The sequence below is a fragment of the Pseudoalteromonas sp. NZS37 genome (genome assembly GCF_015864265.1).
GTDB classification, from domain to species: Bacteria; Pseudomonadota; Gammaproteobacteria; order Enterobacterales; family Alteromonadaceae; genus Pseudoalteromonas; species Pseudoalteromonas arctica.
In genome coordinates, this window is sequence record NZ_JADYXL010000009.1 from 57,672 (window position 1) to 115,342 (window position 57,671).

The 57,671-nt window shown below is 38.6% G+C and carries 46 protein-coding genes and 8 tRNA genes (2 of these 54 cut by a window edge); 30 read left to right on the forward strand and 24 right to left on the reverse strand.

Features of this window, described 5'->3' with window-relative positions:
• Window positions 1-1,413, forward strand: partial view of a TonB-dependent siderophore receptor gene (locus I6F47_RS16030; protein ID WP_197184180.1) — the 3' portion only. 723 nt of this gene lie to the left of the window's left edge; only the last 1,413 of its 2,136 coding nucleotides appear in the window; its start codon lies beyond the left edge, outside the window; it ends in the stop codon at window positions 1,411-1,413.
• Window positions 1,414-1,447: 34 nt separating this feature from the next.
• On the opposite strand, the gene I6F47_RS16035 is transcribed toward I6F47_RS16030, so the two are convergent.
• The 5 genes from I6F47_RS16035 to I6F47_RS16055 form a co-directional block, all read right to left on the reverse strand.
• The gene (locus tag I6F47_RS16035; protein ID WP_197184181.1) at window positions 1,448-2,542 is read right to left on the reverse strand and encodes a mechanosensitive ion channel family protein; all 1,095 of its coding nucleotides are present in this window, start codon (window positions 2,540-2,542) and stop codon (window positions 1,448-1,450) included.
• 96 nt (window positions 2,543-2,638) lie between these two features.
• Entirely contained in the window at window positions 2,639-3,040 is a 402-nt protein-coding gene (locus I6F47_RS16040) for a DUF6691 family protein (RefSeq protein ID WP_165721623.1), read from the reverse strand.
• 3 nt (window positions 3,041-3,043) lie between these two features.
• Window positions 3,044-3,457, reverse strand: a complete 414-nt coding sequence (locus tag I6F47_RS16045) for a YeeE/YedE family protein (RefSeq protein WP_182194073.1) — start codon at window positions 3,455-3,457, stop codon at window positions 3,044-3,046.
• 2 nt (window positions 3,458-3,459) lie between these two features.
• The gene (locus I6F47_RS16050) at window positions 3,460-4,719 is read right to left on the reverse strand and encodes an OmpP1/FadL family transporter (RefSeq protein WP_197184182.1); all 1,260 of its coding nucleotides are present in this window, start codon (window positions 4,717-4,719) and stop codon (window positions 3,460-3,462) included.
• 379 nt (window positions 4,720-5,098) lie between these two features.
• A complete protein-coding gene (locus tag I6F47_RS16055; RefSeq protein ID WP_197184183.1) occupies window positions 5,099-6,523 on the reverse strand; it encodes a sugar porter family MFS transporter in 1,425 nt (474 codons plus the stop codon).
• A gap of 330 nt (window positions 6,524-6,853) precedes the next feature.
• On the opposite strand from I6F47_RS16055, the gene I6F47_RS16060 reads away from it, so the two are divergent.
• Window positions 6,854-7,720 (forward strand): hypothetical protein, encoded by an 867-nt coding sequence (locus I6F47_RS16060; protein ID WP_197184184.1) that lies wholly within the window; start codon window positions 6,854-6,856, stop codon window positions 7,718-7,720.
• A 111-nt stretch (window positions 7,721-7,831) separates the two neighbouring features.
• Here I6F47_RS16060 and I6F47_RS16065 read toward each other — a convergent pair whose 3' ends face one another.
• The gene (locus I6F47_RS16065) at window positions 7,832-8,371 is read right to left on the reverse strand and encodes a phosphatase domain-containing protein (RefSeq protein WP_197184185.1); all 540 of its coding nucleotides are present in this window, start codon (window positions 8,369-8,371) and stop codon (window positions 7,832-7,834) included.
• A gap of 128 nt (window positions 8,372-8,499) precedes the next feature.
• Here I6F47_RS16065 and I6F47_RS16070 point away from each other — a divergent pair, with 128 nt between their 5' ends.
• Entirely contained in the window at window positions 8,500-10,659 is a 2,160-nt protein-coding gene (locus I6F47_RS16070) for an exonuclease domain-containing protein (RefSeq protein WP_231609243.1), read from the forward strand.
• Between the two features lie 43 nt (window positions 10,660-10,702).
• Here the strand turns inward: I6F47_RS16070 and I6F47_RS16075 are convergent, their stop codons facing one another.
• Complete coding sequence (locus tag I6F47_RS16075) at window positions 10,703-11,587, reverse strand: DMT family transporter (protein ID WP_197184186.1); 885 nt, start codon at window positions 11,585-11,587, stop codon at window positions 10,703-10,705.
• Between the two features lie 105 nt (window positions 11,588-11,692).
• Between I6F47_RS16075 and I6F47_RS16080 the strand changes: the two genes are divergently transcribed.
• Entirely contained in the window at window positions 11,693-12,214 is a 522-nt protein-coding gene (locus I6F47_RS16080) for a sel1 repeat family protein (RefSeq protein WP_197184187.1), read from the forward strand.
• A 2-nt stretch (window positions 12,215-12,216) separates the two neighbouring features.
• Here the strand turns inward: I6F47_RS16080 and I6F47_RS16085 are convergent, their stop codons facing one another.
• The 6 genes from I6F47_RS16085 to dinG are packed head-to-tail and all read right to left on the reverse strand — an operon-like array spanning window position 12,217 to window position 17,054.
• The gene (locus I6F47_RS16085; RefSeq protein ID WP_007584045.1) at window positions 12,217-12,369 is read right to left on the reverse strand and encodes a DUF2496 domain-containing protein; all 153 of its coding nucleotides are present in this window, start codon (window positions 12,367-12,369) and stop codon (window positions 12,217-12,219) included.
• Window positions 12,353-12,634 carry a late competence development ComFB family protein gene (locus I6F47_RS16090; protein ID WP_024590772.1) on the reverse strand — a complete coding sequence of 94 codons (282 nt, stop codon included), beginning with the start codon at window positions 12,632-12,634 and terminating at the stop codon, window positions 12,353-12,355. Before I6F47_RS16090 ends, I6F47_RS16085 begins: the two co-directional genes overlap by 17 nt.
• A gap of 51 nt (window positions 12,635-12,685) precedes the next feature.
• Window positions 12,686-13,579 carry a histone deacetylase family protein gene (locus tag I6F47_RS16095; RefSeq protein WP_197184188.1) on the reverse strand — a complete coding sequence of 298 codons (894 nt, stop codon included), beginning with the start codon at window positions 13,577-13,579 and terminating at the stop codon, window positions 12,686-12,688.
• 13 nt (window positions 13,580-13,592) lie between these two features.
• Window positions 13,593-14,201, reverse strand: coding sequence for a primosomal replication protein (locus I6F47_RS16100; RefSeq protein ID WP_007584039.1), 609 nt, complete (start codon window positions 14,199-14,201; stop codon window positions 13,593-13,595).
• A 1-nt stretch (window position 14,202) separates the two neighbouring features.
• The gene (locus tag I6F47_RS16105) at window positions 14,203-14,979 is read right to left on the reverse strand and encodes a sulfite exporter TauE/SafE family protein (protein WP_024593658.1); all 777 of its coding nucleotides are present in this window, start codon (window positions 14,977-14,979) and stop codon (window positions 14,203-14,205) included.
• A complete protein-coding gene (dinG, locus tag I6F47_RS16110; RefSeq protein WP_007584036.1) occupies window positions 14,979-17,054 on the reverse strand; it encodes an ATP-dependent DNA helicase DinG in 2,076 nt (691 codons plus the stop codon). The genes I6F47_RS16105 and dinG overlap by 1 nt, the downstream gene beginning before the upstream one ends.
• Before the next feature lie 193 nt (window positions 17,055-17,247).
• Between dinG and I6F47_RS16115 the strand changes: the two genes are divergently transcribed.
• The 7 genes from I6F47_RS16115 to I6F47_RS16145 all read left to right on the forward strand — a co-directional run bounded on the left by I6F47_RS16115 (window position 17,248) and on the right by I6F47_RS16145 (window position 34,123).
• A complete protein-coding gene (locus I6F47_RS16115) occupies window positions 17,248-19,590 on the forward strand; it encodes a DNA polymerase II (RefSeq protein ID WP_197184189.1) in 2,343 nt (780 codons plus the stop codon).
• A gap of 241 nt (window positions 19,591-19,831) precedes the next feature.
• Entirely contained in the window at window positions 19,832-22,720 is a 2,889-nt protein-coding gene (locus I6F47_RS16120; RefSeq protein ID WP_007584034.1) for a TonB-dependent receptor plug domain-containing protein, read from the forward strand.
• 67 nt (window positions 22,721-22,787) lie between these two features.
• A complete protein-coding gene (locus I6F47_RS16125) occupies window positions 22,788-23,030 on the forward strand; it encodes a hypothetical protein (RefSeq protein ID WP_165721642.1) in 243 nt (80 codons plus the stop codon).
• A gap of 1,683 nt (window positions 23,031-24,713) precedes the next feature.
• Window positions 24,714-27,599, forward strand: coding sequence for a TonB-dependent receptor plug domain-containing protein (locus I6F47_RS16130; protein ID WP_197184190.1), 2,886 nt, complete (start codon window positions 24,714-24,716; stop codon window positions 27,597-27,599).
• 1,183 nt (window positions 27,600-28,782) lie between these two features.
• Window positions 28,783-31,410 (forward strand): TonB-dependent receptor, encoded by a 2,628-nt coding sequence (locus I6F47_RS16135; protein ID WP_076924415.1) that lies wholly within the window; start codon window positions 28,783-28,785, stop codon window positions 31,408-31,410.
• Window positions 31,411-31,944: 534 nt separating this feature from the next.
• Complete coding sequence (locus I6F47_RS16140; RefSeq protein WP_007586043.1) at window positions 31,945-32,247, forward strand: H-NS histone family protein; 303 nt, start codon at window positions 31,945-31,947, stop codon at window positions 32,245-32,247.
• Between the two features lie 124 nt (window positions 32,248-32,371).
• Window positions 32,372-34,123 carry a DEAD/DEAH box helicase gene (locus I6F47_RS16145; protein ID WP_024593665.1) on the forward strand — a complete coding sequence of 584 codons (1,752 nt, stop codon included), beginning with the start codon at window positions 32,372-32,374 and terminating at the stop codon, window positions 34,121-34,123.
• A gap of 44 nt (window positions 34,124-34,167) precedes the next feature.
• Here the strand turns inward: I6F47_RS16145 and I6F47_RS16150 are convergent, their stop codons facing one another.
• Window positions 34,168-34,503, reverse strand: a complete 336-nt coding sequence (locus tag I6F47_RS16150; protein ID WP_007378192.1) for a ribonuclease E inhibitor RraB — start codon at window positions 34,501-34,503, stop codon at window positions 34,168-34,170.
• A gap of 214 nt (window positions 34,504-34,717) precedes the next feature.
• Between I6F47_RS16150 and I6F47_RS16155 the strand changes: the two genes are divergently transcribed.
• Genes I6F47_RS16155 through I6F47_RS16165 form a run of 3 tightly spaced genes read left to right on the forward strand, consistent with a single transcriptional unit; the run spans window position 34,718 to window position 41,054 of the window.
• Window positions 34,718-36,445, forward strand: a complete 1,728-nt coding sequence (locus I6F47_RS16155) for an autotransporter assembly complex protein TamA (RefSeq protein WP_024593667.1) — start codon at window positions 34,718-34,720, stop codon at window positions 36,443-36,445.
• On the forward strand, window positions 36,445-40,134 hold the full coding sequence (gene tamB, locus I6F47_RS16160) for an autotransporter assembly complex protein TamB (protein ID WP_197184191.1): 3,690 nt from the start codon (window positions 36,445-36,447) through the stop codon (window positions 40,132-40,134). Before I6F47_RS16155 ends, tamB begins: the two co-directional genes overlap by 1 nt.
• Before the next feature lie 32 nt (window positions 40,135-40,166).
• Window positions 40,167-41,054, forward strand: a complete 888-nt coding sequence (locus tag I6F47_RS16165; protein WP_197184192.1) for a peptidylprolyl isomerase — start codon at window positions 40,167-40,169, stop codon at window positions 41,052-41,054.
• Window positions 41,055-41,112: 58 nt separating this feature from the next.
• Here the strand turns inward: I6F47_RS16165 and queF are convergent, their stop codons facing one another.
• The gene (gene queF, locus I6F47_RS16170) at window positions 41,113-41,958 is read right to left on the reverse strand and encodes an NADPH-dependent 7-cyano-7-deazaguanine reductase QueF (protein ID WP_197184193.1); all 846 of its coding nucleotides are present in this window, start codon (window positions 41,956-41,958) and stop codon (window positions 41,113-41,115) included.
• 58 nt (window positions 41,959-42,016) lie between these two features.
• Here queF and syd point away from each other — a divergent pair, with 58 nt between their 5' ends.
• Window positions 42,017-42,556, forward strand: coding sequence for a SecY-interacting protein (gene syd, locus I6F47_RS16175; RefSeq protein ID WP_197184194.1), 540 nt, complete (start codon window positions 42,017-42,019; stop codon window positions 42,554-42,556).
• Window positions 42,557-42,885: 329 nt separating this feature from the next.
• On the opposite strand, the gene I6F47_RS16180 is transcribed toward syd, so the two are convergent.
• From I6F47_RS16180 to I6F47_RS16190, 3 genes are all read right to left on the reverse strand, one after another.
• A complete protein-coding gene (locus I6F47_RS16180; RefSeq protein ID WP_002958242.1) occupies window positions 42,886-43,659 on the reverse strand; it encodes a Zn-ribbon-containing protein in 774 nt (257 codons plus the stop codon).
• Between the two features lie 13 nt (window positions 43,660-43,672).
• Window positions 43,673-43,939, reverse strand: coding sequence for a hypothetical protein (locus tag I6F47_RS16185; RefSeq protein ID WP_007378199.1), 267 nt, complete (start codon window positions 43,937-43,939; stop codon window positions 43,673-43,675).
• A gap of 96 nt (window positions 43,940-44,035) precedes the next feature.
• Window positions 44,036-44,272, reverse strand: coding sequence for a DUF2789 domain-containing protein (locus I6F47_RS16190; RefSeq protein ID WP_002958240.1), 237 nt, complete (start codon window positions 44,270-44,272; stop codon window positions 44,036-44,038).
• Window positions 44,273-44,425: 153 nt separating this feature from the next.
• Between I6F47_RS16190 and I6F47_RS16195 the strand changes: the two genes are divergently transcribed.
• Window positions 44,426-45,079: a GNAT family N-acetyltransferase gene (locus I6F47_RS16195; RefSeq protein ID WP_008169301.1), complete on the forward strand. Its 654-nt coding sequence runs from the start codon at window positions 44,426-44,428 to the stop codon at window positions 45,077-45,079.
• 851 nt (window positions 45,080-45,930) lie between these two features.
• Here I6F47_RS16195 and I6F47_RS16200 read toward each other — a convergent pair.
• Complete coding sequence (locus I6F47_RS16200) at window positions 45,931-46,230, reverse strand: DUF3301 domain-containing protein (protein ID WP_002963032.1); 300 nt, start codon at window positions 46,228-46,230, stop codon at window positions 45,931-45,933.
• Complete coding sequence (locus I6F47_RS16205; protein WP_197184195.1) at window positions 46,231-47,259, reverse strand: DUF3549 family protein; 1,029 nt, start codon at window positions 47,257-47,259, stop codon at window positions 46,231-46,233. It lies immediately after the preceding gene.
• A gap of 104 nt (window positions 47,260-47,363) precedes the next feature.
• On the opposite strand from I6F47_RS16205, the gene I6F47_RS16210 reads away from it, so the two are divergent.
• From I6F47_RS16210 to I6F47_RS16220, 3 genes are read left to right on the forward strand one after another with little or no spacing between them, the layout of a single operon-like run.
• Window positions 47,364-47,684, forward strand: a complete 321-nt coding sequence (locus tag I6F47_RS16210; RefSeq protein ID WP_010553682.1) for a YqcC family protein — start codon at window positions 47,364-47,366, stop codon at window positions 47,682-47,684.
• Window positions 47,677-48,441 (forward strand): tRNA pseudouridine(65) synthase TruC, encoded by a 765-nt coding sequence (gene truC / locus I6F47_RS16215; RefSeq protein WP_121954065.1) that lies wholly within the window; start codon window positions 47,677-47,679, stop codon window positions 48,439-48,441. The genes I6F47_RS16210 and truC overlap by 8 nt, the downstream gene beginning before the upstream one ends.
• Window positions 48,441-48,890 carry a flavodoxin gene (locus I6F47_RS16220; RefSeq protein WP_121954066.1) on the forward strand — a complete coding sequence of 150 codons (450 nt, stop codon included), beginning with the start codon at window positions 48,441-48,443 and terminating at the stop codon, window positions 48,888-48,890. Before truC ends, I6F47_RS16220 begins: the two co-directional genes overlap by 1 nt.
• Before the next feature lie 76 nt (window positions 48,891-48,966).
• On the opposite strand, the gene I6F47_RS16225 is transcribed toward I6F47_RS16220, so the two are convergent.
• Together I6F47_RS16225 and gloB are read right to left on the reverse strand one after the other, a co-directional pair.
• The gene (locus I6F47_RS16225) at window positions 48,967-50,547 is read right to left on the reverse strand and encodes a LysM peptidoglycan-binding domain-containing protein (protein ID WP_007586008.1); all 1,581 of its coding nucleotides are present in this window, start codon (window positions 50,545-50,547) and stop codon (window positions 48,967-48,969) included.
• A 155-nt stretch (window positions 50,548-50,702) separates the two neighbouring features.
• Window positions 50,703-51,476 (reverse strand): hydroxyacylglutathione hydrolase, encoded by a 774-nt coding sequence (gene gloB, locus I6F47_RS16230; RefSeq protein ID WP_101217181.1) that lies wholly within the window; start codon window positions 51,474-51,476, stop codon window positions 50,703-50,705.
• 53 nt (window positions 51,477-51,529) lie between these two features.
• Between gloB and I6F47_RS16235 the strand changes: the two genes are divergently transcribed.
• On the forward strand, window positions 51,530-52,315 hold the full coding sequence (locus I6F47_RS16235; protein WP_024590790.1) for a class I SAM-dependent methyltransferase: 786 nt from the start codon (window positions 51,530-51,532) through the stop codon (window positions 52,313-52,315).
• Between the two features lie 154 nt (window positions 52,316-52,469).
• Here I6F47_RS16235 and rnhA read toward each other — a convergent pair whose 3' ends face one another.
• On the reverse strand, window positions 52,470-52,934 hold the full coding sequence (gene rnhA, locus I6F47_RS16240; protein ID WP_007378210.1) for a ribonuclease HI: 465 nt from the start codon (window positions 52,932-52,934) through the stop codon (window positions 52,470-52,472).
• A 68-nt stretch (window positions 52,935-53,002) separates the two neighbouring features.
• Between rnhA and dnaQ the strand changes: the two genes are divergently transcribed.
• The 10 genes from dnaQ (at window position 53,003) to I6F47_RS16290 (ending at window position 56,075) form a co-directional block, all read left to right on the forward strand.
• Complete coding sequence (dnaQ, locus tag I6F47_RS16245; RefSeq protein WP_007586004.1) at window positions 53,003-53,716, forward strand: DNA polymerase III subunit epsilon; 714 nt, start codon at window positions 53,003-53,005, stop codon at window positions 53,714-53,716.
• Between the two features lie 9 nt (window positions 53,717-53,725).
• Window positions 53,726-55,096 (forward strand): TIGR03503 family protein, encoded by a 1,371-nt coding sequence (locus tag I6F47_RS16250; protein WP_197184196.1) that lies wholly within the window; start codon window positions 53,726-53,728, stop codon window positions 55,094-55,096.
• A 97-nt stretch (window positions 55,097-55,193) separates the two neighbouring features.
• Window positions 55,194-55,270: transfer RNA gene (locus I6F47_RS16255), tRNA-Asp, on the forward strand.
• 27 nt (window positions 55,271-55,297) lie between these two features.
• Window positions 55,298-55,374, forward strand: a tRNA-Asp gene (locus I6F47_RS16260).
• Window positions 55,375-55,415: 41 nt separating this feature from the next.
• Window positions 55,416-55,492 (forward strand) — tRNA-Asp (locus I6F47_RS16265).
• 31 nt (window positions 55,493-55,523) lie between these two features.
• Window positions 55,524-55,600: transfer RNA gene (locus I6F47_RS16270), tRNA-Asp, on the forward strand.
• A gap of 38 nt (window positions 55,601-55,638) precedes the next feature.
• Window positions 55,639-55,715, forward strand: a tRNA-Asp gene (locus tag I6F47_RS16275).
• A gap of 38 nt (window positions 55,716-55,753) precedes the next feature.
• Window positions 55,754-55,830: transfer RNA gene (locus tag I6F47_RS16280), tRNA-Asp, on the forward strand.
• Window positions 55,831-55,867: 37 nt separating this feature from the next.
• Window positions 55,868-55,944, forward strand: a tRNA-Asp gene (locus I6F47_RS16285).
• Window positions 55,945-55,998: 54 nt separating this feature from the next.
• Window positions 55,999-56,075, forward strand: a tRNA-Asp gene (locus I6F47_RS16290).
• Between the two features lie 699 nt (window positions 56,076-56,774).
• On the opposite strand, the gene fadE is transcribed toward I6F47_RS16290, so the two are convergent.
• Window positions 56,775-57,671: the 3' end of an acyl-CoA dehydrogenase FadE gene (gene fadE, locus I6F47_RS16295; protein WP_197184197.1), read on the reverse strand. It continues 1,560 nt past the right edge of the window; the window shows 897 of its 2,457 coding nt (coding positions 1,561-2,457); its start codon lies off the right edge, out of view — the gene reads right to left on this strand; its stop codon occupies window positions 56,775-56,777.

Here is a 57,671-nt window from a genome sequence, read left to right on the forward strand (position 1 = left end):
GACTTAGGTGGCAATCGCTTACGTGGAGTACCGGTAGATGATAACGGCAACTTTCTGGTAGATCCTTCGTATAACGCGAACGAATCATTTGACTATCAAGATATGGAAGCTTTGGTGCTTCAAGCTGAGTTAAATCATAGTTTTTCTGATGATTTCTCTGTTAGCACTACTGTGCGATACCTTGATAATGAGCGCGACCAAGCGTATCACGAGTCGCAAAATTGGGTTGACGTAAATGGTGATGGCGTTGCTAATATAGATGATGAAACCATAAGACGAGAATACCGCAAACAGTTTCGAGCAAACGAAGAAATAAGCTTAACAACTGATTTTGTATATAACGTTGAGCAAGGTAATTTAGAGCATCAATTTTTATTTGGTGGCGATTACCATGTGGTAGAAACGCAGTACGATTACTTGCGTGCCCGATATGAGGCTGATGGTGTAGCAAACTTAAATATTTATACACTTAATTACGGTGAAACAGACCCTAGCACCTATAACTTAACCGATTTAGATCGTGATGGTGTAGATACCGATCGCTTTGGTGTATACGCTCAAGATGCTATAAGTATTGGCGAACAATGGACCGTAATTGCAGGCTTACGCTACGATTATTTTAAAGAATTAAATAAGGAAACAGGCTTTAGCTATTCTGACAACGGTGTAACGCCTCGCGTTGCAGTAACGTACCAGCCAATAGAAAACACCTCTGTTTACATAAACTACTCTGAAAGCTTTAACCCAACCTCGTCGGGCGATCAGGAAGATGTGGTAGGCGAGGGCAACTTAGACCCGGAAACAGGTAAGCAAACCGAGTTGGGCATGAAAAACAGATGGTTTGATGGCAAAATAATGAGTACATTTGCTGTTTATCAAATTAATAAAGAAAACGTGGTAATGAGCAACCCAGACGATACTGGCGCGGGAGATGGCATTGCTGCACTTTTAAATATAGGTGAAGTAGAAAGCCGTGGATTTGAAACAACCTTAGTAGGCGATTTATCCGAGCACTGGACAATAACGGCTAACTACGCATACAACGATACGCAAGTAGTGGACGGCGTAACGGGTGATACGCTTTCAGATACATTTGGTGATGGCTCGCGCTTTGCTAATGCGCCGCGCCATCAGGCGGGTTTATGGTCACGCTTTGGGCTCGATTCGATTAATTCCTCTATTGCGTTTGGCGCTAATTATGTGAGTGAGCAAGTAAGCTCCGATGGTCAAAAAGTAAAACCGTTTACCGTATTTGATATGAGCTGGACGAGTCGCTTTGATGACGTATTACTAAGTGTAAATATTAACAACCTGTTCGATAAGGAATATGCTGTAAGCGGATTTAGCCAGCGTAACGGTCACTTTCCGGGTAGCCCGCGTGAAATTGTTGGGCAAATAACCTACAAGTTTTAATACTTATTAGCGCGAGAGTCTCTCGCGCTTTGTTTTAAGTATCGCCTTGCACCTTTTTATCACTATTAAATTTAGCGGATTCTTGAGTAGTGTTAATAGCCGTAATAGGGAAGGGGATTACAATACCTTCTTTTTTATAGCGTTTATGCAGGGCTTTTATAAAAGCAGATTTTACCCAAAAGCGATTAAAGTATTCTTTAGCTCTAAGCATTACCGTAAAGTTAATACTTGATCTGTCAAAGGTATGAAAAACCACAAAGGTATTGTAATCATCAACGCCCCATTCGTGTGAAATAAGTATTTCGCGAGCCACTTCAAGTGTTACTTGCTCAACAAACTCTAAATCTGAATCGTAATGCACGCTTATATCAACAGGCACGCTTAACTCTTTTTCAGGGTAAAAGTAATTAATAATACGCGATTTAGATAATTGGCTATTAGGTATAATAATCATATTGTTAGGTAGCATTTTAACCCATGTAGATCGCCAGCCTATGTGATCTACAAAGCCTTGTTCTTTTGATTCAAGCTCAATAAAATCGCCCACTCTTATGGGTTTATCTATCACTAGCTGCACGCCAGAAAAAAAGTTTTCGAGGGTAGGTTGTAAAGCAAGGGCAACAGCCAGTGATGTAATGCCTAACGAGGCAATAATGGGTGTAATAGAAATACCTAACGTGCCCATTAATACTAGTATTCCTACGGATGATAATGTAACGCGTATCACGCCTTTAATTATGCTTTTTGAATTAAAAACAACGGCAGATTGTTTGCCATAGTAATTAATAGTGCCAATAATAAAGCGGTCTAAAAACATAATAAGTGCAAGCAGAGCTAATACAATATTAATGCTATTAAAAGGAATTTGTTGAGAAATAGAAGTACTAATAATGAAGGTGTCGTGCTCTAAAATGGTGAGTAGCACAATAATTGTGCACAGTGTTAGCGGTTTAGATATTGACTCTATTAGTAAAGTATCGAATATAAACTTGGTTTTTGAAGTCCATTTTTTTAGCCAGTACATTACAAAAAAGCGAATTAAAAACAGTAGTATAGCTATAAGTAAGAGAGATGAAATCGCGCTTAACCAGGGGGTGCTGTTGGAAAATTCCAGCGCTTTATTTAGCATAACTTAAACCTGTTCAATATAGTTTTATATATATTGCAGCAAGTTATGTACCTTTGTTTGGAAAAGTAGCTGCCGAGTTTTGGTCGGCAGCAAATATTATACTTTTTTGGCTAACCACATACCGCCTAAGACGGCTGCAAAAAATAACAAAAATTCCATTTTAAGAGATACCAATTGAACCAAGCCAGGGCCTGGGCAAATGCCACTTAAACCCCAGCCTAAACCAAAAAATACTGAGCCGATAATTAAGCGCGCATCAATATTTTTTAAATTACTTAAATTAAATGTTCCTGAAATAAGTGGTTTCTCTTTTTTTGCAACCCATAACCATGTAAGCATCATTATTAGCATGGCAACAGCCATCACTATAATTAAGCTTCCATCCCATTGGTTTCCATAGGTAAGAAAGTTAATCACTTTAGCAGGGTTTGTCATCCCGCTAATAATAAGCCCTAAGCCAAATATAAAGCCTATAACAACCATCATAATTGCTTTCATTATTTATCCTACAAGGTTTGCTGTAATGAAGGCAACAAGCATAAATGTACATGTTGCAACCCAAGAGCGAGCAGAAAAGCGCGACATGCCGCACACGCCATGGCCACTTGTGCACCCGTTAGCTAAAGTTGTACCCGCGCCAACTAAAAGCCCTGCAACAACAATAAGCCAAGGCGGTAATTGCAATTCGCCTTCTAATAAAGAAGGGGCAAATACTCTTACCGCTATACCTGCCAACAACAACCCTAAAATAAAGTATAATTGCCAACGAGAGTCTGAATTTGCTTTAGCAAATACAGACTTAACAATGCCTGATATGCCCGCAATTTTTCCGTATAAAACCAGTAATAACGTACACGCTATACCTATTAATGCACCGCCTATTGCAGCCGATACTGGGGTGAATTCTGTTATCATTTTTAAATTTCCCAAACAATAGAAACGCCTAAACCGGTTTGTTTCATTTCGATTGATAATTGTTGATTAGGCGCTAAGTAGTTAGCACCCGTTACTTTTTTTGCTGGCGAATAAAAAGCCATAGCGTTTAATTGTACCTTGTTGGTAAAAGAATGGCTAAGGCCAGTTGTAAAATGCCACTCTTGAACACCCGGCGCCAAAATATTTAATATAACTTGAGAAGAAGGAATCGGTTGCTCGGTGTAAGACACCCCAAAACGAATTTTTTGTTGCGATGTACGCTGCCATTGATAGCCAAGCTTATAAATAGTCATATCGTTCCAGCCAAACCCAGCTCCTGCATCAGCCCCTAAAGGCGCTGACATCAAGTTATTAACTGGATTTGCAATACTTTTTACTTCGCTGTAATTTATTTTTTGCCAATCAAATACAACCTGATTACTTGGGGTAAGCTTATAGGCAGCACCAATTTGAAACGAACTTGGGAGATCAAATCCGCCTTGCTCTGCAAACAAACCTTTATAGCTATCAAACTCTTGCATAGACACTGAAGAGCGGTAACTTGCACCCCAGCTTAATGACGAATTTATATCTTGGCTAATACCCAGTTGAATACCTAGGCCTGTACTTGTATCGGTGCCATTATTTGTAAGCGCTTCTGGCGATTGCGAAAAAGGAGCAAAGCTTCCAAGCCCTTGTGCTTCAAACTGTTGCACCACGTAAATAGGGGATACACCAAGGCGTGTTTGTTCATTCAACTTATAGCTTACTGTTGGGCTAATAAAGAGTTGTTTTAAATCAACGCCCGTCGTACCAGCGTAAAAAGTCCCCTCAGGAGAGGATTCTGCGCCGTACTCGGTATTCATACCGCCGTTGCCATACACTAATAAACCAATATTTACTTTTTCATTTAATTGATGGCCAATAGCAAACTCTGGAATTGCAAATACGGTGTTGTCGCTTTTTTGTGTTTTTGCTTCAAGATAAAATGCGCCAGGGTAAAAAGTATCTACTTTTGATGCAGTATATTTTCGTTCAGGTGAAAAAAGCTCTAAGCCCAGAGATAGCTCTGTTCCATTAGGTAAAAAGGTTGCTGGATTATTAGCGCCAGACATTAACTCTTCTGACAGCGCTACACCTGCGCCAGCCATGCCTTTGTGGGTCATGCCATAGCCGTGAGTAAAATAACCATTAGTAGCAAATGCACTGAACGAACCTAACGCGCACGTTAAAGCTAAGCCTGAAATTAACTGTTTTTTCATTTTAGTAAATACATAAAGTTGGAATGGGCGGACAATAGCTAATTTTTGATATTCTAAAAAGGAATTTAAATAGATTAGTTATAATAAAAGGTAATACGGCAATGGTTATAAAGTTAAAATAAATGAGCGTAGATTGCTATTCAACCTTAGCTTAAGTTAAAAGGTTCGCTAACGTATTGAGCTGTAGTGATATTTAAGTATGCAATCGGTAGCTATACGCTTTGGTATTAAAAGTGTGCTGGTAAAAGGAGCGTTTACGTATTAACAGCAGTTTAAAATATATTTATTAATTAACGTTTAGCTCATCCAAACAATCACTCTTAAATAACGCCATTGTATGTAAAAGCAAAGCGGCGATTAATATCACCGCTTTTAAAAATCACATAGATTCAAGCGTTTTACCGCGTGTTTCTTTAATATATTTAACAACAAAAAATATGCTTATAAGTGCCGATAACGCATAAAAGCCATAAGCACCGGCAAGGCCAATGTTAGCCAGCATAATAGGGAAGGTCATGGTAATTGCAAAGTTAGCAATCCACTGCGCACTGGCAGCAACGGCAAGGGCAGCACCACGAATACGGTTATTAAACATTTCGCCTAATAATACCCATACAATTGGGCCCCAACTTAAGCCAAAAAATACCACAAATAAGTTAGCCATAATAAGTGCAAACGTACCCATGTTATCGCTAAGTGCAAGTTTGCCTGCGTCATCAAGGCCTGCACTGCCAAATATATAAGTAAGCGCGCTTAAGCTAATAAACATACCAATACTGCCTACTAATAGCAGTGGTTTACGGCCAACTTTGTCAACTAGGGCAATGGCAATAAAGGTCGATACAATATTAGTAGTACCTGCGAGCACATTTATAAATAGCGATTGCGACTCATCAAATCCAGCGGCTTGCCAAAGCTCAGAGCCGTAATAAAACACCACATTAATACCCACAAATTGCTGAAATACACTCAGCGCAACACCCACCCAAACAATTGGGTGTACTTTTTTACTGTTATCAATAAATAAATCACGAATACTTGGCTTTGTATCGCTATGCAATGAGCGTTTAACATCGCTTATTTGCGCATCAACGTTGTCGTTCGATATTTTACTAAATACCGCTTTTGCAGCGCCTACTTTACCTTGCGCCACTAAATAACGAGGCGACTCGGGAATAAACAACACACCGACTAAAAATAGTACAGCAGGCACAAGCTCTGCCCAAAACATCCAGCGCCAAGCGGCTGTATCAAGCATTAAAATATTTTGCGCGCTGCCTGCTGCATCAGCAATTAAATAGTTACTCAAAAAAGCAGCAAATAACCCCAGTACAATAGCGAGTTGTTGTAGTGTAGCTAAACGACCGCGAAGTGCTGGTGGCGCAACTTCAGCAATGTAAGCTGGCGCTAATACTGATGCAGCACCAATACCTAAGCCACCAAATAAGCGATAAAAAATAAACTCCGCAGAGCTTTCGCTAATGCCCGACCCAAAGGCACTAATGGCAAAAATAATCGCGGTGATGATCATAATTGCACGGCGGCCAAACTTATCAGCCAGTGGCCCCGCAGCAAGTGCACCTAGGGCACAGCCAAGTAACACAGACGCTACGTTAAAGCCCGTAGCCACACTGCTAGAATTAAATGCATTACCGAGTGCCGACACCGTGCCGTTAATCACGCCCGAGTCAAAACCAAATAAAAAACCACCAATAGCAGCCACGGCAGAGATAAAAATTACGTAAACAAGAGAGGTGTTTTCAGCTGTGTTGGCTGAGTGGGAAGGCGGTGTGTGCGTTGTCATTATATGCCCTGAAAGTTAATTTAAATATAAAGGAGCATAATATCGTAAAGCGCTATGGTTGAATATGCTTGTGCAGGAACCAATTTAGTGTTTTTTAATCAATTACAATTATTTTATAGGCTCCTTTTCTAGTTGCCTCTGTGCACTGTGATGTTACTGTAATAATGATTAGCAACTTATAAAGTGAGCCATAAAAGCAGAGCAACCGGTGGATTTTTTAGCAGGTATTATCGAAGGTAGTAAGTCTATTATTCATCCGGCACGCGGTGCAACTTAGTTGTTAACTAATTGAGATTAGTGTAAAAAGAACCTTTAATTGAGGGAATGTTTATGGATAAAAATCTTGGTTTTTTATCAATATTAATAGCTGTCATAGGTTGTTCTATTATTACGTTTATATTTTTTAACCGATTCACTTTCTCATTAGAGGCCTCATTAGATAGCTGGGTGAAAACAGCAACTTACTTCAGTAGTGTTTTTTCGCCACTATTATTGTTTGCATCTATATTACTACTTTACCGTACTTGGAAAGACTCTAAAACAGCTCTGGATTATCAGCGAGAAGAGTTGATAGCTCAAAGGCACAACTATGAAAGGCACATCAAAAATCAAGAACTCAAAGATAAGCTGGAGATTTTTGCGCGAAGGGTAAGAGAGTTGTCCGAGAAATTTACAAACCAAAAGATGAGTACGCTTATTAATAATGTAGATCTGGCGAACAGGATCAACCAACTTGAGTATAATTCGCTGAATAACAATATAATAGCAAGTTTCAAATTAAATAAGACCTCAAGTGAAGCATTATTGAAGTCTATTGAGAAGATAGATAAACATACTTTATCCCCATATATAATATTTGATTATTGCTACACATCGTCACTGACCTTAGGGGATGTTTTTGCACAAAGTTTTTATGAAATAGAAAATGATGATGATTTATATGATATCTTGAAGAAGGCCAAGAATTCCCCAGACTATCATGTGAAATATATCATTGCTTATGCTTTGATTAGCAGTAGTGATTTAGTCGTAGAAATTAGGGCTTTTTATTCACTTATATATCAGATAATCAATTTAGATGAAGTTAATAAAAAACTTTTCGTTGATGAGCTTTTATTGAATTTCAATGAACGCATTGCCCAGAATCTTATCTATATAAATAAGAATACACCCAATGACGCGCTCAATATACATTAATTAAAAATCAAAGGCGTCAAATATCAATTTAATAATTACTGAGAGTCCTTTCATTTCTGTGAGTTGAAATAATATTCATAATGCGAAGTCTTCCCTTACTCAGCTAGTATCTTACTTCTCAAACTTCTCAAACTTCTCAAACTTCTCAAACTTCTCAAACTTCTCAAACTTCTCAAAGTACTCTTTTTGCAATTCTATAGTTAGCGCTTTAGGGCGAATGCCCTGTACTAGGCTGTATACCTCTTCTTTTGTGTAACCCGCCGAATTTAAAATAAGTGCAGCGACTAACCCTGTGCGGCCAGTGCCGCCTTTGCAATGTATGGCAATGGTTTGCTTGTTCTGCATGGCTTGTAGTATTTCGGTTTTATGCGTGTTCCAGCTTGATGTAAAAGGCTGTTTTGGTGCTTCGTCATCATTTATAGGTAAATGAAACCACGTTATATCGTGCTTTTTGCACTCACTATTAATTGATTTTACGTTGTTTTTTTCAAGCTCCTTTTGAGGCATAAGTGATAGTAGCATGTTAGTGTCAGCGGCTTTTAATGTGGTGATTGAGTCAGCTAGGTTTTGTGTTTTTGTACCTGGGCAAGGCGTAAAAATAATATTTGCGCCGTTATTGAGTGATAAAACATCGTACGGGTGCGCGCTCATGGTAAGTCCTTTACTTTTAATGAATTTGCTTTAATAAGCTCACTATAGCGTGTTTTAGTTACAAGTTTAAGATTGAATAATAAGCATAAATACTAGATACTGTTTTTATATACAGTTATGGCGATATTATGAAAAAAGAATTACCAGCAAAATACTATTTAGCGCATTTTAGAGAGCTTATTGAGTTTGTAACTAGTAAATGTATGCATTTACTTGAGCCTAAACATAGTGAATTTATTAGTAAAATTAACCAGCTAGATGAACAAAGCCAGTGCATGTTGGCGCGTGTGTACTCGCGAAAGCCTTATTTGGTGCAGGCGCAATCGCTTAATTATGAAGAAATAACATCGCCGCATCAGGCTATTTATACGCTAAAAAAAGTGGGTATTTTATTTGAGCCAAACGAGCAGCATTATTCGCAGCTTTTAGCGCACCTAACTAAGCCTTCTTTGGTTGAGTTGCTAAGTAATTACCCTGAGCAAATAAGCTTTAAAAAGAGCGCCGCTAAAGGCGCGCTGGTGGATATTGCGCGTGAGTTTTTTAAGGCATGCCCACAAGAGCTTGTGCCACTTTATAGCCAGTATGTAATTAATAACCGCAGTGACTACTACGAATATTTTGAGTTTTTATTTGCAGGTAAACTAAGCAGTGGAGATGTGAATCATCAAAACCGTTTTGTAATGCGAGACTTAGGCCTAACCGCTACGCGCGAAGGACACAGCGAGAGCTTGTCGCGCTTTGAAACACTTGACGAAGCGCAATCAAATTATTTATTAAACCGTTACCGGTTAGCATTTAAAAATATTACAGATGAGAGCGATTACGTCGCTTTAGCGTCGCAGGTTTTAGTGCAAGCTGCACATGGTGCAATTGCCATTGTATTAAAAAACAAATTATTAGTTAGGCTTTATAGGCAGCTAAAAACAGTTGATAGCGAACTTGCTTTTAGCTTACTAGAAGGGTGCGCGGATGATAGCGAAGCACAAGAAATTCAAATAAGAGAGCAATACAGGCTTGGCAATAAAGAGTGGGTAAAAGCTCGATTAGAAGCCATTATCGAAAACCCGCTCACTGATGATTTACTGTATTTTGCTGACGATTTTTTAATGCGTAAGTTTAATAAAAAAACACGTTCTCGTTTAAGTGCCATGCTTGCCGACACCCAATGCGTGCTAGAAATAGATGAACTTTACCGAGGTGAAGTAGAGCAGGGCGTAAACGATTATTATACTCGCCAAGGTATGGCTGTATTTAATACCGAAAACACGCTTTGGCAAAGTTTGTTTGGTTTAGTATTTTGGCATGAGTTATTTGTGGAGTCGCCTTATCCGCCATGCAATGAGTTTGATATTTATCCGCAAGTATTAAGGCTTGGTAATTTTTATGAAGCGCAGCAAACACAAATAAATGAGCGCTTAGCACAATGCCAAACGTCGCAAGCATTACTTAATTTGGTATGCAAAAATGCAGCACAATACTTTGACCAACCTAACGGCTTGTTTAGATGGCGTAGCAATTTATTAGAGCCACTAGAAGCGCTTATTTTAAACAGCCCTATTAAGGCGTTAATTGCGCACTTAACAGCCATGAGTAAACATTATTTACAGCTAAAAGACGGCTACCCCGACTTAATGGTCATTAATAATGGCCAAGTACATTTTGAAGAGGTAAAAGCCCCAGGCGATAAGCTTAGGCGCAACCAACTTACCACTATTGATAATTTAAAAAATGTGGGCTTTACAGTACACATTGCTGCGGTTAAATGGTTTGTAGACCCAAACCGTGTTTACAGCGTAGTTGACATAGAAACCACAGGCGGCTTAAAAGGCGGTAACCGTATTACCGAAATTGGCGTAGTTAAAGTACAGCACGGTAAAGTAATTGATACTTGGACAAGCTTAGTTAACCCCGAGCGCCATATACCTGGATTTATTACGTCATTAACCGGTATTAGCGACAGTATGGTTTACAACGCGCCTGTATTTGCTGATATAGCCAAGCCATTGCTAGATAAACTCGCAGGCAGTATTTTTGTAGCCCATAACGTTAACTTTGACTACGGCTTTATTAAAAAAGAATGCGAGATGGCAGGTCACTTTTTTAAAATGCCAAAAATGTGCACCGTGGTTGAATCGCGCAAAGCGTTTAAAGGCTTAAAGTCGTATTCGCTGGGCAATCTCTCATCGCACTTTAATTTAAATTTGACCAGCCATCACCGCGCATTGGCCGATGCAACCGCGACTGCAGAGTTGTTGTTACTTATTCAGCAATCCCAAATTAGTGAATAAGCAGTAAATCTTAACGCAAGAAGTAGTATGCAATTTAAAGCACTTAGCTTGTTTTAGCTAAGTGCTTTTTTCGTGGTAAGAAACCAGTAACCAGCATAGTGCCTACAATTACAAATAGTGCGCCTAGTAATGTATTTGGCCCTATTTGCTCATCTAAAAATAAATGCCCCCAAAATATGCCAAATAATGGAATTAAAAATGTAACCGTGAGTGCTGAGGTTGGGCCAATATCGTCGATTAATTTAAAAAATAAAATATAAGCAAGGGCGGTACATACTACGCCCAGTACTAATACACCTAGCATAATGTTGGTGCTTGGTATTTCTCGAATTGGCATAAATAAGATAAGCGGTAATACCATAAAGCTCGAAGCCCACATTGAGCCATGGGCATTATCGAATGGGGCCAGTTTAGGCGCATTTTTAGTGTAATGCGATGCAATGGCATAGCAAAGTGATGCACTTAATGCTGCTATTATAGCCATTATTGATTGGCTATTTAATACAAAATGATTTTGCCCAACGAGTATTGCAACGCCTATTAAGCCAAGTAGTAAACCAAGCACCATACTTTTATTGGGCTTTGTTTTCGTCCATAAAATTCCAACTACAACACCCCATATTGGTGTTGTAGAATTTAAAATTGAGAGTGTGGATGCGCTAATAGTTTGAGCTGCGTAAGCAAAAAATAAAAACGGAAGAGCAGAATTAAACGCGCCTATAATAAAAAAGTGTTTTTTATGTTGGATAAACGCTAAGCGGCGTTTTAAATACAAAGCAACAATAAATAAAGTAACTGCAGCAAAGCCTACTCTAAGCTCAATTAATACCGCAGGCCCCAAGCTGTTTGCTGCCATTCGCATAAATAAAAAAGAAGCGCCCCAAATAGCGGCCAGAAAAAATAATCGCAGTAAGCTTGCTAAGGTCATGATAGTATTTTAATTATGCAGATTGGTTTTTAGAATAACAGGGTTTATAAAAAGTGTAAGCCATATTCGGAACTGGCATATAAAAATAATAAATTAAGGATAAGAATGAAAACGTTCTCAGTAGTTTCTATGGTATTTATCACTTTTTTGGGGGGATGTAATTCAAGCTCAATCAACCTTTACAGTGATACCACCATGAAAAAGAATGAATACAATGGTATTAAAGCGTATCGAAAAGGACAGTTTGAAGCCGCTTTCAATTATTTAAAAGAGCCTGCTGGGCTAGGCTATAAAAGCGCACAATACACGTTGGCGTTTATGTTTTTGAAAGGCCAATACTTGGAGCAATCTACTAAACTAGGGATGGGCTGGCTAGGTGTTGCAAAAGAAGCGGGGGTTGAAAATTGGTCTGCGCAATACGATGTATTTTACAGTGCAGCGACTACGCAGCAAAAACAACAAATAGACGAAACAGTTGCGTTGTATATAACGCAATTTGGCGTTAAAGCACAAAATATGACCTGTCGTCGTTCAGCTTCGCCTAGGCGTACATTTGGTGAAGTTAAAATTGATTGCACTAAGCACGAAGGTAGCGTTACCGAGCACGACATACAAATAATAGAATAGAGTTATGGCTTTTCTAGCTTTTTTTCAAAGTCGCTTTTTACAATATCGAGTGCTTTTAAGACCTCTTCTGGAGCAACATCGTGTTGCTCTAGTATCATAATTAAATCTACTGCAAGTTTAATATGTGTAGGGGCTTGATCAAGTGGGCTTGTCATTTAATTCTTTCTTTTTTGATATTTGGCTAATTGCAACGTTTATTGCTGTTTGCACACGTTGTTCCATATGTATGCGTTCTGATTGCGGTAAATAAAACGCCATATCTACATCGTAGCGAATATATCGTGGCGGGAGCTGATTTAGTACCGTACAACAAAAGTCAGCCATTACATCTTCATCATATTTTTCATCAAGTTTAAGTTTGATGATTTCTTCAACTACAATCTTTTCGTAATAGTTGTGTATGTCTTCGTGTAATCGCATATTCCCACCGCTTTAAAATAATCCGTTTAACTGAGTCTATACTAAGGCTTACTATAAATCGATAGCGGCTTTAAATAGTTGTTTATGAACATTAATTAGTGAACTCAAATTACGCTGATAACCGCCACCTAAAGCGCACATTAGTGGGGTTTGATGTTGCTTACAGAAGTTGAGAACAAACAAGTCGCGCTCATATACGCCATTGAGCGATATATTAAACAAGCCTAACTCGTCTTTAGTGTAAATATCAGCGCCTGCATTATACAAAATAATATCAGGGTTATGTATGCGCACGCAAAAATCGAGTGCTTGCTTTAATGTAGCAAGGTACTCATCGTCGGCTGTTTTAGCGGGCAATGCAAAATCGTAAGTGGACTCTTGCTTATTACGAGGAAAATTTTGTTCACAATGAATTGAGCAGGTAATAATTTGGTTATGGTTTTGAGTGATTTGTGCTGTGCCATCGCCTTGGTGTACGTCGCAATCAAAAATTAAAACAGTGTCGGCTTGCTCTGTATTTATTAAATGTGCTGCTGCAATAGCTAAATCATTAAAAATACAAAAGCCACTGCCAAAATCACTATGAGAATGATGATAACCACCGCTTAAATTGAAGGTTAGATCGTGACTAAAAGCCGCTTCTGCAGCTTGAATACTCCCGCCAATTGATAAAAGAGTACGCTCTACAAGTTGTTGCGAATAGGGAAATCCCATCTTTTTAATTGCTTTATCGCTTAGTGTTCCATTTAAAAAGTCATCTATATAACGTTGGCTATGACATAGCGCAAGTTGAGATACGGTTACTTTTTTAGGCTCTTGAAAGTGAATAGCCGAAACACCTAGATTTTCTATTTCGGTTGTAAGTAACTTATACTTTTGAATAGGGAATCGATGACGTTCTGCAAGGATAAGGTCTGAATACAATGGATGATAATAAAGCTGCATAGTAAAGTGCGGCTTAACGCAGCTGCTGTTTTTCTACTTGTTGTATTTTATCCTCAGTGGCAGAAATTGCTTTTCTGCAGCGGCCTAATCGAGCGTGTGTGCTTAATATTTCAAGGTTAAGCTTTTGTGCTTTAGCTGGCGAGGCTTTATCCATTTGCATTTTACGCTCTTCAATCATGAGCACTAAACGGCGTTCAAACTCATGGTTTTGTTTTAATTCGTCGTAAAGCTCGTGCGATGATTGCATTATTTTTTGTACCGCTTGCTTATAAACGGTTTGCTTAGGGCGTGGTTTATAATGGCTTTTGTTTTCTTTAACCCAAATAGGCGTTGATTTAATAACGTTGAATACAGCTTGTACCTGAGCTCCTATACGTTCAAGCGCGTAAGTATAAGCATGGCGATGCTCACTTGGCGGTAATCTTGACACTTCATCTTCTATTTCTATTACGTAATCGACGAGGTTCATGCTTTTTGTACTAAAAACTGCGCGGTCAAACAAGCTAGGTTGCGCTTGCATGTAACGATTTTTAGAAAAAAGTTTAGCTTTATCAAATTGCTCAGCTTGTTGTTTTAGCGTTGCAACTTGTTGACGTAGTTTATCTAAAGCCATTGAATGCATATTAAAAGTAAGCCTCGTAAATTAGTTTTAAAGCTAAAAGTATAACCATAGTATTAAATACTGGGCGAATAAATTTGCTACCAAAACGTATTGCCGAATGTGCTCCAAACCATGCGCCTAGCATAATAAAAAAGCCCATTGTTATGCCAAGTAAAAAGTTTACATGGCCGAGTGCTACAAAGGTGATGAGCGATATAAAATTAGAAACAAAGTTCATTGAACGCGCTAAACCACAATTGAGTAGCAAGTTCATTTTATAAAGCATGCCATTAGAAGCGGTCCAAAATGTCCCCGTACCTGGGCCTGCTAAACCATCAAAAAAGCCTAATGCTAAACCCTGTAGCCATTGTTTTATTTTCATCGCTTTGTTTAGTTTAGGGAGCTCATCGCCTTCTGTGGTACTTAAATTACCAAATAAGCTATAAGCGGCAACTAAAATAATAATAATGGGTAGTAGTTTGTTTAAAAAATCGATACTTAAATGATCAACAATAACAGTACCTATCAATGCACCTATTGCGGTAGCAATAATAGAGGCAGCCCAAAACTTTGGACTAAATAAGTTCTTTTTATAATAAGTATAGCTTGCTGTTAAGGAGCCAAAACTTGCTGCTAGTTTATTGGTGCCTAATGTTAAATGTGGAGGTAAGCCTGCAGTTAATAAAGCGGGCACAGTTAACATACCACCGCCACCGGCGATAGCGTCTATAAAACCTGCGGCAAGTGCAACAGCACATAAAACAGCCCAAGTTGTTGGATCGAGTGCGAGTTCAAACATTAATAATCTATTTGTCTTTTAAAAGGTGGTAGGGTGTCGAGCATGGCTTTACCGTATCGCTTAGTAACTAAGCGCCTATCGAGAATAGTAATACAGCCTTCATCACTCTCTTTTCGCAGCAGTCTACCACAGCTTTGTACCAATTTCTTTGCGGCGTCTGGCACGGTAATCGTTAAAAACGGGTTACCACCTTTGCTTTGTACAAATTCTGCTTGCGCTTCTTCTATCGGCGAAGTAGGTACAGCAAACGGAATTTTAGTGATTATTAAGTTCTCTAAATATTTTCCAGGTAAATCAAGGCCTTCTGAAAGACTTTGTGTTCCAAATAAAATACTGCCTTTGCCTTCATCTACATTTTTGGTGTGTAATTTAAGCAACGCTTCTCGCGACATCTCACCTTGTACTAATAAGTTAAAACCTTTTGTTCTAAGAAACTTTGTTACGTGGTCCATTTGCCAGTAAGAAGCGAATAGTACAAGGTTCGCTTTTTTATCATTTAGGTACTCTGGTAAAGTTTTAGCTAGGTGATCACTAAAGTCTTTATCGGTAGGTTCTACTTTAGATACCGGAATACGTAAAGTGGCTTGTTTTGGGTAGTCAAAAGGAGAAGGTACTTTAATAAATTTAACGCCTTCTTCTTTAGCAAGTCCTGTTTCGTAAGCAAAGTGATCGAACGAGCCCAGTGCACTTAATGTAGCAGAGCACAAAACAGCGCCCGCGCATTCTCGCCACAATTTATCTTTTAAGTAATAACCGACCTCGATAGGGCAGTCGCTTAATAAGTGGTCGTGATGGCTTTTGTATTCAAGGCGTTTTATCCACCGTGCATGAGGAGCACCTTCGCCTTTTTTTGCGTAACTAAACCATAGTTTGTTTAGTTGTTCTAACCGGTTTATGTATTGACCGCTTTCGCCTAGTATTGGGTCGGCAACGTAAGGTTTTATGTCGCCATCACTTACATCTTGGGTAAGGGTGTCGTGCATTTTGTTTAAACAGCGCAGCGCATCTTGCGTGGCTTCGCTTATATCTTTTGCTTTACTGTGCAGCGATTGTGGAATTTCACCGTGTTCAAAGCGATAAGTATCGTCTTTTGAGTATTCAAAGTCGGCATTATCAAGAATATCGCGAACTACTTTTAAATCTTTATTCGCGTCATTAATGCTGTCGCAAAGTTTAAAGTTTTGCCCAATAGCTCTTTGCCCCACTAAAACCTTCGCCATTTTCCCGCTAAACTTGGTGAGCTTATCAAGCCATTCTATCGTGCCTTTGATTGTTGCTGCGGCCGATGAAAAATCGCGTGTTATATGTGCTAAATGGTGCGCTTCATCAATTACATAAATGGTGTTGTCGGGCTCTGGTAAAATTTTACCACCGCCTAGGTCTAAATCGGCAAGTAATAAAGAGTGGTTAATTACCAGCACATCCATTTGCATTAATTGATTACGAGCAAGCTGAAACGGACACGTTTGATGGGCCTTCATTTGGCGCTGGCACGAATGTTTGTCGCACGCTATTAAGTTCCACACTCTATCGGGTACGGTATCGGCCCAGCTGTCTCTATCGCCTTGCCATTTTTTATTTACGTAAGCGTTATATAACTCATTTAAACATTTGGTTTCCATTGCGCTCAATGGTGAAGTAAGCGTTGGCATAAAGTCCATTTGTGTTTGGCTATCGCCGTTTACAGCATTATGTAGTTTGTGGGCACAAATATAACGATGGCGACCTTTTACCAAATCAAATTTAAAGTCGAGACCTGAATGCTTTTTAAAAAATGGCAGTTCTTTTGCTATTAATTGTTCTTGCAATGCAACGGTTGCGGTAGAAATAACGAGCTTCTTTTTTTGTGCTAAGGCAAGAGGCAACGCGCCTAAACAATAGGCAAGAGACTTACCGGTACCGGTGCCTGCTTCAATTACGCAAATACGCTGCTTTTTATGGTATTCGCCAGCAAGCGTTTTTGCTATTTCGGCTACAAGGTAGTTTTGACTGCTACGAGGGCGATAATCGTTTAGGTTGCTAGCCACATGCTGGTGTACTTGCCTAATTGTTTTTTTTAGTGAGTCAGAAAGCATGGGATGATTTACCTAAAGTATGTATATAATTACAGTGCTATGGATTTTAGAGTTATAAGAGTGTAACTACAAGAAGTGATGAGATTAATTTAGCAAATAAAGTATCTGAGTGTTTATTTAGGTTGAATGTATGGCTTTAAAGCATTTTGAATTAAGTAAAAACTTACATATATATGAATAAGGTTTAGTAATAATGTACTTAACAGCCGGTTTTATTGTTTCTTCTCATGCTTATGATACTGCTAACGGCATCTGCTACGAAGCGTGGTTTTGTAGTGATAAAGGGCCTATAAAAACAGTATCAGCTAACGAAAATGCGCTGTTTTTTATCAAAAGTAAAGATGCTGAAATAGCGCATAAAATATTAGCAGCTGAGTCACTTATCTTTAATATTAAAAGTCTTGAGTTAAAAAACTTTCAGCAAGAAGATATGTCGGCCTGTTACTTCAAATCACTAAAGCATTTTTATTCTGCTGCTAAAGCTTTAAAGCAACGTGGAGTTGTATTATTTGAAGAAGATATTCGACCAATAGAGCGCTATTTAATGGAGCGCTTTATAAAAGGAGGTGCTTGGGTAACGGGTAATGTTTTTTATCAAAATGGTTATACATTAGTAACAGAGGCAAAATTAAAAGCAAATGATGAGTATTCCCCAACTCTTAATAAGCTGTCGTTAGACATTGAATGTAACGAAAGTGGCGTTTTGTTTTCTGTTGGACTTGTGGGCTGTAATTTAGACTGTGTTTTAATGATTGGCGAGCCAGATAGAGAAGCTGAAAACCTAGAGTTTGATATTATTTGGTGTGTAGATGAGGCTGAGCTCTTAAAGGGATTGGAGCATTTTATTAAGCTTAGCGATCCTGATGTCATAATTGGCTGGAATGTAATTGAGTTCGATTTTTCGGTTATTCATGAAAGAGCTGAAGCACTAGGCATTAAGTTATTACTGGGTAGGGGAGATCAACCTTTATATGTTCGCAAAGGACACTTTACTCGAGTATCGATCCCTGGGCGATGTGTGGTTGATGGAATAGACACTTTAAAAAATGGTACATATAGCTTTGAGAGTTTTTCTTTAGCTAATGTTTCAAATCAAGTGTTGGGTGAGTCCAAATTAATCGACACGGCTAATAGTCTACAGGAAATTATTAGGCAATTTAATGAAGATAAGCTTTCTTTAGCAAAATATAATCGACAAGATTGTATTTTGGTAAATAAAATTTTTGATAAATTAAAGCTACTCGATTTTTCTATTATAAGAACAAAGCTCACAGGATTAGAGCTTGAAAAAAAGGGCGGCTCTGTCGCTGCTTTTATTAATATGTATTTACCACTACTGCATCGCAGCGGTTATGTTGCCCCTAATATGGGCGATCATGGACTTACATTTGAAAGCCCAGGCGGTTATGTAATGGAGTCTATTCCTGGGCTTTATAAAAATGTCATTGTTTTAGATTTTAAAAGCTTGTACCCCAGTATTATGCAAACTTTCTACATTGATCCACTCGGACTGATAGAAGGTTTAAAAAATCCAAACCAAAGTGTGCAGGGTTTTAATGAAGCCCTATTCTCGCGAGACAAGCATCACTTACCTTTACTTGTTAAAAGCTTAGCGTCCCAAAGGCAGCTCGCCAAAGACAATCAAGATCAAATGCTATCTCAAGCAATAAAAATAATAATGAATAGCTTATATGGTGTTTTAGGCTCAAAAGGGTGCAGGTTTTACGATCCCAGGTTATCTAGCTCTATTACATTAAGAGGGCACGAAATAATGCTACAAACTAAAAAATGGATAGAAGAGCTTGGTTATAGCGTTATTTATGGTGATACCGATTCTACATTTATTAAGTTGGATGATGATTTAACCCACGACGAGTGTAATGAAATTGGCGTGTTTTTAGCTAAAAAGATAACTACAGATTGGATTAACGAGATTAAACAAACGCACAACTTAACAAGTCATTTAGAAATAGAATTTGAATCTCTTTATAGCCCTTTCTTTTTGCCAACCATAAGGGGAAAGCTAGTTGGCTCTAAAAAGCGCTATGTCGGTAAATTAATTAAACCAAACGAATCAAAACTAGTATTTAAAGGATTAGAAACAGTAAGAAGTGATTGGACTAAACTTGCTCAACAATTCCAGTTCGACCTATTTACTAGTCTTTTTGATGGAAATTTAAATATAAATGACCTTGTTAAAGACTATACAACAAAGTTATACCAAGGTGATTTTGATCATTTACTCATTTTCAAAAAGAGATTAGGTCAAAACTTAATCGATTATAAGAAAAATATCCCCCCTCATGTTCAAGCAGTTAAAAAACACCAGAAAAAAAATAGCGAATTTACGGTTAATAGAGGTGAATTTGTTACATTCGTTTACACAACTGCTGGAGTTGAGCTGTATCAAGGCTTTCATAGCTATGACTATGCAATTTATGTAGAAAAACAGATTGTACCGTTAATTGAAATGGTTGATCTTGTTTCGCACTCAAGTGTTTCTTTTGGGTTAAATTTACAAGAGAAACTTTTTTAATAACACCATAAATGGCAACATATCTGTGTTTTCATACTGTCCACATCTTATTTATTCTAGTTTATTGCGATTTTAATTATTATATTCGCAAATATTTCTTTTTCCGCAAAGGTTTGTTAACTTTTTGTTGGCTTTTTGATGGTTTTTGTTTATTATTTGCTTTAGTTACTGTTAATCTTATGTAACTAAAATAATTAAATAATGATTGCTACTATAAAGTAGTGACACCAGGGAGAATCAAATGTTAAACAATCAAGTAGCTAAAGCAGTGCGTGTCGCACTTGCATTTGGTGCAGCTTCAACAGCTGTATTTTCAGGTAATACAATGGCAGCCGAAGGCGCCGATAAAGTAGAAAGAATTGAAGTAACTGGTTCACGTATCAAAAGAACTGATATGGAAGGTGCGAATCCAGTACAAATATTAACACGCGATGACCTAATTGCTTCAGGTATTGGTAACGTAGGTGACATTCTTCAAGAAATTCCTTCAGTTGCTGGTGCGGGTACTAATGCTTCTGTTAATAATGGTGGTTCAGGCGCGGTGCGTGTATCTTTACGCGGTTTGGGTTCTTCAAGAACGCTAGTATTATTAAATGGCCGTAGAATGGTTGCGTCGGGTAGCGGTGCAAACTCTTCTGTAGATTTAAGTACAATCCCTACAGCAATTATCAAGCGAGTTGAAATTCTAAAAGACGGTGCTTCTGCAATTTACGGTTCAGATGCTATTGGCGGTGTAGTTAACGTTATTACACGTGATGATTTTGAAGGTTTTGAAGCTACAGCAAGTTACGATGCTTCGACACATGGCGGTGATGGCGAAACTAAAAGCTACGATTTTACTGTAGGTTTAACAAGCGATAAAGGCAGCGTGGTAGCTAGTGCATATTACGTTCAGCAGGGTTCTCAGTCTTCTGGTGATAGAGACTGGTCTAAATTTTCTTTAGACATGGATCATACAGGTGAGCTTTCTAAAGGTGGTTCTTCAGCTCCACCATGGGGTCGTTACAACGGTATTGATGGTTCAGTAGCTGGTGAAGATTGTTCTTCTTTTACTCACGGTGCAGCTAATGGTCCTGGTCAATCAGATCCAAGCGATTTTTCTAATCCAACTGGTTATGATTGTTGGGATTGGGATAAAGATACTTACAACTTTGCGCCTGTAAACTTTCACTTAACTCCGGCTGAGCGATATGGCGTATTTGTTCAGAGTAACTATGAGTTTTCTGATCATGTTCGTTTCTTTTCAGAAGTTAGTTTAAACCGCCGTATTTCAGATACTAAGCTTGCTCCATTACCTCTAGCACCACTTGCGTTCTTTGGTGTGACAAATGCAAATTATTCTGCAGATAACTACTATAACCAACAATTTGGTCCTAAAGACAGAAATGGTGACTCAGTTGAGATTTCTGATTGGCGCCGTCGTATGGTTGAAACTGGTGGTCGAGATACTCAATTTCGCGTAGATACAGTTCGCGCAGTAGTTGGTTTTGAAGGCGATATCAATGACGATTGGGGTTATGAAGTTTCATACATCTTTGGTTCAAGTGATTCTACAACTAAACGAGCTGGTGGCGTAAACTTTGAAAAAGTTTCACAAGCCGTAGGTCCTTCATTCCAAGACGTTGACGGTAGCATTGTATGTGGAACTGTAGATGATCCTATCGCTGGTTGTACATCATTAAATGTATTTGGTATCCCAGGAACTGATACTCAAGTTACTCAAGAAATGTTAGATTTTATTTCGTTTGAAGCTCACGATTTTGGTTCAAACGAACAGCAAATTATTAGTGGTAGTGTGTTTGGTAGTGCATTTGAATTACCAGCAGGTAGTTTAGGTATGGCATTTGGTCTAGAACATCGTGAAGAGAAAGGTGGTGATTTCCCTGATGCACTAATAGCATTAGGAATTACATCTGGATCTAGCCGTCAAGAAACATCAGGCAGCTACACTGTAGATGAGGCTTATGCTGAGTTTAATGTACCGCTATTATATGACGCACCTTTTGCAAAAGTGTTAGAGCTAGATTTAGCAATTCGTTATTCTGATTATGATACTTTTGGCGATACTACAAACCATAAAGTAGGAATTAAATGGTCTCCTATGGACGGCCTTATGTTCCGAGGAACATCATCTACTGCATTTAGAGCACCTTCAACTTCTGATTTATTCTCTGGCGCATCAGATAATAGCCCTGAAGTTTCGGACCCGTGTGCTACTAACCCTACATCATTCTGTATAGCTGACGGCGTACCAGCAGCTGGTTTTGAACCTATTGGTGACCAATTATCTTCTACTCTTGGTGGTAACCCAGAGTTGCAACCAGAAGAAGCTGATATATTTACAGTTGGTGTAGTTTATAGCCCTGAGTTTGTTGATGGTTTATCTTTCACAATCGATTACTGGGATATCGAGCTAGAAAATGCAATTAGCTCTGTAGGCGAGCAGTTAATTTTAAACAAGTGTGCTGAAAGCGGTACATACTGTGATCAAATAACTCGTTATACATCAGGTATTTTAGCTGGTAACTCAAGTGATATTGATAACAGAAACATAAATGTTGGTGGTGTAGAGTCATCTGGTTACGACTTTAATGTTGCTTATACAACTGATACGTCAATTGGTTCATTATCAGCAAGCTTAGATGCAACTTACTATGACGACTACACAATAACTCAAGCCGACGGTTCAACACTTCAAAATGCTGGCTACTACCGCCGAAATAGTGGTGATGGTAACTTCCCTGAGTGGAAAACTAACTTCAATGTATCGTTAGCTCAAGAGAATTGGTCTGCAACTTATGCATTGCGTTACATTGGTGAAGTTGAAGAAAACTTTACAAATATTGACCCTGATGATTTAGCTGATGTTAACTCTTCATTTAGAACTGAAGCCGTTAATATCGGTGGTACTCTTGATTCTTATGATGTTATTAGAACCGTTGACTCACAAGTAATACACAATGTTCGCTTTAGTTACTTCCTTGATAACTACACAGCTACTGTTGGTATTAATAACGTATTTGATGAAGATCCTCCGTATGCAGCAACAGGGTTTAACGATAATACAGACCCTCGTACTTACAATACAACTGGTCGTCATATATTTTTGACTCTTAACGCTAAGTTCTAGAGTTCAGAAAAACAATAATAAAGCGCTAATATTTATAATATTAGCGCTTTTACTTTAAGGGAATAAAATGAAAAAGCTAATCGTAATAATCATTTCAAGTTTACTATTTCTATCTGGTTGTAGTTCACTGAGTGAAGACTCTCTAAGCAGTAATGAAAATATGGTATGCGAAAAAATAGCGGTGACAGGTAGTAATATTAAAAAGCGTACATGCATGTCAAAAGAGTTGGCAGAAGAAATACGCAAAAAAAACCAAGAGGCAATGAGAGAAATTAACAAAAGAGGAAATATTTACCAAGATAGGAACTAATTTTACTACTAAGTTTAATTGCAATACTTTAACTTATGTTTGAAATCTTGATGTGTTAGTACTAATAATAATGCGGACAGGTTATCTATATTAAGTAAACTATTTGCTATTAAACTTACTCCTCCTCCAGGCTACATTATTTCATTGATTTTCGACTATCTGCCAAACCTTGTTAACGTGGTAACTTTGTATTTAGTTGGTGTTTTCTGGTATTTCAATAACGTATGTTTTACAAAAATATTATATATTATTTATCTCTTCGTGAAATTAAGTGCTTGATTTAATGGTAATAAGTTTTTAAGTGTTTGTCGTGATTTATAATCCATAGCTTATTTATTCTGAGTAACCATAAACTTTAGTTGTTCTATTTCTAGCGATAATCATTGTAGAGGCTCCCGGCAAAAGTATCTGTAAATATGAATATAGAGGGTATCCCGCATTACACTTAATAGGGGGTAACTCTTCTTAAGTACATTCAATATTAACAGTTAAGGCCGTATCAGATACATGTAGCTTATCTGATAATTTTGGATGTTTTAACTTTGATTTACCGGTTAATGTGATACTCAGATGAATGTTACCAAATTAGTAAATAAAGAGATGGTTTCAATATTGTTAGAACAAGTATTAAGGAATAATATTGGCCAGTTAATAACCAAATGTTCAAGCACTACCTTCACAATTGAGTTCATAATTTCCTCTCATTAAACAAACACTCATCAGTCGATGCTCTTTTCGAGTATAAAAATGATAATGAACATTTTTACGACATATCAAAGAAAGTTTATTTATGATTTGCAGCTGGCTAGCTCAATGAATCAGGTTAAACACGATGTAGGCCAAATTACAAAATAATATAACCAAACTTATAATCTGACATGTATACCCAATAGTTCTAAACTGAATTTTTCAAACAAATTAAATGCAGGCAGTAGTAGGTATTTACATAAAAGCCACACAGGTAGCTTGGTTATAATCTGCCTATCCTAAAAAGATCAGGATAAAATTTAAGTGATTACTTCAAAAGGTTTTTTCCACATATCTAAGTTAAAAAACATAAAATTTACAACTCAGACTGCAAAATAAGGAAGGAGTAAGTAATTATGTATGTTTACACATTAATTGGGTCCATTCCTATAATAAATTTTACAAGCATACTATAAGTCATATACTCGAAAAGACTAAAGTAATCACATATATATCTTACTGTTAAGGTATAAAATTGAGGTTATCTAATTGATAGTAAGGTTGTTTTTTATTTCACCTTAAATAAAAGAGACACTTTTTTAAACCTGCAGCTTTAGATATTTCTACTAAATATGAATGTTTTTATATATTTTAGTGATGCTTTGTTACAAATCTTTACAAACATTCAAGTTATTGTTATTAAAGTATTTTATTTTAAGGTGATATAAGCTTTAAATATACACATATTACTTTTTCAATAAAATCAGCTGCTTACTGTTGATTTTATTGTAATGGTGAAAGACACATTTGTTATTTTTGCTGGTTTAAAGTTAATAATGTGTTGACCTCTTTGTTTCTCTAGTACTATCATCCGTCACACAATAAAGTCCTACTGTACCTTCATATAGGCATTTTTAGTCTTGTTAAGTGGCTTTATTGCGCATTAATTTTAAAAATTAAGCATAAATAATAAAATAGTATTCTAGGGAGAATCAAATGTTAAACAATAAAATTTCAAAGGCAGTTCGCTTAGCGATTGCTTTTGGTACAGCATCAACGGCTGTTTTCGCTGCAAATTCAATTGCGGCAGAAGAAGGCGTTGAAAAAGTAGAACGTATAGAGGTTACAGGCTCGCGTATTAAGCGTTTTTCAGAGGTTTCACCTACTCCTGTAACTACAATTACTGGCGAAGAGCTATCTAATGCCGGCATCACAAACATATCAGATTTGTTACAAAAGCTGCCTTCATCTGGCGTAGGCTCTGCACCTACAACAACTACTAACACTATTTTTGGTGCGGGTATAAATACTACAGATCTTCGTCAGCTTGGAGAAGGTCGTACTTTAGTACTTGTAAACGGTCGTCGATACGTAGGTGCTTCTGTAGATAATCCTGCGGTAGATTTAAACGGCATTCCGACTGAAATGATTGAACGTATGGATATTGTTCATGGCGGCGCGTCAGCAGTTTACGGTTCAGATGCAATTGCGGGTGTAGTTAATATTATTTTGAAAAAGTCTCAAGATACTATGGACTTCAACTACAAAAAATCTATTACAGAACAAAGTGGTGGTGAAGAAGAGTCTTTTTCATTCACATTTGGTGGTGAAAGCGACAAAATAAGTTTTATTACGAGCTTATCTTACTCAGAAACAGAACAGCTTGAAGCTCAAGACCGTGACTTTCTTCGTAACCCAGTTTCTGGGATGTTAAACCCTGATAATGTTTCTGACACAGATGGAATTCCACAGAATATTTTAGCTACAGGTGAGTTTGCCGGTTTGCAAACACTAGGCTATTACGATCGCGCAGGTGATGCATTCTTACCTGATGGCCATGTTGTATTTGGTGATAATGGTGAATTTAGTCCCGTTATAGTTGGTGGTGTAACAAGACCTGCGCCGAATAATCAACTTAGATATTTTGGTGACGGCTTCTCTAATGGTTACAAATTTATTGAACATCAAGATCTTGCAACACCACTTAATCGTTTTAATGTTTTTACAAACATTGTAAATAATTATGCTGACGATCATTCAATGAATTTTGAAGTTTCTTTTTCAAAAGCAAGTGCTTATGCAGAAAGTAGCCCAATTTTCCTTGCTGAATCGATTCGTTCAGATAATGCATTTTTAGACCCGGCTGCTAAAGCACAACTAGATGAAGCTGATAGAGATTCAGTTACAATTTATAAGCTAGCTTCGGGTTTCGGTAATCGTACCTATGAAGATGATCGTACAACACTTAATACAACTCTTTCTTTCCAAGGGTTACTACTAGAAGAGTTCGATTACGAAGTATATTTTAGTTACGGTCGCAATAAAAACGACACTACATGGAACGGTGAATTCCTTACTGAGAACTTTAACAAGGCTATTGACGCGGTAGAAATTGACGGAGCAATTCGTTGTGCAGACCGTGATTCAGATGGTTCTTTAGTTGGTGCGTTAGATGGTTGTCAGGCATTGAGCCTGTTCGGTCTTAATGGTGCATCTCAAGAAGCTTTAGATTACGTTACTACCTCAGCATCAATTTCTAAAGTTAAACAGCAGCAAGTTATTGGTGGTGTTATTTCAGGTTATGCTTTTGATATGCCTGCCGGTGGTGTTTCTTTTGCTTTAAGTGCTGAGCATCGTAAAGAAACTGGTTCTAATGAACCTGGTGCAGCAATGCAGAATAATCTAGTGTTTGGTAACTTTGTAAAAGCATGGGATGGTGAATTTACAGTTGATGAAATTGGTGTTGAAATGTCAGTTCCATTATTAGTGGATGCACCATTTGTTGATTCATTAAGCCTTGAGTTAGCCGCTCGTTACATGGATTACTCTTCAGTGGGCGATAATGTAGCTTGGAAGGTAGGCTTTAACTATGCAATGAACGATGAACTTCGTTTCCGTGGTACAAAGTCTAAGTCGGTTCGTGCTCCATCATTATCTCAACTTTATTCTGCCGGTACTCAGTCATTCGCGTCTTATGGCGATCCATGTGACCAAACTAATATATCTACAGCGAGTGATAGCAAAAAAGCAAACTTAATTGCTAACTGTCAAGCTGCAGGTATTCCAAACCCAGGTACTACAGTTGGAGATTGGAGACCATCTGATGATTGGCGTAGTGTTACTCCGCCAAGTGTAAATTCAGGTAATGCAAATCTTCAAGAAGAAACGTCTGACGATACATTATTTGGTGTAATTTATACCCCAACTGAAAATATCACGTTAATTGCAGATTATTGGAGTTTTGACGTTGAAGATGCAATTAACTCTTTAGGTGCACAGCGTGTTATTGATGATTGTTACGAAGCGTCTAGTTTAGATAATAGTGCTTGTGACTTAGTTGACCGTGATCCTACGACTCTTGATATTTCTGAGGTTCGTAATGGACCATATAACTTAGCATCTTACTCTCTTAAAGGTGTTGATTTAGAAGGTACATACAAGTATGAAACGAGCTACGGTTCATTTAACTTCCGTTTACTAGCAAGTTACCTTGAGCATAGAGAGTTTAATACAGATGTTTCTAGCGAAGGCTATGAACCAACACCTACAGTTGGTGAAGTAAGATACCCTCGTTGGCAGGGTAACCTAACGGTAGGCTATACTTACGATGATTTATACGTAGGTATGATTGGTAAATACCGTCATTCAACAGTATTAGACAGAGAGTGGACTGCTGAAAATAACAACTATAATGATGTTCCTTCTTATACAGAATGGTCAATAAATGGTCGTTATACTGTTAGCGAAATGCTTGAAGTAAGATTAGGTGTTTCAAACTTATTTGATATTACACCTCCTAGAAATCCTGGCACATACGATGATGGTGAGTTTTTCGACGTATACGGCAGACGTTTCAACTTAGGACTAAACTTACGTTTCTAATATTTTTAGTAAATAAGTTTATAAACGAAAGTGTTTAATATTAAAGCCTACTGAAATTTCAGTAGGCTTTTTTTATGTTTTACTTGCCCTGATATGTGTTTATACCAACCGGCTTATATATGGGGTTTATTTAACGATAAGTAAATTGCGCTATAACTAGGCAAAAATTTTTATATCTAGTTGATATTACGTTTCTTTAGACTAGAAATTGTTGGATTTACTTAGCGGTTCTTCAGACGTTTAAAAAACAGAATGGATAGCAACGAAAGATTATCTTTCATTACTTAAGCTAAAAATGTGGTGATTGGATATATTCTCGGGTAGTACAGCCCTCAACCTTGATCATATCTGATATGCCAATTACTGTATTGATAGAGTGGTTACGTGCCTCAAAGCTACGTTAACAACGTCTTCGTATCCTTTAAAAGCCTATTCTAAATTTATTACATTCTAATCTGATGAATAGGGTGGTGCTTTAATATCTTTGAGTATTAAAGCTATCAGCAGCATCACATTACATCACGCATAACAGCAGCTCTTTCATTTTTTCGTTTCAGTATTAAGCTTGCGTCACTCGAATAGCGTCTTTATCTATATAAGGAGTTATTAACACTCCTACCTCGCCGACTTTCTGAAATACAGACTAAGCATTTATACATATTTAATAGTAATTACTATAAAAAGTGACTCAGCTATTTTAGTTAGCCTGCCATCGGTGTGCGATTTTTGAAATCAATGAAAATATAGCTTATGGATTCTTTCTTTTTTAGAAAGGCCAAGTAGTACTTTTTCAGATAGTTGAATAGCTATTGTTGTCTCAATCATTTTTGTTAATTTTATGTAGGTAATTTATTTTTTTGCATGCTTTTACACCTACATAATTCGCCACAATAAGGAAGTAAGTAACTTGTTTGAGGCGAGACTTAGATATGATTTCTTCAGTAAATAGCACTTATTCTAAATCAAGTTTTTGCAATAATGCAATAATGCAATAATGCAGAAAGAGCATTGTGTTTGTTTTTTGTTACTTTAAGGCTTTGTAAATAAAGGGTTTTATTTGGTTAGCCAAGTGTTGACCTTTTGCATAACTTGGGACTACTATTCAAATCGAAACAGGTACTGTGATTAATTACAGACCGTTTTGAAAACAAAATAATTAAAATAGAATTCTAGGGAGAACCATATGTTAAATAATAAAATTTCAAAGGCAGTTCGCTTAGCTATCGCTTTTAGTGCGGTATCCACCGCTGCTTTTTCTGCAAGCTCTATGGCAGCAGAAAAAGAAAAAGTTGAGCGTATAGAAGTAACTGGGTCTCGCATTAAGCAAGTTGATATGGAAACATCATCACCAGTAACTGTTATTACCGCTGCAGATCTACAATTATCAGGTGAAGCATCAGTTGCTGATGTTTTAAATAATACTTCTGTAAATAGCTTTGGTTCATGGCGTGGTATGTCTGGCTACGGTAACGGCGCAGCAGCAACAAGTAATATTAACATGCGTGGCCTTGGGGCTGAGTACACATTAGTGCTACTTGACGGTCGCCGTATGCCTGGTACAAGTTCGTCTTCAGGCGCTGCCGCAGATACTTCTCGTATTCCAATGGCAATAGTAGAAAGAATTGAGATTCTTCGTGAAGGTGCTTCTGCTGTATATGGCTCAGATGCTGTTGCAGGTGTAATTAACATTATTACAAAAAAAGACTTTAACGGTTTAAGTTTTTCATATGATACCGAGCTACCTAGTGCTGAAGGTGGTGATACAAATCGTTTTAACGTAAGTACAGGTTACTCTGGTGAGAAGGGTAATATTACATTAACTTATGAATATTATGATGCTGAATCAGTATACGATAGAGATATTTGGAAATTAAATGATGAGACTTATGCTGATTATTCGTCATTTAGCTCAGTTCCAAATGGTAATGGTGCTAGTGGTTGGGTTACAAGCCCTACTATGTGTGCAGAATCAAATAACACGGTTGATGGTGGCACTCGCTGTTTATATAACTATGGTGCAGTAACTAAGTTATTTGGTGATACTACTCAGAACTCAATGCTTTCAAATTTCAATTATGAATTCACTGATAACTTAAAGTTCCGCGGTCGCGCAAGTGCATCACTTTCTGAAACTGATTCTCGCTATGCAGGTACACCTGTATCTACAAACCAACCAACTATGTTGGCTGATAATCCTTTAAACCCTGTAGGCGAAGATTTAACTCTATACATGCGTTCAGCTAACATTGGTGAGCGAGATACTCGTACTGAAATTAATAGTATTGATTTCTTAGGTGGTTTAGTCGGCTTTGTAGATGTTGCAAATGGTATTGACTGGGAATTTAATGTACAACACAGCCGTTCTACAACTAACTCATTCAATACAAACCTGATAAATGATGATGTTGTTCAGAAATTAATTGATAGCGGCGAATATGATATCTTTAATACATCAGGAATGAGCTTTGCTAACTGGGATAGCAGCATGAAAGACTTGTATGGGCAAGCTGCTCACACAGGTGTGTATCAAGCTCGTTTTACAAGTACTCAATTTGATACGGTAGCATCTACATTATTGTTTGATAATGGTGATGTTTCGATTGCTGGCGTAGTTGGTGCTGAATTTGAGCAAGTAGAATTTGAACAAATGAGTGACCCTCAATCGGCTTCAGGTCGAGTGTCAGGTGGCTCAGGTGGTGACGATGTTAATGCAGAACGTGATAGAACATCTGTATATTCAGAGCTTCAAGTAAACCTACCATACAATGTTGATATTAAAGCAGCTGTTCGATACGACAAGTACGAGCAAGAAGGTGACGTTGGTTCACAATTTGTATCAGGAACATTCGATAATGTTGCCCCTCAAATTGGTGTTGCATGGCGTCCTTCTGATGCGCTATTAGTGCGAGCTAGCTGGGGTGAATCGTTCCGTGCACCTAACATGGGCGAAATGTTCTCTAGTCAGGCACTAAGCTTCGAAAAAGCTTACGATACAATTTGGTGTGATACGCAAGGCAATGCAGGTTCTGATGCTATTTACTGTAACCCAAATGCTTCACAGCAACATAAAACTTGGTTTGGTGGTAATCCAGATCTTGAGCCAGAAGAAGGTGAATCATTTACAACTGGTTTTGTTTGGAATGTAACAGATGACTTATCTGTAGAGCTTTCTTACTATAATATTAAGTTAGAAAACAGAATTGCAGCAGTAAGTGTTGAACGTCTATTAAAAGACGAGCAAGACAATGGTTCTAACCCTGCAGTAGTTCGCGATCCAAATACAGGTCGTATTGATGTAATGTACAGCTTTGACCAAAATATGGCGAGTTTAGAAACATCAGGTTTTGATTTTAAAACAGCTTACATGTTTGAATCTAGCATTGGTAACTTCGCTCTTAAAGGTGAGTTAAGTTATGTAAGTGACTTTGAAGAAGTAACAGAAGAGGGTGCTGACGCATTCGATTACGCTGGTTTACAAGAGTACCCAGAGCTTCGTGGTAATGTTACCTTTGATTGGACAAATGATGCATTTGGTGCAGCATGGACTACATACTACATAGGCGACCAAGACTCAGGTAATGAAGAGTATGGTGTAACATATTTAGCTGATATTCCAAGCTATATTAAACACAATATCCAAGTATCATATAACCATGAATGGAATGGTAAGTTTGTACTAGGTGTGAACAATGTGTTTGATAAAGAAGCACCACAGCTAAACGATGGCACTAGAGGTTATCGCGATGCTTCAACATCATTATATGATGTTTTAGGCCGAGCTGTATTTTTAAAAGTTGAACAAAACTTCTAAAAATCGTTTATAGATTATGTTTCGTCTTTAATACGTTGACGATTATAAAAAAAGGTCAGTTGCTTATGCTTCTGACCTTTTTACATTTGGTTTTCTATTTTATCTTTTAAAATTTTAATTATGGTTTGTATGTACTTACTGGCCCACTTTATTTTTAAGTTTGTTACCTTGTGATTTTCCGATTATATTCACCTGACACGAAAAATAGATAATGTGGTTTTTTAATAGAGTCGAAGTAATGATATTTGCAAATTACATATAAGTTCATAGCTGCTTTATTGTACTGAAAGCTGGCATTTATTATTCAACGGATTAGTAGTGTTTTTATCGACTATATATTTTATAAAATGAAGTTCCCTTATACATCGACAATTTATATTAAATTACTCCCAATTTAATAAGGTAGGACTAATAGCGTATATTTAACAGAGGGATTATTTAGTTTATATCTTGTAATAGTCATTCCTGAAAAATACCCTTATACTTAAAATGAATATTTAAACAAATCCAATCACACAATTTAGCGAGATATAAATGAAAGAAGTCCGATCTTTTATTAAAACAGCATCATTAACGGATCTTGAAAAAGCCCAACAGCTTATCAATGATGCAATTTCAAAATATACCCAGCAGCAAAAAGCGAAACAGGAAGTTTTGGATCTTTTAAAAGAAAAAGGACTTACGCTAGAAGATTTACAAGATGGAGCATCAGACAAACGTACTAAAGTTAAGCCTAAGTACCGCATGGAACTTAATGGTGAGACTATTGAATGGACAGGCCGTGGCCGTCGTCCTAAAGCGTTTGAAGGTGTTGAGCTTGAGAAATTTTTAGCCTAAAGCTAAATATAAGAGAAGCTTCGGCTTCTCTTTTTTGTTTACTCCTCAATAAAATATAATTAAAGTTTAAAACTCCCAGCTATTATTTGCTAAAATCTCTTCACTCAAACCTATTTGTTTTCCCATGAGCTATAAACTAAGACCTTACCAGCAAGAAGCCGTAGAACGCACCGTTTTACACTTTAGAAAGAGTAATGATCCTGCCGTTATTGTGCTACCGACCGGTGCAGGTAAAAGCCTTGTTATTGCTGAACTTGCCCGTATTGCTAAGCAAAAAATATTAGTACTTGCTCATGTCAAAGAGTTGGTAGAGCAAAATTCGCAAAAATATAAAAGTTTTGGTTTAGAGGCGAGTATATTTTCAGCAGGTTTAAAAGAAAAGTCATTAAACCATCAAGTAACCTTTGCCAGTGTGCAATCACTTTCTCGTAATTTAAATAAATTAAATGAGCATTATTCGTTACTTATTATTGATGAATGCCACAGGGTAAATGGGGATAAAAAAAGCCAGTACGGAAAAGTAATAAGTAGTTTAAAAGAATATAACCCTCAGTTAAAAGTATTGGGTTTAACAGCAACACCTTATCGGCTAGGAACGGGGTGGATATACCATCATCATTATCATGGCTTTGTTAAAGGGACTAATGAAAGCCCGTTTAAAAGTTGTATTTTTGAATTACCACTCAGGTATATGATCAAACATAATTATTTAACGCCGCCAAACGAAGTTGATGCAGCGATTAGCCATTATGATTTTTCGTCTTTAGATAGCAATGCATTTGGGCAATATACGACTGATGATATGAATGCGCTTTTAAAAAACAGTGAGCGCGCAACGAAAGCGATATTACAGCAAGTAATTCAATACAGTGAAGAGCGTGAAGGTGTTATGGTTTTTGCAGCCACGGTAATGCATGCTCAGGAAATATTAAGCTACCTACCAGCTCAGCAAAGTGCACTTATAACAGGTGATACGCCAAACACTGAGCGCGATAAAATCATTAAGCAATTTAAAGCTAAGCAATTAAAGTATCTAGTTAATATATCGGTACTAACAACCGGCTTTGATGCGCCACACGTCGACTTTATAGCTATTTTAAGACCTACAGAATCAGTTAGTTTATATCAACAAATTGTGGGGCGAGGCTTGAGGCTATCTGAATCAAAAACGGATTGCTTAGTAATAGATTATGCCGGCAATGGTTTTAATTTATTTCACCCAGAAGTAGGCGATAAAAAAGGCGATAGTGATAATGAACCTGTGCAGGTACTTTGTCCTGGCTGTGGTTTTGCGAATATATTTTGGGGTAAAACTGATTCCGCAGGAAAAGTAATAGAGCACTTTGGCAGGCGCTGTAAAGGGCTGTTAGAAGATGATGATGGGCATAAAGAGCAGTGCGATTATCGTTTTAGGTTTAAAGAGTGTGAGCAGTGCGGTGCCCAAAATGATATTGCTGCACGTAAATGCCATGATTGTGGCGCGGTTATGGCCGACCCTGATGATAAGTTACGTAATGCATTAAACTTAAAAGACGCACTTGTGCTTCGATGTAGTGGGTTATCGGTAACTCAAATTAAAGATGAACTTATTAAAATAACGTATTTTGATGAAGATGGTGCAAGTTGCGATGAAGTATATAACCTCGCAAATAAAGGCGGGCAATTTATATTTAATAAGCAATTTGGTCAACGTGTGGGGCTTGGGCAAACACCTATTAATTTTAAAACTGCAGCGCAAGTAGTAAACGCACAATTTGAATTAGTACCACCGGATTTTGTTATTGCACGAAAAAGCAAAAAGTATGGTTGGAAAGTGGCTGATAAGCTATTTGACTATAAAGGGGGTTTTAGAAAGGCAAATCAGTTAAGCCGCTAAGCTTAACTGATAGAGTACATTGAACTAATACAATTAAAAGGCAACTAAGCCTCGTCACCGTCCATTAATCCCCAGCCATCACCGTATCCATTAAAGCTATTAGCAATACTTTCAATGTATTGCTCTGCTTGTCCTAGAAGGGTGTGCTCTGGCACCATTTGTACTTGAGTGATTACTTCCCAAACGCCAGTATCTTTGCATTTTTCGAGCTCAGCATTTTGAACTAATGCATCAGAGACTATTTCTTTAGCAAATTTTTCAGCATCGGCTTCTTGTTCAAATAAAATAAAAAAATCGACTTGGTGCATTTTATTTAAATCAATGCCAGCAGCGGCTATTTCGGCTAAAAGTTGGCCGTTATCATCATCAGGGAATTGCATTAAAAACTCATTTAAAATTAATTTTTTATTCGTAGGCACTATTGTAACTAAAATATTGTCTTAACGCGTACTAATTTTAATTATGCTGATATTTATTCAAAGTTAAATTTACGCGTTAGATTGTTATTAAGTTAATGTGTTGCTCATTATGGCTATGCTAATATGCGGGTAATTAACCAGTTTTTTGTAAGATATTAAAAGTAAGGATATTTACTTGTTTATTAAGTTTTTACGTTGCATGTGTGTTGTGAGCGCTTTAATTGCGACAAATAGCTATGCGGCAGAAAGAGTCATAGAAGATTACGAAATTGAAGGGTTAAGTGGCGATTTAGAAAATAACGTAGCTCTTTACCTCAAGCAGTTAATTGGCGAGAAGCCAACCCGTACACTTCGCCGTTATGCTCAAAAACAAGTACAAAATAGCATCAAAGCTCTTGGCTATTATAGCCCGACCGTCGAGGTTATTTATGATAAAGACGACAGCGAACTAATTGTTAAAGTTGAACGGGGGCCTGCAACTCGCATAGAAGCAATTAATATTACGCTAAACGGTGATGGTCAAAGCGATACCCAATTACAGGCATTGATTAAAAGCAATCACTTAAAGCAAGGTGATGTTTTAAATCATGGTAAATATGACTCTGCTCATAAAAAAATAGAATCTATGCTACTAGAGCTAGGTTATTTTGATGCTAAGTGGCCAGCGCGCAAATTAGAAGTGTCGCTTAAAAAAAATAGTGCTGTTATTACTTTTATAATTGATACCGGAGTTAGGTATCAGTTTGGCGATATACAAATTGCCAGTAGTACACCCGCTGAAAAATACATACGCTCTATAGCGCCTTTCTCGCAGGGCCAACCTTATAAATCAACACATATTGCTGACTATAACCTAGATTTATCAAGCACCCCTTATTTTGCGAGTGTGCGTGTTTATGCTGACATTGCAGCGCGCAAAAACAGCCAAGTACCGATTAAAGTTGAGGTATTACCCAAGCCAGCTAACAGCTATGAAATTGGCGGTGGTTTTAGTACTGATTTAGGGCCCAAGGTGCGTTTTAAATGGAGTAAACCGTGGATCACAGAAGACGGCCATTACCTCGAAACTAATTTAAATGTGGCACAAAAGCAGCAAGATATTTCCATGGCTTATACAATTCCGGTTGATGATCCTAATGATGATTTATGGCGATTCTCTGTCGGTTATAAATTAGAAGATGAGCTCACAAACGACACTTACAGTGAAATATTAACAGGGCAAGTTCAGCGCCAATGGTTGACCGAAAATAAATGGGTGCGTACTGCATTTTTACGCCGCGACCAAGAAACCTACCGTATTGGTGATGAAGACGAAGAAAGTACCGAAATGTTAATGCCGGGCATTAGCTACGCGCGCAAAAAATCAAAAGGCGGCACGACTCCTTATTGGGGAGAGCAGTGGCTTATATCTGCTGAGTTTGGCTTAGATGATGTGCTTTCGAGTACTAATCTGATTAGGGTGCAAATGCAACATGCATGGCTACGCACTTATTTTGACCGCCACTTGGTGTTTTTAAAAGCGAATGTGGGAGCAATGCTTGTTGATGATATTAACAACGTGCCATTTTCACTTCGGTTTTACGCAGGTGGCGATCAAAGCGTTCGTGGTTTTGCGTACCAATCAATTTCGCCTGAGAACGATGACGGCGAGCTAATAGGTGGTAAGTATTTACTATCGGGCACGATGGAATATAACTACCAGTTTGCTAAAAATTGGCGAGCAGCTTTATTTGTTGATGGTGGTACTGCGACTAATGATTTTTCTGATGATTTTGAAGTAGGTGCTGGTTTTGGTTTTCGCTATTTAACACCCGTTGGCCCAGTGCGTATAGACCACGCTTGGGGATTAACAAAAGAAAGTAAAAGCACACGTTTAAGTATTACCATAGGGCCAGAAATTTAATGTCAGTATTAAAAAAGATAACAGCCGCCGTAAGTGCTATTTTTGTCACGTTAGTTGTTGCACTATTTTGTTTGTTATTTACCGCACCCGGTAATCAATTTATTGCTTATAGTGCAAACAAAGCGGTAGATGGACTACATATTGAAATTAAAGATGGCCGTTTTATTTATAATGATGCCTTTAATGTACGCTTTGCTAGCAACGGATTGGACTTTAATGCACAACAATTGAAAATTGATTTGTTTTGGTGGCAGTGCGATGGAATTTGTATAGATAACTTAAGTGCTAAATCTATAAATTTAACATTACCAAAAACTGCAGAGTCACAAGAAGAAGCCGCGGCAGAGCCGCTTGAAAAAATCAGCTTACCTTTTAATATTGCTGTAAAAAACATTGCGATCAATAAATTTACTCTAGAGCATCCAAGTGCAAACGTAAGCGTTAATAACTTTAAACTCTCAGCAAAAGCAGAGGGTTCAAAGCTGACGGTTAAAAGCCTGAATATTCCCACCATACTTGTTGCCTTAAAAGAGCAAGAACAAGATGCGAAAACACAAACGGCGCAAAATACTCAAGCGCCTTTAACGCACCTACCCGCATTGCCTAATATAGAATTTACTTCACCACTTGATTTAGTTGTTGAAGACTTTGAAATAGCTAAAATTACGATTGAGCAAAACGAAGCCCTACATGTTATTGAAAACATCTCGCTGCAATTAAGTGTGGAAGATGCGGTTATTAATTTAGAGTCATTCTCAGCAAAGTATGAACAGTGGCAGCTTAATACGCATCTTAACGCTGAGCTTGCAGGGAATTTGCCCGTGAAAGGGGATGTTGTTTTACAAAGTGACGAGCACCAAGCCAATTTGCAGTTGAATGGCGACTTATCAAATCTAAACTTAAATTTAGAAACACAGGGGCAATATCCGCTTAGTTTAACGGCAACGGCAAATTTAAAGCAAAAAAACTATCCATTTGAGTTAAATGGAAAAATTAAGCAGTGGCTTATTGATGCACAAAGTAATGAACTTAAAGTACGAAATGTTAGCCTTAACGCACAAGGTAATGCTGACGACTATCAGCTTAGCCTACAGGCGAATAGTCAACTAGGCGCGTACCCAGCTGTTGACTTAAATACCCAATTAAAAGGCAGTCTCACCAAAGCAACTTTACAAGCGCTAAGCATTAAAGCAAACGAAAGCAGTGCAACTATAAAAGCCAATGTTGATTGGCAAAAAGGCATACAGGCTAACTTTAATGGCACGCTTGCTAACTTAAAGGCGCAGTACTTAACTGATGCCGCTACCAGTGATATTTCAGGGCAGTTTAAAGGCTCGTTTAATGCAGCTGACGATAAGTGGCAGCTACAAATGAATAATACAAAGTTAAGCGGATTACTTAACGACGTGCCACTAGAATTTGCCTCAAACTTTAAGCTCGACAATATGTTAAAAGCTAATATTGATAGCTTTTATTTAAGTAGCGGCACCAATAAATTAGCACTAAGCGGTCAAGTTGATGACACTTGGCAGGTTGATGGCAAAGTAACGCTAAAAAGTGATGAAAAAGCTAATATTCCATTTACTGCCGACGGCAACGCAAATTTAAAAGTGAGAGGGGAAAGGTTAACGCCCTCTGTTGATTTAGCACTAATACTCGATCGCTTTATTTTTGATGAAATAAACATTAATAAATTATCAGTAAAAGGGCAGTTAGATACCGCAGCCGATTGGCAAACCGATGTTTCGGTAAGTGTTGGTTCGGCGCTTGTGGCCGAACAGCAAATTAATAGCGTTAAAATTGATATTAGCGGCGACAAAACAGATCATCAACTTACGGCATCTGTAGATGCCGAGCAAGGCAGTGTAGAGCTTGAAGTTAATGGCAAAATTAATAATACCACTTGGAATGGCGAGCTTAGTAATGTAACGCTTAGCGATAAAAAGCTTAGTTTTAGTAATACTAAAAATATTGCCATTATGGTTAATACGCAAAGTGGCGACTTTGATGTGAGTGCACATTGTTGGGCATCTGATCAAAGTGAATTATGCATAGACACCTTAGCGCAGTCAAAAAATCTCGGTCAGTTAAATGCTAAACTAAGCAACTTAGCACTTGGGGAGCTTAAGCACTTTTTACCTAATAGCATTCGTACTCGCGGTAATATAGCTGGCGATGTAGCACTTAATTGGCAAAGCGGCGCGCTTAAAACATTACGCGCAAATATCGATTCTAGCGACTTAGAAGCAGTGCTAACCTCGGAAGAAGATCGTTTTAAATTACCAATCGAAACTCTAAGTATTAGTGCGTTTTCGGATTCTCAAATTGGCAAGCTTGAAGCTAATTTAGAATCAAGTGTATTAGGCAAAATTAATACACAAATTAATATCGACGATATACAAAATACGCAAGCGCTTAATGGCACTATAAATATTGATAAAATACTCCTTTCAGACTTACAACCATTTCTTGAAACCCTTGAGCAGTTAAAAGGTGATATTAGCGGAAAAGTTGCGTTAGCAGGTACGTTAAAAGATCCATTATTAAATGGCGAGCTTAATGTGAGCGATATTAGTTTAGAGGGCGAGCAATTACCTATAGCGCTGCAAAAATCAAATATAAACGTATTGTTTGATAAAACAACAGCCACAATAAAAGGCAACTTAAACGACAACCAGGGCGGTAAAATAAATCTCACCGGTGACGTTGATTGGCAAGGTGCGCAACCTGCTGTAAATGTGGCGGTAGTTGGCGAGCAGTTTTATGTACGCGCGCAGCAAGGGGTTACTTTTAAAGTATCGCCGGATTTAAAAATAGGCTTGGCTAATAATGCACTCAAGCTTGCTGGTGAGGTAGTTGTGCCTTACGGTCGTATAATGATTGAAGAGCTTCCTGAGGGCGCGGTGCAAGTTAGCGATGATGAAATTATTATTGATCAAAAAACTGAGACCACCAAAACAGTCCCGTTTGATTACGACATAGATTTAAAAGTGATTGTTAAAAACGATGTAAAAGTAGAGTCGTTTGGCTTGGAATCAAAAGTTGCGGGTGATTTAGCGATAAAAATGAGTCAAGGTGCACCAATTATAGCCACAGGTGAGCTTAACTTAATTGAAGGTACTTACTTAGCCTTTGGGCAAGACTTAGTGATCAGCACCGGACAAGTCGGTTTTAGCGGTTCAATTGAACAACCATTTTTAAATATTAAAGCAATACGTAACCCCGATACGACTGCAAATGGTGTCATTGCAGGGGTTACGCTCACGGGTAATGTTGAACAACCAACGCTTAAAATATTTTCTGAGCCTGCGATGGATCAAGCTCAAGCACTCGCATATTTACTTAATGGCCAACCTTTAGGCGATGGAGAAAGTTCGTCAAGCGATGCGATGCTTACGCAGTTATTGCTTTCTCAAGGGGTTAGCCGCAGCGAAGGGGTTGTTTCTAAGGTAGGTGAAACCTTTGGGTTATCAGATGTAAGTTTAAGCTCATCAGGTAGTGGCGATAGCACTAAAGTAGAAATATCAGGCTATGTAGCACCCAGTTTACAAGTTAAATATAGCGTGGGTGTATTTGATTCGCTAAGTGAAGTGGCTGTGCGTTATCAGTTACTTTCACAGCTATACATAGAGATAACAAGCGGGCTATACCAAAATGTTGATGTGTTATATAAGTTTGACTGGGAATAACAAAAACTATAATAATTATAAGGATATAAGCGATGGAAAAAATTATATTACCAGCTTTGCTTAGTGTTTTTTTGAGCGGTTGTGCTCAACAACTCGGTGATGATGTTACTAATCAAGAGCTACCTTTATTGAGCGCGAGTGAAGTAATTGCTAGTGCAACAGATAATGACTGGCGAGTAGTGAACGCTCAAAATATTTTAAAGATAACGCTGCCAACGGGCGATGCGTATATTGAGCTTAATGAACAGCTTGCCCCAAAGCACGTTCAAAATATTAAAAAGTTAGCGCGAGAAGGGTTTTATAAAAATACCAGCGTTTATCGGTTTGTTGAAGGTTTTGTAGCGCAAGGCGGGGACAGCTCGGGTAAAAAGTTAATTAAAACGGCAGATAAAACAGTCCCTGCTGAGTTTTATTTAACAACAAACAAACCACTTTTAATTACTGAGCTAAATGGCGACGGATATGCACCAGTTACTGGCTTTTTAAACGGCTTTGCAGTGGCTCAAAACTCAGCACATACGCAAACATGGCAAGTGCATTGTAGTGGTGTGTTTGCAATGGCGCGCGATAACGATATAAATAGTGCGAGTACGGAGTTTTTTGTAACCATAGGGCAAGGCCCGCGCTACCTTGATAAAAACATTACGGTGTTTGGTCGAGTGCTCGAAGGTATAGATCATTTAAATCGTTTAGCGCGTACACCAACTGAAGGAAAAGCATTTAACCCAATTACCAATATACAAGTGCTTGGCGATGTACAAAGCGATAAAAGTATATTTAAAGTGATGAAAACAAACTCATCAGTGTTTAAAAATTTAATCAGTGCTCGTAAAAACCGTGTTGAACCATGGTTTGTTAAAGCACATAACTACGTTGATGTGTGTGGTATGCCCATACCCACTAAGCGCGAAGTTAATTAAAAAATGTAAAAAGGAGCCTAGGCTCCTTTTTCAATATTTATATTCCAGTGCAAAAAATCTATTGACGATTAATTTTAACTGCAAATGGCGTGTCGTTATAATGCGTAGAGCGATACGGGTTTATATCAAGCCCACCGCGACGAGTATAACGCGCGTAAACCTCTAACTCTTTAATATTAAGTTGTGTTGTTAAATCGCTATAAATACGCTCAACACACTGCTCATGAAATTCGTTATGTGTTCTGAACGAAATTAAATAACGCAGTAATGATTCGCGACATATTTGCTCGCCTGTGTATCGTATGATCACACTTGCCCAGTCAGGCTGGGAGGTAATTAAACAGTTCGACTTAAGTAAATGGCTATAGAGCGTTTCTGTAACTACGTTATCACTTTTTGCTTTAAGTGAATTAGCATCAATATCGTAATTATTAATTTCAATATCTAAGTCATCAATACATTCACCTGGCAGCGCCGTACACGGTAAGCAATTGTAATCATCAGGATTATATAAAGTCACTTTGATAGGGCTGTTAACCGCGTTTGATAAGTCATCAATTAAGTGCTGCTTTACTACATCAATGCTTTCAAATCGGGTTTGGTTAAAGCTATTTAAATAAAGTTTAAACGACTTTGACTCAATAATATGGCTGCTTTGGCATTCAAAGGTAAATAAGGCTACGGCAACTTGCGGTTTACCTTTATTGTTTAGCCATGAAAGCTCGTAACCTGTCCAAATATCTTGGCCTTTAAATGGAAGCTCTGCTTCGTCAATATTTAAAGCATCACGATTTAGTTTGCGCGCAATAGGGAAAAGCAAGCTTGGCGTGTACACATCTACATACTCAGTAGATTGGCCTAATACGCTACCTTTAAGGTCTGGAGAATTGCTGTAATCTGTCATGTTTGCTCTTAAATAGTTACAATAGGACATTATATCTAATTTAAATGAGTTTCACAGTATGTCTGTTGCATTGCTTATAGAACAACTTCATCAAACATTTAGCGGAAATATCCTGAAAAACACTACAAAGTACCCACTTATTGCGCACGACGAACAATGGCCAAGCCCATGTGAAGTTGGTGAGGTTGACGAGCAAGGAAACATTCAATGGCAGGGCGCGCGTCAGCAACCTGCAGGTTCGCTTAATGATTTAGCCAGTGCACTTGAGCTTGAGTTTCCAAAAGAGCTTAGCGAGCTATATGGGCATATGTACGGTGGAAGCATTTCAGCAAGTATTGATGGGCATCAGGTTGAATTACTACAAGCATGGAACGAAGAAGACTTTAATTTGTTACAGCAAAATATAACGGGTCACGTTTTAATGAAACGCAAGCTCAAGCAGCCAGAAACGGTATTTATTGGTTTAACAGATCAAGATGATTTACTAGTGAGTGTATTGGTGCACACTGGTGAAGTATGTTTAGAGCACGTAGGCAAAAAAACACACCATGTACTTGCACCTAACATTAATGCTTTTTTAAAGGCATTAGAGGTTTAAAACGTGTTTAATAAATCAGCTTAGCGTCATCACTAAGCTGATTTTTAGAGCCATTACTAGGGCGTGTTGACCTTTCGTGGTTGATTTTGCAGCTGTATGTTTGGTTTTTAGGCAAAGCAGAGCCTATGTAGTGTGGTTACTCCCCATAAATAGGCGATAACGAAGCATAAATGCCAAACATGCGCTGCCCTTTGGGTTCTTTCTAGGGACGATTAACTCTTTGTTGCTCGGTTTTTACTTAGCCCACTAGGTTACAAACCTCGCGCCGCGATTAAATCGTCCCTAGATTGAACAAATTTCAATCCACAAAGGTCAACACGCCCTAATGGTTACTGAAAATCCCACGATATATTAGACACTAAGCCACATGGCTCACACCTAAAGTCGAATAACCCAAACCACGATTCAGGTAATTTCCAATCGCCATTACAACTAGGGCATTTTCGTTCAAGTTCAGACGCTTTATCTACGCCGCCTACACGGTATAAATAATAATAGGTTGGCTTTTTAGTTAAAAAACTAATTCGCTTTGTTATGTCTTTTCCGCGTCTGTATAAGTCGCTTTGGATACTCGATATTTCTTCAAGTGCCGGAAACTCACAACGGGTTGCGCCATTAATTTGAATTTGATCGCAGGCTTGCCAATCTTCTTGCCATTTTATAAGTGTTTTATAGTCACCATTAGCAATTGCCGGAATACGAAATAGCGGCACAGGCAAAAAGTCATCACCACAATAGAGCGGGCTACACGTATGCACATAGGTTGTGTATAAAATATAACTTGATGGTTCTTTGCAGCAATCAGCGCCGTTGGAGTGAATATCTTGTCCAATCACTTTTACTTTTGGCGCAAGTAGCCCTGCACTATGTAACTTTTCGATACTGTGCTTAACAAACGGGCTGTTATTTAGCGGGTGCATTGCATCTTCAGTAGGGCACATCACTCGGGTAATAAAAAAGCCGTCTTTTAAAACGGTTGGGAACTCTTCACCCATTATTTGACCATTAAAACGCAGTGCATTTACTAAGCGATTTATTGCTTGTTCGGCTTGTTCTAGGGTGGTGTCTTGGTAGCAATCAAAAGTTAAATCAACAACGAACATTTATAGTCTCAAATTATTTTTGTTCTAGCAGTGCAAGAAGTTTATCGAGTTTTTGCTCAATTCTATCTAATTGACTTGTTTTAAGCTCAGTATTATCTGACTGCTGTGGGTTTCTCATGAAGTTATTAATTGAATCAGGATTGTTTTTATATTGGCTTACTGCTGCAATAATCATCGGCATAGGAACCGGTTGCGCCAAACGGCTTTTAGTTAGTGCTACAGTAGGGGTTTTGCCTTCATCAAGAAGGGCTTTAATTGCATCAAATACAACTGAATTCATTAGATATATAACTCTTTAATAAAATAAATACGCAGCATATAAATGCTGCGCAGATGCTATGTTAGCAATAAATAAGGGAGGGTACATTAAATAAAATTACTTACTTTGACGAATGCGTACATCTAACTCGTCAATTACTTCACTCCAATCACCGTCTTGTGCAAGCGATTCAGCTAAAAAGTGCTGTTGTGCCTCATCCCAAAAAGAGGCTTCTTGGAGTAGTGTTGTGTCTTCTAATTCATGTGAGGCAATAAATGCATCTATTTGTTCATCAGAATTAGGTAATCCAAGCTGTGCAAATAGTGTATTGATGTCGTGTTTAGTCGTATCCATGATATTGCTCCTTTAAACGAATGAAAACTTATTCTAAGGATTAACTCTACTCCTAGCTAGTTAAACTCTCGCTGAATTTACGGTTAATAATTTTAGGTATATAGTTAGGTATAAAGTTAAACAGTCTACAGCTAAAATAATAAAGGAAATACAATGAGTGTAACCACGCCAGCTGATACGTTCAGCGTACAGTATTTAGCCGCAGAAGATATTAGCACTGCAGCAAGCCTAATTTATCAGGCTTATCATGACGATCCTGTATTACAAAACATGCTTAGCTACAATGACGAAAATAAATCAGTATACGAAAAAAAATTACGCTCATTAATTCGCGAAGAGCTCAGTAGTTTTTGGCAAGAAAAGCAGCCATTAATTGGTTTATACCGCAACGATAAATTAAAAGCAGTAGCGTGTGTATTTGAATCTAATAGCCAATTACAAGCGCAGCGTTATTGGCACTGGCGTTTAAAATTAATGCTGAGTGCGGGCTACTTACAAACAAATCAATTAATAGATAAAGAACAAACAATTAGAGATGCCCTTAAAGAGAAAGGCAATTACTACTTTTTAGCTTTTATTGCCGTAGATCCGCATTTTCATGGGCAAGGGTTTGGTCGTTACCTACTACGAGGGCTTGATGATTTAGTTAAATGTAACGCTGAGTCAACGGGGATGGCTGTATTTGTAACGCGTAAAGAACACACTGAATTTTTTAAAACCGAAAAGTTTGAAGCATTTAAACACCTTACTTTTAACCAAGTAGAGGGCGAGTTACTATTTAAATCAATAATTGAGCCAACTATTTAAAATTATGATGTAAGCCAATGCGCCCAAACGGACATAAGGCCGTGAGATATATCTCACATTATCGTGAGCATTGTCAGTTAAAGGCTATTAATAAGTAGCCTTTTTTCATTCAAGTTATTGTTATTTAAAGTTTATTTTTATTTTTCATTTTTGTGACGTTTATTTGTTTAGTGTTAAGTCCTATTTCTCCCCCCTGATTGCTTTAAACTTCTCTTTGTCAAGACGACATAGCTCAATGATTGAGTTACTGCCAAGGATACGGAATAGGCAACATAGCGGACGCTAGCAGGAAGCATAAAGGACAAGCTAAAACGGATACAAGGAAGAATAAGGAAGTGCATGAAGCACTTAGTAGCTAGGAGTTACTTTAGGATAATCACGGATGACGCTACAGGAAGTAGCAGGAGCGTTAGTTTACGCAGGACGGCCAAGATGGCAAGTGGACATTGCAGGATGCAAAAGTGGCAGGAGCTACTTTAAAGGATTACCAGGGATGATGCTACGGGATGTAGCTAAACGATAGATTTCGTGGGTTTGCCAAGATGGCTATGGATATTGCAGGATGCAAAAAGTGGCAGGAGCTACTTAAAAGGATTACCAGGGATGATGCTACAGTATGTAGCCAAACGATAGATTTCGTGGGTTTGCCAAGGTGGCTATGGATATTGCAGGATGCAATGTGAGGGTAAACAAGGTTGTTTACTCGTTCAGGGGATGATAATACGGATTTAAGATAATGGATATCTAGCAGGATGCAGTCCAATTGGGGCGTAACTTTAGTTACGCCTTAGTTTTTTGTGTTGAATTAAGTTTATCAACTTAAGACAAATACTCTTAAAGTATATTCAGTTTTATATTTTATGCGGTGGAACAACCACACTTTTCAAAAACTCATTTTCCATAATTAACACACCTTGATAAGCATTTTCACCATCGCTTGAAAATTCAAATATAAATTCACTTTTGATGCCTGGCTTGCCGTTCTTTAAAAAACCAAAGCGGCGTTTTGTGCATGCAACACTCATCAACTGCACCTGCAATTGCTCACTTTGACGTTTAGCATGAACGTTCGCCGCTTCAGCAACCTTTCGGTTAAGCCAAAATAAGTAAATTACACTACCAATAAGTATGAACGTCCATAAACTTGCCATTTAAGAGAATAACCTTCCAATTGCACGCGCGAGGGTTTCGCTACGATTTTCTTTACGTAATAAGCCTAATAAATGCGGGCGAATAGTCGGTATTGCAACTAAGTCAGCAAAAATACTTGGAAACAATTCTTCAATTTTTTGATGATGTGCGCAATTATCCATAAATACATGTAAGCGTTCAGGGTTCTCTAATTGCTTAAAACACCGCCCAGCTATTGTTAGTAACACGTCAGAGTCGTGCCTTACCGGCGAGCTTAGTACAGTATCAACTAATTGAGCGCATAACCCTTGAGCTTGACCTTTCGATGCAGATCTTAGTGCTGCTGTTATAGCTACTGTATCGTTATTACTAATTGCGGCCTGCGTGTAATCAACAAGTAACTCACTCATTGATGTTGGTATTTCAACGTGTTCAAGCATGGCACTGAGTGGTTGCAGTACTTCAATAGGTAAATGCGCCCATGCTTTTTGCAGATTACTTAAGTTTGTATCGCTGTCTAAGCGTAGTGCAAAATCGGCAATACCCTGCAGTGCAACACTTTGCCAATTATCAAAACCAATTTTACCGCTAAAGTATAACTGTGCATGCTCGTAATACTGTGACGCAGGCTGTTTTAATAGTACTTTTACTTGGGCGTTAAATGCCGCTAATTTATTTGCGTTTGGTGTAAAAACATAAGGGTTATTATCAAGTTTTCCATCGGCTTGCTCACCTGTAATTTCAGTGCCTAGCGCTTGAATAACCATATCAGCAAAGTGATCGCGACTAGCACTGACAAGCATACTTTGCTCATCAAGTGGAAACTTTAAAAACCATACATACGGTTCTTTACTGGCTTTAGTATCCCAAAATTGGATAGCGAGCCAAGCATGACCAGCAAGAGGATAAGGGTAAGGCACTTGAGCTTGTTCAATAGCTAAAAATTGTTTTTTATCAAGCTTAGTAATGTGCCTGCCAATATCAAAAGCACGCCACTGAGTACCCGCACCATCTAAAAGCTGACCTAATGTAGCTATTTGATCACTCATTGTTTTCTCAACTGTTTTTACTGCAAAATTACATTAATTATACGTCATAGCCGCCTATGAGGGAACAGGGTATAATTGCATTACATATATAAAAGAGGGTGGTTATGTACCAGCAAACCCAAACTTATTTAGTGCAGCTAACGGCACTTTTACAAAAACACGCGCTTTGGCAAAGTGAGCCAATAGACGCTGATGCACTACTTTCAAATACTCCTTTTTGTCACGATACAATGGCGTTTGAGCAGTGGTTACAATTTGTATTTATTAATAAAATACAGCAATTAATAACACATAAACAACCACTGCCTCGTAACTTTGCTATTGCTCCTATGGCGCAAATGACACTTGTGAGTAAAGCAGGGAGCGATGAAATAATTGAATTACTAACAGCCCTTGATACCTTTTTAGGAGAACCAAATGAGTGAGCGTCCGGCGCCTATAGAATATGGCGAGCTGACTATTTTGTATCAAGATGAAAACTATGTGGCTATAAATAAGCCTTCAGGTTTATTAGTGCATCGCTCGTTTTTAGATAAACACGAAACCCAGTTTGCCATGCAAATGCTGCGCGACCAACTAGGGCAGCATGTATTTCCAGTACATAGGCTCGATAGACCTACGTCGGGCGTATTGCTGTTTGCACTGAGCTCTGAAGCAGCTCGCGATATGAACCAGCTATTTATTGAAGGTACTATTGCTAAACGCTATTTAGCCTTAGTGCGCGGCTTTGCGCCAGAGTCAGTATTTTTAGATAAACCGCTTAAAGAAGAACTTGATAAAATAGCCGATAAGTTTGCAGATCAAGACAAAGCACCGCAAGAAGCGCAAACCCAGTTTAATTGCTTGCACCAAGTTGCACTGCCAATTCCTATTGGTAAGTACCCAACAGTGCGTTACTCGTTAGTTGAGTGTTTTCCAAAAACAGGGCGCAAGCATCAAATTCGCAGACACTTAAAGCACTTATCACTGCCTATTATTGGTGATGTAAATCACGGTGATAATCAGCATAATCAATTTTTTAGAGATCATTTTGAGCTAAGACGCTTAATGTTATTTGCAACAGAGCTTAGTTTTGTGCACCCTTATAGTAATGAATCAATAACAATTAAAGCGCCACTAGGTGAAGACATGCTTGAAATATGTAAGCAGCTAGGTTGGCCAGAGCAAGAAAAGGATTATTAATGGCACATATTAGTATTTTTGTAGGCAGCGTTAATGGCGGTGCAGAGCGTTTAAGCGATGAAGTTGCAACCACAATTGAGCAAGCGGGTCATACTGCTACAGTAATTACTGAAGCATCACTTGATGATATAAAAAATGCATCGCATATTTTAATTGTTACCTCCACAACAGGGCAAGGTGATGTACCGAGTAATTTGGCAGGGTTGTACTTTGCAATGAATAGCACTTTCCCAATGCTTACCGATAAACCGTTTGGTGTAATTGCAATGGGTGACAGATGTTACGGCGATACATTTTGTGGCGCAGGGCGAAGCTTTGACGAGCTACTTCGCGATTTACAAGCAAAGCCTGTGGGCAACCGCCTAGAAATAGATGCATGTGAAGATTTTGAACCATGGCCGGTAGCCGAGCCTTGGTTAAAAGTATGGCTAGAAAAACTACCTGCTTAATCCTTAACGTTAAAGTATTAAAAAAGGAGCGCATGCGCTCCTTTTTACTTTTTTACTTTTAATATAGTTTTATAAATTAACTACTTCTGACATCTACTTTAAGTTTTAGCTTTTGGCCAGGTTGTAAGTATTTTTGACCGGCTAAATTATTCCACTTAATAATTTCGTTAACGCTTAGATTAAACTTAGACGCAATACGTGCAAGTGAGTCACCACGGCGTACTTTGTATGTAATAGTACGGTTGGTACTTGCCGTTGCTTGTGGTTTATTAGCTGACTTATACACAGTTAATTTTTGATTTAGGCGCAGTACAGAGTTTTTCTTTAGCTTATTCCATTTAGCCAGCTCATCCATAGTTACGTCATATTCGCGGCTAATATCCCATAACGTGTCGCCACTTTTAACTGTGTGCGAAAGCTTTGTGCGAGTTGCTTTATTAGCAGCTAAACGCATCTGCTTTGGTAAATGCTCGCTATTTATAGCGCCATCAGTAAGCGGGACTAATAACTCTTGGCCTACTTTAATCGTATTTGATTTGAGTTTATTAAGCGATCGGATTGCACTTGAGCTTGTTGTAAACTTTTTGGCAATTACCGATAAGCTGTCGCCTCGAGCCACAATATAACGCTGCCAGCGTAATCTGTTTTTAACATCAGTGTTTGCTAGTTTTTGGCTAAATTCCTCTGCTTTATCAACAGGCAATAATAAAGAATGAGGGCCATTAGGATCAGTTGCCCAGCGGTTAAAACCAGGGTTTAATCTGTATAACTCAGTAAGCGTCATATCAGCCATATCAGCAGCAAGCGCTAAATCTATTTGCGATCCAACATCAACCACTTCAACCACTTGTGCATTAATTACTGGTTGCCATGTAACGTTAAAATCATCTGAGCGTTTTAATAAATCGGCAAGTGCTAATAACTTTGGTACGTAGGCTGTTGTTTCGCTAGGTAAATCAAGAGACCAAAAATCGGTAGGTAAATGCTTTTTACGATTCTTTTTAATAGCGCGCATCAAGCGCCCTTCACCCGAGTTGTAAGCAGCAATCGCATTTAGCCAATCGCCTTCAAGTGTTTTATGTAAATACGATAAGTAGTCAAGTGCTGCGCGAGTCGATTGCACTATGTCGCGACGACCGTCGTACCACCAGTTTTGCTTTAAATCGAATCGCTCACCGGTTGCAGGCATAAACTGCCAAATGCCAGATGCGCTGCGATTAGAATAACCAAACGGGTCAAATGCACTTTCTACAATAGGCAGTAGTGCAATTTCGATTGGCATTTCGCGCTTTTCTACTTCTTCAACGATAAAGTGTAAGTAAGGTTCTGCACGTTTAGAAATACGATCTAAATAGGCTTGGTGGCGAGCGTAATAATTACGTTCAGTAACAACAGGGCGGTTTTGCGGTATTTCGATAGAAAGTTGGTAGCGAATTCGCTCCCATACATCATCAAACACGGGAGCTTCTTGCTCATCAGGGTCAACTTGCTGATATTGTGCGTTTACCATCAATGCATTGTTAATGTCGTTAGGACTTGCGCCTTCGAGTTGTTGGTTTGCTTGCGTGGCGACTTGAGAGTCTGAGTCTAGAGTTGTCACAGTTTGACAACCACTTAGCGCTAACGCCAAGGCTACTAATAGGGGAGATTTATTCATAAATACCAATACATCGGGTAAAAAACTCGGCGAATACTACCTGTTATGAGTTAACATTGCCACTTAATGACTTTTTAAAACGCAGAAATAGAATCATCACTATATCTTAAGTTAATGATTCTAATAAAATAAATATTAAAGTATTAGTTTGTGCATTAAAAATTGTCTTTGAACTGTCTCAGACTAGCAAAGTTTCCCCAAGGTTCATTGTTTTTTGTAACCGAGATGAATTTTTCTGGCACTAACTCTGTAATGGTTGGCAAATCGCTACGCATAAATGGATTTATTTTTAGCTCCTGTCCAATAGAAGTGGGTAGGGAGATTTGGTTATTACTGCGTAATTCATCTACTTTTTTACTGTACGCAAGGAGTTCTGGGTTACGTGGTTCAACCGCTTTGGCAAAGGCAAGATTAGCTTGCGTGTATTCGTGCGTGCAATACACACTGCAGCTTGCAGGCAGCTCTCTTAGTTTATTAAACGATTCCCACATTTGCTTTGGCGTGCCTTCAAATAAGCGCCCACATCCACCGCTAAACAATGTATCGCCTGTAAAAGCAAGTTCATCATTTGTATAGCAAATATGATCAAGCGTGTGCCCAGGAGTTGCCAAAATATTAAAGTTAATATTAAGCACACTGATGCTTTGACCATCAGTGAGTGCGTGAGTGACGCCTTTAAATGGACTATTTGCGGGGCCATAAACCGATATATCTGGATAGGCGTCAACTAATGCAGCTACGCCATCAGTGTGGTCGTAGTGATGATGCGTAATTAAAATACCACCAAGCGTTAGTTTGTGCTCAGCTAGATACGCTAATACGCTCTGTGCTTGGCCTGGATCGACTACCCATGCTTGGTTACTGTTATCGGTAGTTAAACACCAAATGTAATTATCAGAAAAGGCTTTAATTGCTTTGACTTGCACCATGGTAAATTGCTCTATAAAGTGACACTTACCGCATAGTATAACGAGCTCAAAAAATGAAACCAGCCCTTAGTTTTCAAGAAGGACCCAAACCACTGTCGTGGCAACAGTTTCCTCATGGGGATTATTTGCGCAAAGATATTGAACGCAAAATGGAGCAATGGCTGCCGCGTATGTTTGGCTATCATATGCTTAAGCTAGGTAATTTAAGTGGCGAATTAAATACAAGTATAAGTACGATTAAACACCAGGTGTGTGTTGCAGAGCCTGGGCCTTACACTGGGGTAGTTGCTGACATAGATGAACTGCCATTTTACGAGCACAGTATTGATGCATGCATACTAAGTCACTGCTTAGAGTATCATTCAGACCCACATCACATTTTACGAGAAGCACATCGCACACTTATTCCGGGCGGCTATATAGTAATTACGGGATTTAACCCGTTTAGTTTGTGCGGACTTGCACAAATGCTGCCTTTTAGTGGTCAGAAATTACCATGGACGGGGCGCTTTTTTACACCCGCACGGGTTAAAGATTGGCTAAACTTACTTGGTTTTGAAATTGTAAGTGACGAACGTTTTATTTATTCATCACTGGCAAGAGGTAATAGGCTATCAAGGTTTGAGTTTTGGCGGACTTTTGCAAAACAGTATTTAAAACCGATGGGCAGTGTTTATATGCTGGTGGCACGAAAAAGAGTTGCGCCACTTACGCCAATAAAACCTAAGTGGCATGCAAGGCCGCAGTTTGCGCCAGTAAAAGGGGCAGGGCTTAGACAAACGTCAAAGCAGCATTACAAAACGTGCGACCAAGAAAATAATACCAATTGCATTAAATAAGTGATCTACTATAGCGCAAAGAAAATAGCACATTAACAAGGCGAAAATTGTGACATATAGTTGTTCTATATGAATAATTTTTAACGCAGTTAGTGAGTTATTTAATGCGATAGAATGAACATGTTTTTAATAAAGTTGGTGTAACAACAGCTAATTAAGGCTGGTAGCCTACATCTTCTAGTAAATCTTTGCTGCCAGCTGCATCGCGCGCCAAATCGTCAACTATTTCGTTGTACTTATGGCCGCTATGCCCTTTAACCCATTTCCAGGTTACATTGTGCTCGCTACAGGCTTTATCTAGGCGTTTCCATAAATCGACGTTTTTAACCGGCTTTTTAGCTGATGTTAACCAGCCACGTTTTTTCCAGTTAGTGATCCACGATTCAATACCTTGCTTAACATATTGGCTATCGGTTGTTAGATTTACTTCGCATTCTCGAGTGAGTGATTCTAGGGCTACAATAGCCGCGAGCATTTCCATTCGGTTATTCGTTGTGAGTTTATAACCTTGGCTCATTTCTTTTTCGTGGCCGTTATAAATCATAAAAATACCATAACCGCCGGGGCCTGGATTACCTAAACATGAGCCATCGGTGTAAATCTCTACGGTTTTTTGCACTGTTTTACCTTGATCTTATGTACAATAAAGTGATTATAGAAAGATACCAGAATCAGGCAAAATTCGATATGGCACGTAGACAAATAGTTTTAGATACAGAAACCACCGGCATAGACCCTAAACAAGGGCATCGTATTATAGAAATTGGGTGTGTAGAGTTAGTAAATCGCCGTTTAACAGGCAATAACTTTCACGTTTATATAAACCCACAACGCCCAAGTGAAGAAGAAGCAATCGACGTTCACGGTATCACTAACGAATTTTTACGTGATAAACCGTTATTTCATCAAATTGCCCAAGAGTTTTTCGACTATATTGAAGGGGCAGAGTTAGTTATTCATAACGCACCGTTCGATGTTGGTCATATGGATAACGAATTTGCGCTGCTTAATCAGGGTTATCCTAAAACAGATACTTTTTGTCAAGTTCTCGACACGCTTAAAATGGCGCGTGACTTGCATCCAGGTCAAAAGAACAACCTTGATGCATTATGTCGTCGTTACGATGTAGATAACGGTAAACGAACGCTTCACGGCGCGCTACTGGATTCTGAGATTTTAGCCGATGTGTACCTTGCCATGACGGGCGGTCAAACAAAGCTAAATTTGAATCAAAATAAAGATGACGGCAGCGAGCAACAGAAGGGCGGTATAAAGCGTTTAAATAGTGATAGAGCCCCATTAGTTGTTCTGCGGGCAAGCGACGCTGAGCAAAGCGCACACGAAGCACGATTAGATCTTGTAAACAAAGAAGGCGGCCAATGTATATGGCGCGCTGAATAAGGCGATTTAATGAAAACGATGTATTTTGTAACAGCGTTATGTGCAGCTAGTTTATTTACTGGCAATGCATATGGCGTAAAACAAGTAGAAGTGCTCAAGCGCGATGGGCATCAAAATGAGATCCCTTTACTTGATAATCGTTTTCGCATAGATAGCAAAATAGATGAAATAACACTGCTTTTTTTTAGAAAATCAGGTGCACCTGCTGTTATTTTAGTGAGGCCCGATGGCAGTAAGTACTTTGCTACTGACTCAGTTAAAAACCCTAACTTAGATTGGTTTGACGAACTCAGCTACGATTTAGTAACCATAAAAAAACCTATGGCAGGTCCTTGGCAAGTAATAGGCAGTATTTTACCCGACAGCAGAATAGTTGTATTAGGCGAGATATCTCTTGAAGCAGAGCCTCTTCCTTCAATGTTGTTTAGGGGGGAGACAATAAAAATCACCGGAAAAATACTAAATGACGGTGAGCCAATTAATACAAACCTATTTAGAGATGTTGTTAGCCTTAATGTTGACTTTGTAAGTACCAACAATGAAAACTTTGCTAACTTTGGCGCAGGCATTCAAGAAGTAGCTGAATTTAAAGACGATGGACGTGGATTTGATGAGCGCCCTAAAGATGGTGTATTTACCGGCGAGTTTACTTTAGATTTCCCTGCGGGTGAATGGACACCAGAGCTTTACGTGGCAACACCTCTGCTGCAGCGTCGCATTGTGCAAAATACAATAGAAGTGCACGAGCCACCTTTTGTAACCGAAGTCGCGTTAGCAGAGGAAGACACAGACGAGCATCTGTTAACTATAAATATAGACCCAAGTATTGTTAAGCCAGAAACAGTCATCATCCAGGGAAAAATCTACTATCCCAATAACGAAGAGCAAATGTTTACCATAGATGCTGCTGCTAAAGACTCACGACAACTTAGTGTTAAAAATTATGATTGGGGTAGATATAGTGTTGAACTGTCTGTTTTTGGCACTAATATTAATGGTCGTGAATTTATGGCAACGCTACCAACGTATAAATTTGAGATAGAACGACCCATAGAAGCGGTGCCCGAAATTGATCCGGCAACGATTATTACGCCAGATAAAATGATTGAGAGTGAGCCTGTTGAAGAAAAAATGGCCACATCTACAATTATTAGTTTAATTGTAGGCTGCAATACGCTCATTTTATTACTCGGTTGGTTGTTAATTCGTATATTTGTTCAGAAAAAACCGATTAAATTTAAAGTGAAGCTGCCTTTTTTAAAGAAAAAGAAAACAAGTGAAGGTGATGTTGCCGACACAGGAAAAAATCAAGTCGGTAAAAATGGCTCAAAAAATGACAGATCAGGTGAAATTTTAAACCTTTCGATGACAGATGACTAAAAAACCTATAAAAAAACAAAAAAGCCCTTGACGAAATAGGGGTTGGTTCGTATTATTCACGCCGCTGTCAGGGAGACCTAAACAGCAACGGAAATATGGAGTGGTAGTTCAGTTGGTTAGAATACCGGCCTGTCACGCCGGGGGTCGCGGGTTCGAGTCCCGTCCACTCCGCCATTTTCGTAAAACTTGTAAGTAAAAGCTGGAGTGGTAGTTCAGTTGGTTAGAATACCGGCCTGTCACGCCGGGGGTCGCGGGTTCGAGTCCCGTCCACTCCGCCAACACTTACACAACGTATGGTTGTAAAACATATTCTTATTATGGAGTGGTAGTTCAGTTGGTTAGAATACCGGCCTGTCACGCCGGGGGTCGCGGGTTCGAGTCCCGTCCACTCCGCCAATAAGAAAAAATAACAGTTTAAATATGCGCTGGAGTGGTAGTTCAGTTGGTTAGAATACCGGCCTGTCACGCCGGGGGTCGCGGGTTCGAGTCCCGTCCACTCCGCCAACTATTTAAACAATGTTATATTACAAAATTTGTATGCTGGAGTGGTAGTTCAGTTGGTTAGAATACCGGCCTGTCACGCCGGGGGTCGCGGGTTCGAGTCCCGTCCACTCCGCCAACTATTTAAACAATGTTATATTACAAAATTTGTATGCTGGAGTGGTAGTTCAGTTGGTTAGAATACCGGCCTGTCACGCCGGGGGTCGCGGGTTCGAGTCCCGTCCACTCCGCCAACAAATTAAGTAATAACAAGTATAATGATATCTCTGCGGAGTGGTAGTTCAGTTGGTTAGAATACCGGCCTGTCACGCCGGGGGTCGCGGGTTCGAGTCCCGTCCACTCCGCCATTTGATATCATGATTAAAATTAGTAAGTGCATTACCCCATGCACATACCACTGCGGAGTGGTAGTTCAGTTGGTTAGAATACCGGCCTGTCACGCCGGGGGTCGCGGGTTCGAGTCCCGTCCACTCCGCCACTTGTTATTTCCTCAATAACAAGTTTATAAAATCCTTGATTAAATAATTCAGTAAAACTTTTTTGGCTATCAGCTATCAGCTATCAAACACATTCCTTGCACGAACCTGATAATATTCCTTATTATCCGTATCAATACCTATATCAATCTGCCGATGCTCTGGTTAAGTGCTTGTGCATTGCGCTGTATCCCTTCTTTCGTAACTTTGAAACTTTTACCGCAGTTAACTTAACGCCAGGTTTAACCCCAATTCGCTTAATTAAGTAATCTATTTTGATGTAAGAAAAGCATGTCGATAATAAGGAATAATTCGTTATTTAGTTGTTTTCGGCAAATGATCCTGCATTGCTCTATCTCCTGCATCCATGCAGTCGTATATCAGAGACTTTTAACACTGCTAGGCAGGCTCTAAGTATTATTGCTAATTGGTATAGTCATTAACTTTATAGTGTTGTACTTGTAGAGCTCTTGAGAGAGTTTAAGTTTTTACAGGAGTATAGAGATGAATTAAGGGTATTTAATCAATACAGAGCTTTTAGGGTTGGTTAGATGTCAGAGCTGCCTGCTATACCAAGCTGTATAATTATTTAAACAATCTAACGAATTAAACTACTCCATCACGTTGTTAAAACTTTTTATTGTGCACAAAAAAGCCAGCACGTTATATGCTGGCTTTTGGTCTGTAAATGCTTAGCTTAGTTAAGCAGCATCAGCTTCTTTTTTAACGCTATTACGCGCGGCTTTGCCTGCAAGTAAGTCAGCAGGGTCAAAGTCATCAACGTTAATAACATCTAAACGAGATTGCTCAACAGCAGCTAGTTTATCAGCCTCTGCTTGGCTTAATATGCCTGCTTCAAGCCCCATTTGCGCTACTTTATCAAGCTGGAAGAATGGCAGTTTAAGGCCTTTTTCTTTGCATACACGGTCAAATAATGGCTCAACAGCAAGTACGTCTTTAAGCGTTTGCTCTTGACGACCTACAAGGTTGAGCGGCTCATTTGTTAAGTATACATAGCTTGCTAAACGGTTACGCGTTTCGCTAGGTACTTGTAGTAGTTGCGCAAGTTTATGCTCAAGTTGGTCAGTTGGTTTACGAACCGGGCGACCAAACGGGAATAACAATACTTTTAACACGGCACGTAGTGGAGCCGAAGGCATGTTATTAATTAAATCAGCAAGTGCACGTTGGCAATGGTAAAGGTGATCTTGGCAACTCCATTTTACTAGAGCAAAATCTTCTTTTTTACGGCCTTCGTCGTTGTAACGCTTAAGCGTTGCAGACACTAAGTATAAGTAACTAAGTAAGTCACCTAAACGTGCTGAAATACGTTCTTTACGTTTTAGTGAACCACCAAATACTGCCATGCTAATGTCAGACATAAGTGCAAGTGATGCACTAAAGCGTGACGCTATACGGTAAAATTCAGCAGTTTCGTCGTTGTACGGCACACTTGTAAAACGAGCGCCGGTAAGAGCAAGCCACTTAGTACGTACAAGGTTCGACATAGTAAAACCAATGTGACCCATTAGCGCTTTATCAAATACGTTAAGCGCTTCTTCGCGGTCTTCAATTTCGCACGCACCTAGTTCGGTAAG

Bases quoted from the DNA above. Each gene is read 5' to 3' on its own strand.
- I6F47_RS16035 (WP_197184181.1), bottom strand. From the start codon at position 2,542: ATGCTAAATAAAGCGCTGGAATTTTCCAACAGCACCCCCTGGTTAAGC.
- I6F47_RS16040 (WP_165721623.1), bottom strand. From the start codon at position 3,040: ATGAAAGCAATTATGATGGTTGTTATAGGCTTTATATTTGGCTTAGGG.
- I6F47_RS16045 (WP_182194073.1), bottom strand. From the start codon at position 3,457: ATGATAACAGAATTCACCCCAGTATCGGCTGCAATAGGCGGTGCATTA.
- I6F47_RS16050 (WP_197184182.1), bottom strand. From the start codon at position 4,719: ATGAAAAAACAGTTAATTTCAGGCTTAGCTTTAACGTGCGCGTTAGGT.
- I6F47_RS16055 (WP_197184183.1), bottom strand. From the start codon at position 6,523: ATGACAACGCACACACCGCCTTCCCACTCAGCCAACACAGCTGAAAAC.
- I6F47_RS16060 (WP_197184184.1), top strand. From the start codon at position 6,854: ATGGATAAAAATCTTGGTTTTTTATCAATATTAATAGCTGTCATAGGT.
- I6F47_RS16065 (WP_197184185.1), bottom strand. From the start codon at position 8,371: ATGAGCGCGCACCCGTACGATGTTTTATCACTCAATAACGGCGCAAAT.
- I6F47_RS16070 (WP_231609243.1), top strand. From the start codon at position 8,500: ATGAAAAAAGAATTACCAGCAAAATACTATTTAGCGCATTTTAGAGAG.
- I6F47_RS16075 (WP_197184186.1), bottom strand. From the start codon at position 11,587: ATGACCTTAGCAAGCTTACTGCGATTATTTTTTCTGGCCGCTATTTGG.
- I6F47_RS16080 (WP_197184187.1), top strand. From the start codon at position 11,693: ATGAAAACGTTCTCAGTAGTTTCTATGGTATTTATCACTTTTTTGGGG.
- I6F47_RS16085 (WP_007584045.1), bottom strand. From the start codon at position 12,369: ATGACAAGCCCACTTGATCAAGCCCCTACACATATTAAACTTGCAGTA.
- I6F47_RS16090 (WP_024590772.1), bottom strand. From the start codon at position 12,634: ATGCGATTACACGAAGACATACACAACTATTACGAAAAGATTGTAGTT.
- I6F47_RS16095 (WP_197184188.1), bottom strand. From the start codon at position 13,579: ATGCAGCTTTATTATCATCCATTGTATTCAGACCTTATCCTTGCAGAA.
- I6F47_RS16100 (WP_007584039.1), bottom strand. From the start codon at position 14,201: ATGCATTCAATGGCTTTAGATAAACTACGTCAACAAGTTGCAACGCTA.
- I6F47_RS16105 (WP_024593658.1), bottom strand. From the start codon at position 14,979: ATGTTTGAACTCGCACTCGATCCAACAACTTGGGCTGTTTTATGTGCT.
- dinG (WP_007584036.1), bottom strand. From the start codon at position 17,054: ATGCTTTCTGACTCACTAAAAAAAACAATTAGGCAAGTACACCAGCAT.
- I6F47_RS16115 (WP_197184189.1), top strand. From the start codon at position 17,248: ATGTACTTAACAGCCGGTTTTATTGTTTCTTCTCATGCTTATGATACT.
- I6F47_RS16120 (WP_007584034.1), top strand. From the start codon at position 19,832: ATGTTAAACAATCAAGTAGCTAAAGCAGTGCGTGTCGCACTTGCATTT.
- I6F47_RS16125 (WP_165721642.1), top strand. From the start codon at position 22,788: ATGAAAAAGCTAATCGTAATAATCATTTCAAGTTTACTATTTCTATCT.
- I6F47_RS16130 (WP_197184190.1), top strand. From the start codon at position 24,714: ATGTTAAACAATAAAATTTCAAAGGCAGTTCGCTTAGCGATTGCTTTT.
- I6F47_RS16135 (WP_076924415.1), top strand. From the start codon at position 28,783: ATGTTAAATAATAAAATTTCAAAGGCAGTTCGCTTAGCTATCGCTTTT.
- I6F47_RS16140 (WP_007586043.1), top strand. From the start codon at position 31,945: ATGAAAGAAGTCCGATCTTTTATTAAAACAGCATCATTAACGGATCTT.
- I6F47_RS16145 (WP_024593665.1), top strand. From the start codon at position 32,372: ATGAGCTATAAACTAAGACCTTACCAGCAAGAAGCCGTAGAACGCACC.
- I6F47_RS16150 (WP_007378192.1), bottom strand. From the start codon at position 34,503: ATGCAATTCCCTGATGATGATAACGGCCAACTTTTAGCCGAAATAGCC.
- tamB (WP_197184191.1), top strand. From the start codon at position 36,445: ATGTCAGTATTAAAAAAGATAACAGCCGCCGTAAGTGCTATTTTTGTC.
- I6F47_RS16165 (WP_197184192.1), top strand. From the start codon at position 40,167: ATGGAAAAAATTATATTACCAGCTTTGCTTAGTGTTTTTTTGAGCGGT.
- queF (WP_197184193.1), bottom strand. From the start codon at position 41,958: ATGACAGATTACAGCAATTCTCCAGACCTTAAAGGTAGCGTATTAGGC.
- syd (WP_197184194.1), top strand. From the start codon at position 42,017: ATGTCTGTTGCATTGCTTATAGAACAACTTCATCAAACATTTAGCGGA.
- I6F47_RS16180 (WP_002958242.1), bottom strand. From the start codon at position 43,659: ATGTTCGTTGTTGATTTAACTTTTGATTGCTACCAAGACACCACCCTA.
- I6F47_RS16185 (WP_007378199.1), bottom strand. From the start codon at position 43,939: ATGAATTCAGTTGTATTTGATGCAATTAAAGCCCTTCTTGATGAAGGC.
- I6F47_RS16190 (WP_002958240.1), bottom strand. From the start codon at position 44,272: ATGGATACGACTAAACACGACATCAATACACTATTTGCACAGCTTGGA.
- I6F47_RS16195 (WP_008169301.1), top strand. From the start codon at position 44,426: ATGAGTGTAACCACGCCAGCTGATACGTTCAGCGTACAGTATTTAGCC.
- I6F47_RS16200 (WP_002963032.1), bottom strand. From the start codon at position 46,230: ATGGCAAGTTTATGGACGTTCATACTTATTGGTAGTGTAATTTACTTA.
- I6F47_RS16205 (WP_197184195.1), bottom strand. From the start codon at position 47,259: ATGAGTGATCAAATAGCTACATTAGGTCAGCTTTTAGATGGTGCGGGT.
- I6F47_RS16210 (WP_010553682.1), top strand. From the start codon at position 47,364: ATGTACCAGCAAACCCAAACTTATTTAGTGCAGCTAACGGCACTTTTA.
- truC (WP_121954065.1), top strand. From the start codon at position 47,677: ATGAGTGAGCGTCCGGCGCCTATAGAATATGGCGAGCTGACTATTTTG.
- I6F47_RS16220 (WP_121954066.1), top strand. From the start codon at position 48,441: ATGGCACATATTAGTATTTTTGTAGGCAGCGTTAATGGCGGTGCAGAG.
- I6F47_RS16225 (WP_007586008.1), bottom strand. From the start codon at position 50,547: ATGAATAAATCTCCCCTATTAGTAGCCTTGGCGTTAGCGCTAAGTGGT.
- gloB (WP_101217181.1), bottom strand. From the start codon at position 51,476: ATGGTGCAAGTCAAAGCAATTAAAGCCTTTTCTGATAATTACATTTGG.
- I6F47_RS16235 (WP_024590790.1), top strand. From the start codon at position 51,530: ATGAAACCAGCCCTTAGTTTTCAAGAAGGACCCAAACCACTGTCGTGG.
- dnaQ (WP_007586004.1), top strand. From the start codon at position 53,003: ATGGCACGTAGACAAATAGTTTTAGATACAGAAACCACCGGCATAGAC.
- I6F47_RS16250 (WP_197184196.1), top strand. From the start codon at position 53,726: ATGAAAACGATGTATTTTGTAACAGCGTTATGTGCAGCTAGTTTATTT.